The organism is Sphingobium phenoxybenzoativorans, assembly GCF_001757355.1.
GTDB classification, from domain to species: Bacteria; Pseudomonadota; Alphaproteobacteria; order Sphingomonadales; family Sphingomonadaceae; genus Sphingobium; species Sphingobium phenoxybenzoativorans.
Genome location: NZ_MINO01000020.1, coordinates 1 through 57,671, shown reverse-complemented (window position 1 = coordinate 57,671; position 57,671 = coordinate 1). Strand labels below are relative to the sequence as shown.

Genomic DNA, 57,671 nt, shown 5'->3' with positions numbered 1-57,671 from the left:
TTGGGAACGGTCGGGGTCCCTGTGTTCGAATAACGCAACAGCCCGACCGAGCCATTATTCACGCTGGTCGAAAGGTTGGATATCGCCGTTGCGTTGGTCGTCACATTCTGGTTGGTCGCGAAAAGCTGCGCGCCGTTCACTGCGTCGGTGGAGCTGGCGTTGACCGCGCCATTTGCAACATTCGAAACGACAACCGGCGTACCGGCGCTGCCCAGCGTCACCTGCGTCTGGCTGCTGTCGTCATACTGGACCGCCAATCCGTCGAGAGCGTTGATATTGCCCTGAAGCGCAAACAACTGCCCGCCATTCACTGCGTCGGTCGATCCCGCCGCCACATTGCCGCTCGCGACATTGTGCAGGCGCACCGCACCGGGCGCGCCACCGACGATGGTGACATCATTGGTCGCCGTGCCGCCATTGGGCGTCGTCGGCGTACCCGTGTTGGAATAGCGGAGAAGCCCCACCGCGCCATTGCTGACATTATTCGCCAGATTGGTGATTTGAGTGGAGTTGTTAGTCACATTCTGGTTCGTCGTGAATAATTGCCCGCCATTGACCGCATCGGTGGACCCTGCGCCGACCGTGCCATTTGCAACATTGGTGATGCTGACTGGCGTTCCGGCGTTGCCCAGGGCGATGCTGGTCTTGGACCCATCCACATATTGGACCGAAAGGCCGCCAAGCGCGGTGACGCTGGTCTGCAGCGTGTAGAGTTGCCCGCCATTGACGCCATCGGTCGATCCGGCGGCGACACTGCCATCTGCGACATTATGGATCCGCACCGCGCCCGGCGCTCCGCCGACCATGGTCACATCATTGGTGATCGTGCCGCCATTGGGCGTTGTCGGCGTTCCATTATTGGAATAGCGCACAGGGCCGACCGAGCCATTGTTGATGCCCACCGACAGGTTGGACATCGCCTGATTGGTCGCGAAAAGCTGCGCACCGTTCACGGCCTCTGTGGACCCCGCATTGAGCGCGCCATTGGCGACGTTGGATATCCTGACCAGCGTTCCGGCTGAACCCAGCGTCACCTGCGTCTGCGTGCCATCGTCATATTGCACCGCCAGACCGCTCAGCAGATCGACCTGACCCGCCACGGCGAAAAGCTGCCCCCCATTCACTGCGTCGGTGGACCCGGCCGACACTGCGCCATTGGCGACATTGTGAAGCTTCACTGCGCTAGCCGCGCCGCCCACCAGGGTCATATCCTGGCTGGGCACGCCGCCATTGGGAATCGTGGGCAGCGCACTGCTGGAAAACTGCACCGTGCCGATCGCGCCATTCAGCGTCTGGTTGCGCAGATTCGTTATGGCATTGGCGTTGGTCGTGACGTTGCTGTTAGTCGCGAATAGCTGACTGCCGTTCACTGCCTCCGTCGATGCCGAACCAAGTGCGCCCGCCTTCACATTGGCGATGGTGACGGCAGGGGCACCCACGCCTGCCCCGCCAAGCGTGACCTGCGCCTTGCTGCTGTCGTCATATTGCACGCCCAGGTCGGCGAGCAGATTTATCTGGCCGCTCAGGTTAAATATCTGACCGCCATTAACCGCATCGGTCGAACCGGCGGCGATTGCGCCATCGGCCACATTGTGCAGTTTCACCGCCCCCGCCGCGCCGCCGACCAGCGTCACGTCCTGGCTGGGCGTGCCGCCATTGGGCGTGGTGGGCGTACCGGCATTGGCATAGCGCAGCGCGCCGATCGCGGCATTGCTGACATCGTTGCGCAAGGTGTTGATGGCGGTGCCATTCGCCGTCACATTGCTATTGGTGGCGAACAACTGGCTGCCATTCACCGCTTCCGTTGAGGAAGCGCTCACCGCCCCCGCGCGCAGATTGGCGATGGTCGTGCCGCCAGCCCCGCCAAGCGTCGCTGTCGCCCGCGTTCCGTCATTATATTTGATCGCCACAGTGTCGAGGGCCGTCACGGAGCCTGCGACGCCCTGCAATTGGGCGACATTCACTGCGTCGGTCGCGCTGGAGCCTGCCGCGACATTGGTGATCTGGCGCGCGCTGCCCGCGACGCCGACGGACACTTCGCCCGCGGAGGACTGGAGCGCGGAAAGACCCGTCGCGCTGTAATTGGTCAGCGCGCCGCGGCTGGCGATTGATCCGTCGCCCAGGGCGACGCTGCCCGCAGCCGTGACCTGCGTATTGCGGCCGAGCGCCAGACCGCCGACCGCATTGGCCCCGACCTGCGCATTGGTGCCGAACGCGATTGACCCCAGCGCGCTGGCGTTGGTGATCGCGCCATTGCCGAAGGCGATGGAGTTGAGTTCACCGCTCGTGGCGGCCGTACCGCTGCCAAGTCCGGTAATCTGATTGCCGCCAACCGCAATACCGGCTGGCGTGGCCAGGGTGAACCCCGTGGCCTGCGAGTAGCAGGGATCGCTGGGTCCGATCACCGTGCCGGAATTGCTGATCGCCTGAAGCGTGATTGGCTGGCCGGCGGCGGCGTTGTTCAAAAGGCCGGTAGCGTTGATGTTGAGCGTCGGGACGCCCAGAAGGGGGCCAAGGATCAGCCCATCGACTACGCCCAACAGACTGTTGACGCTGGCCTCCGTCGGCGTTGCGACGCCGGTAATGACCGGGCTCATAATGTCGGTGACCACCGAGCGCGGCAGGCTCACGCCGGAGCAGGCGCTTACGATGTTGTTGGCGGGCGGTGCGGCATAAACGGGCTGCGTGCTGACCGCCATGGCCACAACAGGCGCAAGTCCCAGGGCCGCACGGACGGCCCTGCGGATAGAGCCAAAGCCTCTGAACATATTGATGGACACCGAATTTCCTCGCTCATGCGTGCACCCGGAAATAAAGAGATATCCATAGTTAAGAAAAACCTATGTTTCTCATCGATCACTTTAATCCTCCACTAAAGTCGTAGAGTCTGTGATGAAATGTGATAAATCATACTTCCAAATCATGACTGATGATTTTTTGGAATTCTGAGAAACAGTTTAAAATATTTCTTTTCCTATATTCCAAATGCGGGATTTTTTAATATTAATTTTATCCAAACGCCGATTCATGATAATTTATAATTATGAACATATTTGGAGAAAATAACCAGATTTTACGATCCAGATCAGCATGGTGCGTATTTGGTACGTGAAAATTTGCCGAAAATCGGTACAGTTAGCCGCTTCCGTGCGTATTTGGAGAATAGTCGCCAATCCGGATCGAAACCGGCTGCGCGGGGCTGAAAACATTGACTCCGGGCCACCATGCGCTATGGCGCAGGCGCACCGGGATTGACCCGCTTTCCGCCGGTAGATGCAGGGTGCGGCTAGGGCCAAAGGGGCGCCCGTTCCGCGACGCTCCTCCACCCCGTCCGCCTATTGCGTTCTCCCCGATCGGCGTAAGCTTTTATTTTTCGCGGCCGGACCCACATACGGCTGCCATAGCGACGGAGACGCACTGCACATGACAGCCATCGGACAGGACACTCTGGGCACGCGAGACACGCTTGCGGTCAACGGCAAGGACATCGGATATTACAGCCTGAAAAAGGCCGCGGCCAAGCTGGGCGACGTCAGCCGCCTTCCCTTCTCTATGAAGGTGCTGCTGGAAAACCTGCTCCGTTTCGAGGATGGCGTCACCGTCACCGTGGAGGACATTCAGGCGATCATCGATTGGCAGAATGACCGGGGCAAGGCCGAGCGGGAGATCCAGTATCGCCCCGCCCGCGTGCTGCTGCAGGACTTTACCGGCGTCCCCTGCGTCGTCGATCTGGCTGCAATGCGCGACGCGATGAACGCGCTGGGCGCCGACGCCGCGAAGATCAATCCGCAGGTCCCCGTCCATCTCGTCATCGATCACTCGGTTATGGTCGACGAATTTGGGACACCCAAGGCGTTCGAGCGGAATGTGGAGATTGAATATCAGCGCAACATGGAGCGCTATGACTTCCTGAAATGGGGCAGCAAGAGCCTCGCCAATTTCTACGCCGTGCCGCCGGGCACCGGCATCTGCCATCAGGTGAACCTGGAGAATATCGCGCAGACCGTCTGGTCGTCGGTCGATGTGGACGGCAACGCCGTCGCCTATCCCGACACCTGCGTCGGCACGGACAGCCACACTACGATGGTCAATGGCCTTGGCGTGCTCGGCTGGGGCGTTGGCGGCATCGAAGCTGAGGCGGCGATGCTCGGCCAGCCCGTCTCCATGCTCATCCCGGAAGTCGTCGGCTTCAAATTCACCGGCACGCTGAAGGAAGGCGTGACCGCCACCGACCTCGTCCTCACCTGCACCCAGATGCTGCGCGCGCGCGGCGTTGTCGGCCGCTTCGTCGAATATTTCGGCCCCGGCCTCGCCACTCTCTCGCTCGCCGACCGCGCGACGCTCGCCAACATGGCGCCGGAATATGGCGCGACCTGCGGCTTCTTCGGCATTGACGGCAAGACGCTCGACTATATGCGCCTCACCGGCCGCACGGATGAGAATATCGCGCTGGTCGAGGCTTATGCCAAGGAGCAGGGCTTCTGGATCGATCCCGCCGCCGCCGATCCCGTGTTCACCGACACGCTGGAACTGGACCTGGGCACCGTGGTCCCCAGCCTCGCCGGTCCCAAGCGCCCGCAGGATCGCGTCGCGCTGCCGGATGTCGATGACGTGTTCAACACGGACATGGAAAAGACCTACAAGAAGGCGCAGACCCGCGTGCCCGTGGAGGGCAAGGATTTCGACATTGGCGACGGCGACGTCACCATCGCCGCGATCACGAGTTGCACCAACACGTCGAACCCCAGCGTTCTGATCGCCGCCGGTCTCGTCGCCAAGAAGGCGAACGAACTGGGCCTGAAGCCCAAGCCTTGGGTCAAGACCTCGCTCGCCCCCGGTAGCCAGGTCGTCACCGACTATCTGAACAAGGCGGGTCTGCAGAGCCATCTCGACGCCATCGGCTTCAACCTGGTCGGTTATGGCTGCACCACCTGCATCGGCAATTCCGGCCCGCTGGCCGAGCCGATCAGCAAGGCGATCAACGAGAACGGCCTGGTCGCCGCGGCCGTCATCTCCGGCAACCGCAACTTTGAAGGCCGCGTGTCGCCGGACGTGCGCGCCAACTTCCTCGCTTCGCCGCCGCTGGTCGTCGCCTATGCGCTGAAGGGCACGGTGATCGAGGATTTCATCACCACCCCCATCGGTCAGAGCACCAGCGGCGAGGACGTCTATCTGAAGGATATCTGGCCGACCAATGACGAGATCGCCACGACCATTGCCGGCTGCATGGATCGCCAGATGTTCCAGGCCCGCTACGCCAATGTCTATAAGGGCGATGCGCACTGGCAGGCGATCGACGTCACGGGATCGGACACCTACACTTGGCGCGCCGGTTCCACCTATGTCGCCAACCCGCCCTATTTTGAGGGCATGGGCATGACCCCGGCGCCGGTCTCCGACATCATTGAGGCGAAGCCGCTGGCGATCTTCGGCGATTCCATCACCACCGACCACATCTCGCCCGCGGGCAACATCAAGGCAAGCTCGCCCGCAGGCGTTTGGTTGCAGGAGCATCAGGTGGCCCAGGCGGACTTCAACAGCTATGGCGCGCGCCGCGGCCATCATGAGGTGATGATGCGCGGCACCTTCGCCAACATCCGCATCAAGAACCAGATGCTGGACGGCGTCGAAGGCGGCATGACCAGCTATGATGGCGAAATCATGCCGATCTACGACGCGGCGATGAAGCACAAGGCCGACGGCACGCCGCTGGTCGTCATCGCGGGCAAGGAATATGGCACCGGATCGTCGCGCGACTGGGCGGCGAAGGGCACCAACCTGCTGGGCGTGCGCGTCGTCATCACCGAAAGCTTTGAGCGTATCCACCGTTCGAACCTGGTCGGCATGGGCGTGCTGCCGCTGCAGTTCAATCCGGGCGACACCCGCGAAACGCTGGGCCTGACGGGCAATGAGACCTTCACCATCACCGGCGTTTCGGCCCTCAAGCCGCGCCAGCAGGTTGAAGTTTCCGTGAAGCGGGCCGACGGCAGCGCCTTCACCTTCGAAGCGCTCTGCCGCATCGATACGCTGAACGAACTGGACTATTTCCTGAACGGCGGCATCCTGCCCTATGTGCTGCGGAAGCTGGCGGCCTGATCCGTCCAGTCATAAGATAATAGACAGGCCCTCCCGGCTCCGGCCGTGAGGGCCTTTTCATTTGCGGGAGAGAAAGATGGCGATCGCAGTGGAGGTCATCGGCTGGATCGGCGCGGTTCTGGTGCTGATCGCCTATATATCCGTGTCCACGGGCAGGTTGACCGGCGGTTCGGCCGCCTTCCACTGGCTGAACGCCGTCGGCGCGGGTTGCTTCATCCTCAACACCTGGTGGCATGGCGCGCTCCCGTCGATGGCGCTCAACATCATATGGAGCGGGATCGGCTTCACGGCGCTGTACCGGATGTGGCGCCGGCGCAGCGCGTGAAGGCCAGTCTGGCGCCTGTGAGAGAGGGCGGACGGATGCAGGACAGAGAGAATGGAGGGAGGCAGCCATTACCTGCGGCGCATCCGGCGCGCATTCTATCGGCCATTTGAGTTAAAGCTTCCACCCGCCTTGCCGTTTTCGTCTACGGAAGCGTCCCGGCATGCTTCCTCTAAAGATGAAGTCTGATGAGGTAATCCGTGACAAGCGTTGGTGAAGCAGGCTCGATCGCGTCTCTCGGCTGGATGGGAAACCGCAGCGCCTGGATTTTACAGAGCATCGAGGCTTCGCAAAAGCAGCGCAAGCGGGCGCAACGACAAGTCCCATTACTGCGGAGGAGCTTGGCGAACGACTTGATGAACTAGAACGCAACAGGCTCAGATATGCTGAAAAGATTGTCGCACTGGAAACAAAAACAGCCGATGTTCAGTGGGCAGATGTGAATAATGGAGATGGCACATTTACCCGGCTGACTGGAGAGGCAGCCAAAATTTACTTCTACGATCAATTGGAGAAGGGTAGGCAACGTAGGGCTTCAATCCCCAACAGTGAATTTTCATCGTTCACGGCGCTAAATGTAGACACGGTCATCAAGCACGCAAATGCCAGCGAAGGGACCAATCCCGGCAAATATGCCGAATATGTAAAGCTTGAAGTGGAGAATCTGAAACGCTCCAGCAGCAATTTCATATTCGCGGGCGCAATGGGAAATGATCGGGTCACCCATGATGTCGACGAATATATAGATTGGCTCACCATGGCGATCTTGAAACGGGCCGCTGCCGCGACGAAGGAATAGCCGTCAGCCGGATAGGCTCCCATAAGACGCCAATCATCTCCTCGCTATTCCCCGCCTGTCACGCCAGCAAGCGCTGGCATCCCCCATACGCCAGCCAAGCCGTTGCCGGATGATGGCCGGGCAGCGCCAAAGTCGCGAGAACCTAGGGCATGCACGATATCGCGAATATTTCCCCAATTCTCGGTCATGAACGCCGCATGTTAGGATTATTCACACTAGGTTCAGGAAAATTTGGCCGATTTTCCGCCGTTTTTTGATTTGGCACGGTCCCTGCAAAGTCTTTGGCATCACCAACCAAGACTTGAAAGGAACACACCATGCTTACCATTGCCAACCGTTCGATCGCCGCGACCGCCGCTGTTTTCGCCGCTGTCCTGTCCGTCACCGCTGTCTCCCCGGTCCGCGCCGAAACCGTCCGCGTCCCCGTTTCCTACAGCGATCTGGACCTGTCCTCGCCCGCCGATGCCGCCACGATGAACCGTCGCATCTCGCACGCCGCCGATCAGGTTTGCGGCACCAATGACCGCATCAACCGCTTCCGCGTCGCTGAATGCCGCAAGGATGCGATCATGAATGCGAAGGCCAATCTGAAGGTCGCCCAGTCCGCCCCTGCCGGCATCGTCCTGGCCGCCCAATAATGACGCCGCCGTCGCCGCCGGTCCGATAAAAACCCATCGGACCGGCGCTGCGGCAGACATTACAAGGCCCCGCTACTTCGTTCCATATCCTGTCATCGAATAGGGCCGCGCTTTCACGCCGGTCGCCCACAGCTTGTTCGGCACAGCCGCCATTATGAAGCGCAACTCCCCACCGGCCCGAATCTCGCTATCCTTGATATAAACCCGGTCCAGCGGCTTTCCGTTCAGCGTCACCGATCCGATATAGCGGTTCGCGTCCGACAGTCCCTCCGCCACCACCATAAAGCGCTTGCCGCCAGGCAGCGTCATCTCCGCCCGCTCCACGAAAGGACGGCCGATCACATATTCGCCCGTGCCCGGCGCGACCGGATAGAAACCCAGCGCCGTGAACACCAGCCAGGCGGACATCTGACCCAGATCGTCATTACCGGCCAGCCCATCGGGCGTCGGCTTATACTGGCTCTCGACAATCTGCTTCAGTCTCTCCTGCGTGCGCCAGGGCTGCCCCGCATAATCGTAGAGATAGGCGACATGATGGCTCGGCTCATTGCCGTGGATATATTGGCCGATCAGGCCGGAAATATCCTCTGCATGGCTGTAGTCGATCTTGCTATTGTCGAAATCGAACATCGCGTCCAGTTTCGCGACCGCCTTCGCGTCGCCGCCCAGCATGCGGAACAGCCCGCCCTGATCGTGCGGCATGAACCAGCTATATTGCCAGGCATTCCCCTCCGTATAGTCGCTGCCATAATTGATGGCCGTGGGGTCGAAGGGCGTGCGGAATGTCCCGTCCGCCTTGCGCGCGCGCAGGAAGCCGGTCTTTGGATCAAAACTGTTCCGCCAGTTAAGCGCGCGCTTCTCGAAACGGGCGGCGATATCCTTCTGCCCCAGCGCCTTCGCGACCTGCGCAATGGTCCAGTCATCATAGGCATATTCGACGGTTTTCGACGCCGCTTCCGGCTCCCGGTCGATCGGCACGAAGCCGAGTGCCTTATAGTCGGACAGCCCGCCATAGGGTCCGTAATCGGCGCTCGACACCATCGCATTCAGCATCGCCTTTGCGTCCATATTACCGACCCCTTTGAGATAGGCGTCGGCCAGAACGGGCACGGAATGATAGCCGATCATGGTCCAGGTTTCCTTGCCCGCAAACTGCCAGACCGGCAGGATGCCGAACGGGCTTTCCTTCTGGCTGGCGAGCAGGGAGGCGAGGAAATCGGCATTCTTCCTGTCCGGCTGGACAAGGGTCAGCAGCGGATGTTCGGCCCGGAACGTGTCCCAGAGCGAAAAGGTGGAGTGGAAGGTGAAGCCCTTCGCCTGCCGCACCTGATCGTCCGGCCCGCGATAGCGGCCATCTGCGTCTCCCCACACGCTCGGCGCCATCAGGCTGTGGTAGAGCGCGGTGTAGAATGTCTTGCGCATCGGCGCTGGGGCGGCGACATCCACGGCGGACAGGGCCTCGCTCCACGCCCCGCGGGTCTTGCCGCGGATCGCATCGAAATCGCCCGGCTCACTGTCCAGATTGGCCCGCGCGCCATTTTCATCGACGCCCGAAATGCCGACCTTCACCTCGAGCGGCGCGGAGAGCTTGCCGAAGTCGAGCTGCGCGACCAGCGCCCGCCCATCGATCGCGTCCAGCGTTTCCGGCCCGCGCCCCGGCCCCTTGAACCCCTTGTAGACGACATCCTTTTCCGTGCTGACAAAGGCATGCGATGCAAGCGGCGCGGAAAAGCGCATCGCGAAATACAGCTTCCTTGGCGCGGCCCAACCCCGCGTCTCGCGCGCACCGGTCAGCGTGCCATCGGGATGCAGGGTCAGCGACGACCAGAGAATCTTGCCCGGATAGTCGTAGATCACCGTGCGCAGGTCGAGCACCAGATGCGCAGCCTTCCCCACCGGGAAGGTGTAACGATGGACGCCGACGCGCGTGCCCGCCGTCATCTCCGCCCGCACCTGCGGATCGTTAAGCGTGACGGCATAATAGCCGGGCGTCGCCACCTCCCCGTCATGGGAATAGCGTGAGCGATAGCCGGATCCCGGCTTGTCCGCCTCGCCCGGCTCCAGCGGCACAGTGTCGCCCGCGACCGGCATGACCAGAATATCGCCCAGGTCCGAATGCCCCGCCCCGGAAAAATGCGTGTGGGAGAAACCGATGATCGTCGGGTCCTCATGCCGGTATCCGGCGGCCCAATTATAGGTCTGGTGGAAACGGCCAAGCGTGGTGTCGGGGCTGAGTTGCACCATGCCGAACGGCGCGACCGCTCCGGGAAAGACATGCCCTTCCCCGGCAGTGCCAATGAAAGGATCGACCGCGTCGACGGGGGCCGGGGGCGTGGCGGTGTCCTGCGCCCCCGCTCCGGTAGCGCCCAGAAGGCCGGCGGCGATCACGCTCCTGACGAGCGGCGGAAGGATGCGGAGGGTGCGGTTCATGACCGGGTTAGAGCATGCCCGATGCCCAGCGCCAAGCCGATAGCGGGATTTTTACAGCGGCAAGAATGGCTGTGTGGCGCGGCCGGGATTCCCGCCTTAGACAACAGCGCGTGAAGACTGCCCTGATCGTCCGCCATGTCCCCCGCGAAGGCGCCGCCGGTTTCCTGCAGCCCATCGAGGCGGCGGGTTATCATATCGAGCGGATCGACGTGGCCGACCCGGCCTTTATCGACGCAGACCTGTGCGCGCCCGAATTGCTGATCATGATGGGCGGGCCGATGGGCGTTTATGAACATGACATCCATCCGTGGATACCATTGCAGATCGAGAAGCTGGCCGCGCGGCTGGAAAGGGACCGGCCCACTCTGGGCGTGTGCCTTGGCAGCCAGATGATCGCGGCGGCGCTTGGCGCGCGCGTCTATCCCGGCGGGCAGAATGAGATCGGCTTCGCGCCGGTCACGCTGAGCAGCAACGGCCATGATTCCCCGTTGCGCCATCTGGCTGAAGCCCCGGTTCTGCATTGGCATGGCGATACGTTCGACCTGCCGGACAATGTGGAGCTGCTCGCCTCCACCACCGCCTATCCCCACCAGGCGTTCCGGCGCGGAGCCAATGTGCTGGCGTTGCAATTCCATGCCGAAATGGGGGAGGACCCGCGTTTCGAGCAATGGCTGACCCATTTTCGCGACGATTTCCACGCCAGCGGCCCAACCGAGGAAAGCCTGCGCGCCGGGCATGACGAACATGGACCGGGGGCGGTCGCCGCCGGGCGCATGATGATCGGGGAATGGCTGGCCGGGTTCCGGTAAGCCCGGAGAAAATTTTGGCCTCGCCAGCGGGGGGAACTGGCGAGGCCTTTATCTCACCAACCCGGACTAGAGCGGGGGGCAAATGGAAGCCCAGGCTGGTAAAGGTAGAACCGCCCAGGGCTCATCTGGTTCCACCGGTTCTGCCGCTTTCGGAAAATTTTTACATCGTGGCGATGATGCTGATCACCTGAAGGAATGCGCCCATGACCATGCAGGCGATGCCCGCCCGGCCAAACCGTTCGTTCCGCGCCTCCTCGCGCGGATCGACGATCGGTTTGCGGCGCTCCACGACGCCCGCCATGAACTCGCGCCCTTCAGAGCGCTGCCGTTTGGGGATGCCGAAAACGAAAACCAGCAATGTGCCCGCCGTGCTGAGGACAATGCCAAGACATGCCGCGATCTTGTATTTGTCCACTTCGCCCCCCGTTGGAAAAACCGGACCGTAGGCCATCGACGGACGAAAGCAACGCAGTTCAGTCCGCTTTTCCCGCAGAATCAACGAATGATGCGAGAATCGACGGCGCGAGCGGCCGGTCGAACGCCAGGCCGAAGCTGTTGGCCCTCGCCCAGACGACATGGCAGGGCAGCGCCTTGCCGTTCCAGAGGATCTGCACCGCCTCCTTCGGGCCGGGCGCGAAGGCCGCCACGGCGTTCACTCCCGTCGCGGACAGGTTGATCAGCCTCGCCCGGACCTGCTTGCCGCCCCGCAACAGGGTGACGTCAATGGCCACATCGATACGCTGTCCCGCCCTGTGCATCTAGTCGCCGCTGTCTTTCTCAAGAGCGGCGCCATCGATAGCCCGCGCCGCGCGCTCCTTCTCGCCCTTCTCCAGCAACTTCTGCGCTTTCGTCCGGCCGTGGATGGCGCGGTTGCGGGCGGCGGCGGACTCCGCCTCCGCACGGGCGCGCGCCTTGCGGACGCTGCGCAGGTTTATGATCTCCGCCATATCCCCTTGTCTCTCAGCGGGAGGCAAACGGCAATCCATTCCTGAACATGGCCATTCCTGAACTTGCCCGTCGCCGATGGGCCATTCCTGCGCAAGGGCTTCCCCCACTTCCCGACTGGGCTATAGTGGCGGCGATGACCAAATTCACCGTCAACGACCGGCCGGTTCAGTACCGCATGGACCCTGATACGCCCCTCCTATGGGCATTGCGGGATGCCTCCAACCTGACCGGCGCCAAATATGGCTGCGGCACCGGCGATTGCGGCGCATGCACGGTGGAGGTGGACGGGGAAGCCGTACGCTCATGCCAGATCAGCATCGCAGAGGCGGAGGGCCGGTTCGTCACGACGATCGAGGCGCTTTCGCCCGACCGCAGCAATCCTGTGCAGCAGGCATGGATAGCCAGCAACCTGCCCCAATGCGGTTTCTGCCAGCCGGGCATGATCATGGCGGCATCCATTTTGCTGCGCAAAACGAGCAACCCGTCCGACGCGGAAATCAATGCGGCGATCACCAACATATGCCGGTGCGGCACTTACCCACGCATTCGCGATGCAGTGAAGCTCGCCGGAAGGATCATGCGTGGGGAGGAGCTGGTGTCGGGCGCCCCCGCCCCCGGCATCGCGCCTGCCGACGCAGCGCGCGCCGTCCCTTCGCTGCGCGTGCCCTGAAAGGTTGCGGATTCCTTTCTATATGCTTTCAGGGCAATTCAGCATCCACTCATGGCGCGCCGTCTAGATAAGGTGCACAAGGGATCAAGTGGGTCCCGGCGTGAGGAAGGCGCAAAGCCATGATGAGGAAGATGATGCTGGCGGGGCTGATGGCGGCGACGATATTGTCGACCGCGACTCCCGCCATGGCGCAGGATGGCGGCCGCCGCGACTGGGGCGGAACGCGCAGCAATAACCTGGAAACGCGAGGCGGCGACCGCACGCCGCGCGGAGACCGTGGCGGCCAATGGCAGGGCCGCCAGCAGCAGCCTCAGGCTGCGCCACAAGCGCAAGCTCAAGCGCAGGCTCAAGCCCAGGGACAGATGCAGGAGCGCCGCCGCTATATGGAACAGCGCCCGAGTGGCGACAACGGCCAGTGGCGTCAGAATAATCAGTGGCAGCAGGCACAGGCCGCGCAGGCCGCCCAGCAGGCGCGCCAGACGCAGCAGCGGGTCGAATCATCGTCGACGCTTGGCCGGGACAGCCGCGCGTGGCGCGACGAGCGCCGCAATGCGCGGCAGGACGGCCGCACTATCCCCGGCAGCACAGAGGGCTGGCGCAACCGCACGGGCGATGATCGCCGCGACCGGGATGCAAACTGGCGCAACAATGATGATCGCCGCGACAGCAACTGGCGGAACGACAACAGGCGCGACAATGACTGGCGCAACAATGGCCAGCGCTACGGCAATAATGGCGACTGGGCCTATAATGGCGGCAGGCTGAACGACCGGCAGCGCTGGCAGGATCAGCGCCGGTGGGACAGCGGCTGGCGCAATGACCGCCGGTATGACTGGCGCTCATACCGCAACAGCTACCGCAGCATTTACAGCCCCGGCCGCTACTATGCGCCGCGCGGATGGAGCTATGGATACCGGCCATTTTCGTCCGGCATTTTCATCGACAGCATGTTCTATTCGAACAATTACTGGCTGGACGATCCCTACGAATACCGCTTGCCGCCGGCCTACGGATCGATGCGCTGGATTCGCTATTATGACGATGCGCTGCTGGTCGACATGCGCGACGGCTATGTGGTCGACGTGATCCGCAACTTCTTTTGGTAGGAAGCGGCGCGGCAAAGGACTTCCTGGACTGGCCTTCAGGAACACTGGACCCGGAGCAGCAACGCTCCGGGTTCTTTTGCTTGCGGCGATGGACGGGGATTGGCAATCTTGCGCCGATGGAAGAACAGATGATCGACGATGGCGGGGTTGCATCGGAACGCCGGGCCGCGATCGGCGCGGCCGTTCGCGCCAAGCTGAAACGCAACCCGATGGTCAGCCGGATCGAATCCCCTCACCTGGAAATCTATGGGCGGCATAATTTCCTCAGCGCTCAGGAATGCGCCGACATGCGCGCGCTGATCGATAAGGACGCCAAGCCGTCCAGCCTGTTTTCGGGATCGGCCAATGCCGAATACCGCACCAGCCACAGTTGCAATCTCAGCCCCTGGGACCCGCTGGTGGAAAAGGTGACTGACCGGATCACTGGCCTGATGGGCATTGATCCCCACAGCGGAGAGACGTTGCAGGGGCAACGCTATGCCCCCGGACAGGAATATAAGGTCCATTGCGATTATTTCCCGGTCAACGCCTCTTATTGGCCGGCCATGCTGCGGTCCGGGGGGCAGCGCTGCTGGACCGCGATGATCTATCTGTCCGAGGTCGAATCCGGCGGCGAAACCCATTTCCCGCAATGCGGCTTCATGGTCCCGCCCAAGGAAGGCATGATCCTGATGTGGAACAATCTCGACGAGGCGGGCGCTCCCAACAGGTACAGCCTGCACGCGGCGCGGCCGGTGGAAAGCGGCACCAAATATGTGGTGACCAAATGGTTCCGCGAACGTATGTGGGAACCCGCCCTCGCCTAGACCCAAGCCGTACCCCTAAACCTCTATCGTCACCTTATCGGGGTAAAAGGCCAGGTGACCGGCGATTTCGCCGACATCGTCCCGTGGCGTTTCATAACTCCACACCGCGGCGGGGGCGCCGGGAAGATCGAAATAGCTGGCGTCGCCTTTATAGGGGCAATGCGTGGTCCGATCGTTCCGCGAGAGCAGGCCCATATGCGTATCTTCCCGCGGCACGTAGAGCACTGCCGGATAGCTTGCCTCTTTCAGTGACAGCGCCTTTCGCGTGCGGACGATTTCGCCGTCCGCATGCAGAATGCGGACCTCGCCTTCATAGGGCGTGATTGTGATGGGGTGATCCAATGTGCCGGCCATAACCGCCTCCTGTTCCACACATAGATGGCGACGCGGAAAGCCGTTCCAAGAGGCAGGTTATTACACTTTGCGACAGAGCCTTTCCGCTTCCTGACCGAGATGTTCCCAAAGAGTTCAGAACGAATCCGCGATATGTGCGTTGTCAGCACGAGAGGGTTCGTGACGACAAGGATCAGCCCCCAAGGACTGGAGAGACCCATGCGTAAGATCATCATAATGGCGCTTCTGGCCGCGACCGCCGCGCCGAATGTGGCGATGGCCCAATCGGCAGCCGAAATCCGCCGCGACAATCGCGAAGTGCGTGAGGAGCGCCGTGACCTTCGCCAGGCCCAACGCTATGGCGACCGCCGTGACGTTCGCAACGCGCGTGAGGATCTGCGCGATGCCCGGCAGGAGCGCCGCGAGGATTGGCGGGATTATCGCCGCACCCACCGTGACGTTTACGCCCGCGGCAACTGGCGCGCCCCGTTCCGCTACAATGCCTGGAACACCGGCGTTCGCCTAAAGCCTGTTTATTACAATTCGCGTTACTATATCAGTGATCCGTATCGCTACAGGCTGCCCGCTGCGCGCGGCGACATGCGCTGGGTGCGTCACTATAATGACGTATTGCTGGTGAATGTTCGGACCGGCGTCGTGGCGCAGGTGCATCGCGGCTTCTTCTGGTAAGGCCCCTCCCATAGCAGCCTTGCCGGTCGGCGGCCCCGGACGACATATCGTCCGGGGCCGCTTTCGTTACCGGTGCTGGCGCGGATCAGGGATAGCCGCGCATCATATCGCGCCGGCCTTCACTCAGGCGCGATGGTGATGCTCAACCCGTCAAGCGCCTCGCTCATCTCGATCTGGCAGGAAAGACGCGAGTTAGGCTGGCGCGAGTCGGCGCTGTCCAGCAGGTCGCTTTCATCCTCCGTCATCTCCGGGAGGAGGGGGAGGAAGCTTTCCCCGACGAAAACATGGCATGTCGCGCAGGAGAGACATCCTCCGCACAAGGCCAGCATTTCGTCCACCCCGCCCTCGCGAAGATTTTCCATCACCGAAATGCCGTTTTCGGCCTCGATCTGCTTTTCGGTACCGTCACGCAGCGTAACCACCATGTGCGCCATGCTGTTCTCCATTTGATGACGGCGGCGGCCCTAGGGCATTTGCCTTCTCATCGCAAAGCAAAAAATGCACACACTTTGGAACAATCTTTTCTGCGTTCAGGCCCATATTCCTTGGCATACCGGATAATATCGGCATAGCTACGCCTGCCACAGTCTTCGCATCTAGAGTTTGCAATTGCATCCATTTATAAAAGGACGTATACATCCGTACACGATGCAAGAGACTCCGCGCGATCACCTGGCCGATATTTTTCAGAACCGCGCGGATGGTTTTCAAGGATGCCCGCGGCAGGGGACGGCAGACGATTTTGCCCGATGCCACGCACCGCATATGCAATCATCTATAAACGCAACACGCACATCACCTGTCTTAACTTCGGTAGGAACTAGATTATGGCAACCGTGACGGAATCAGTCGGAGAGAAGGTAAAGCCCGCCCTCAAGACGCGCTTTTATTCGCATGCCACGCTGGACTGCAAAGATATCGCGTTCACGCGGAAATTCTTTGAGGAGTTTCTGGGTTTTCAGACCGTGCAGATGGCCCCCGTCGCCTTCTGGGCGCGCATGGGCGGAGACCAGATCATCGTGGTTGTGCAAGGCCCTGCAAACGGCAAGGAGAATATGCCGTTCCTCAATCATAACGGCCTCGATGTCGCTACAGAGGCGGAGGTCGATGCATCCTATGAAATCGTGAAGCGCGATGCCGAGAAATGGGGCCTGCACAAGATCAGCAAACCGGTGGTTCAGCACGGCACCTACTGCTTTTACTTCTGGGACAAGGACGACAATGCATGGGAAATCCTGTGCAATCCCGAAGGTGGCTATTCCTGGGGCTTCGCACTTGGCGACCAGACCGGGGCCGGGCATCTGAGCCGCAAGTTCCAGCGGCCGGAATCGACCCTCACCAAAGATAAGTAGAGCACAGCCGGCGTCCTGCACGGATGGGCTGATATGGTTGACGGCGTTGGGGCGGCTGCGCATGACGCCGCCACGCCATGCGCGGGGTTTCTGCTCCGGCTGGATTTTGGTTCCGCCATATTGCGGAGTGGGTGCGAGGAAAAAGCATGAAATTGGCGCGGATCGGGCCGAAAGGACAGGAGCGGCCGGCGATGCTGGACGCCGCCTTGCAGCTTCGCGACCTGAGCGGCCTTGTCGACGATATTGACGGGGCAGCCTTGCACCCGGACAAGCTTGCCCGGCTGGCCGCGCTCGACCCGCAGCAACTGCCGCTGATCAGCGCGCCTGTCCGCTATGGCCCGCCCATCGCCCGCACCAGCAAATTCATCGCCATCGGCCTGAATCATCGCGACCATGCCGCCGAGTCCGGCAACCCCGTGCCCAAAGAGCCGGTCATGTTCATGAAAGCGATCAGCGCGATCGCAGGCCCGGATGACGATGTGCCGATGCCCCGCGGTTCCACCAAGATGGACTGGGAGATTGAACTGGGCATCGTCGTCGGCACCCGCGCCCGTTATGTCGAAAAGGCGGACGCCCTTCGCCACATTGCGGGCTATGTGCTCGTCAACGATATCTCCGAACGCTTCGACCAGATCGAACGGGGCGGCACATGGGACAAGGGCAAGGGGCATGACGGCTTTGGCCCCGTTGGTCCCTGGCTGGTGACGCCCGACGAGGTGGATGTCGGCGCGCTTGAAATGACGCTCGACGTTTCCGGCCATAGGCGGCAGGCGGGCAATACCGGCAACATGATCTTCGATGTCGCGACCATATTGTCCTATGTCAGCCAATTCGTGACGCTGGAGCCGGGCGATATGATCGCGACCGGAACACCCGCCGGGGTCGGGCTTGGCATGAAGCCGCCGCTCTACCTCTCGGTCGGTGACGAGATGCGGCTGTCCATCACTGGCTTGGGCGAGCAGTGCCAGCGAGTCGTCGCCTCCGTCTGAAATGATGCGCGGGCTTCAGCCTGCGGCCTGACCGGCCAATAACGCCAAGCTTCTGAGCCGAGACCAATTCTATCATTGGGTCTTGCGACCGCCGGGCAGGATGTCCCGCCGCGCTCTAACCAGCGGGCGAATGCGCTGCGCCATCGGACTCGTCCTGGGAACTGGACGGCCCAATCTCACATTTTCCCTTACCGGACCGCCATCATACGGCGCAGGCTTCCCCGCGCGCGCCGGAATCCTTCTCCAAATTTCTCTTTGACATGGTAGCATGTTAATAGTAGATTTGTAACTGGATGCACTTTTGAGCGTCCTTAAATGCCGCATTCGATGCGGCGATATAAGTATTTGGGGAGAGACTGAGATGACGCATCTCACTTTGCGCGGTTGCCTGTTGCTGAGCGCGGCGATGATATCCGTTCCCGCATGGGGCCAATCGGAATCCGTCCCTGCAGCGCAGCCAGCGGATGCCGCCGATGCGGCAGCTTCGGGCATTGACGACATTGTGGTCACCGCACGCAAGCGCGAGGAGAATTTGCGCGACGTGCCCATCTCGATCAGCGCCGTTTCCGGTCAGGCGCTCACCACCGCAAAGATCACACAGGTCGTCGACCTCGCCTCCCGCATTCCCAACTTCACGGTGTCGAGCGGCGCGAACCTGCCCTTCTCCCTGATCCGCGGCTTCGGCTCCGGCAATAATATCTCGTTCGACCAGGCGGTCGGCAAGTTCATCGACAATGTGTCCTACGGTCGCGATCAGGACATCCGCCTGCCGCTGTTCGATGTGGAACGGGTCGAAGTGCTGAAGGGGCCGCAGGTGCTGCTCTATGGCAATAGCGCGACCGCTGGCGCATTGAACATCACGACCAAGAAGCCTGGCGATGCATTGTCTGCCGACGGCTCCATCGCCTACGGATTTAATTTCAACGAAATCGTTTCGCAGGCCGGCGTGACCGTTCCTTTGGGTCAGGATATCGCCATCCGTGTTTCCGGCATCTACCAGTATCGCGACAGGGGGCCGGTCTTCAATGAACTGACCGGCGAACATGATCCGCAGGCCCGCAACTATGCGACCCGCGCAATCCTCCGCGCGAAGCCCGCAGACGGCCTGACCGTCACGCTGAAAGCGGAATATGACCGGATGCGGGAAACCGGATCGGCGGGTGAAGTCATGAGTCCCACGATTTTCAGCTTCCTGACGCTGCCGGATACAAGGCTAGATGCCGTAACAAGCGTCGATAACACTGCAGCGCCCTTCTTCCAGCCGACATTCCTCGGCCTGCGCAACACGACCTATCAGGGCGACATCAATTACGACCTGGGCAATGGCACGCTGACATCGACGACTGGATATCGCGACCTGAAATTCGCCCAGTCGCTGCCCTCGCCCACACCGGTCCCGGTCCTCAACGCCTACCTCGCCTACCGCTACAAACAGTTCAGCCAGGAACTTCGTTATTCGGGCAGCTTCGGCGCGCTCGATACGACGGTCGGCGGCTATTTCCAGCGCGATACTTTTGACGTGTGGTCGGCGATCGACTTCAACCTCACGCCTACCCTACCGCCGGGTCTTGTGCTGCCGCCATTCGCGCTGAACGGCAATCTGGATCAGATCCAGAAATCCTATTCGATCTTCGGCGATTTCACTTACCACCTTACGGACTCGCTGAGCATCGAAGCGGGCGCGCGCTATAGCTGGATCCGCAAGAATGCCGATCAGTCGCTGGTGGCGGCCAATGTCGTGCCCGGCAAGACGTTCGACAGCGGCGCGGACGCGCTCTCCCCCAACCCGGCCCTCACGCCCTTCTTCGTGCTCGGAACCGGCGTCCTGCCTCACCAGTTCACAGGGCTGAAGCTTCGGGACGAATTCTTCCAGCCGCAGGTGGTTCTGCAATATAAGATCGCACCCAAAAGCCAGGCGTTCGTGAAATATGTCCGCGGCGAAAAGGCTGGCGGATTCGACTATTTCTATACCGGCGTTCCTCCCCTTGGCCCGACGCCCGCTGGCGCGCAGTTCGCGTCGGAACGCGCCGAATCCTTCGAAGCGGGCGTGAAGGGGCTGGTTTTCGACAACACCCTCGACTTCTCGCTGATCGCGTTCCGCACGACATTCACCAACCTGCAGGCGTCGATTTTCCAGACGGCCTCCTTCGTCGTAGCGAATGTGGGCAAGGCCAGGACGCAGGGCATAGAGCTGGAATTGAACTACGCTCCGATCCAGGGTCTGCGCATCAATGCGTCCGGCGCATATCTGGACGCAAAATATCTCGACTTCCCCGGTCAGCCCTGCACCGTTGCCCAAGCCATCGCCAATGGCGGGGTCGATGGCTGCTTCCAGGATCTTTCCGGCACGCGCACCCAGTTCGCATCCAAATGGACGGGCACGCTGAGCATCGACTATCAGTGGGCGCTCAACAGCACCTTTGACATGGCGGGCGGCTTGGCCCTGTTCGCGCGATCCAAATATAATGCCTCGCCGAACCATGAGCCTCTGCAGGAGCAGAAAGCCTATGCCAAGCTGGACGGCCATCTCGATCTGAAGGCGTCCGAAGGCCAATGGACCCTGTCACTGTTCGGCAAGAACCTGACTGACCGAAAGACCCTGGATTTCGGAGCGGACGCGCCGGGCGCGGGCAAGGCGTTGACTGGCTTCCTGTCGACAGGCCGCGAAATCGGCCTTCGCTTCGGCTTCAATTTCTAATGGCGCGTGCTTCAAAGCGCTTGGACCGTCATTACTGGCATGCTAGTATGATTCGCGCGATGTCTGCATTCTGGAGAGGTTGACATATGAACGCCATCACGCCTGAACCAAAGACCGGCAGGGCCTCCGACTATAGCACGGGCCGTCAATATGGCCGGCCGAGGGCGACCCACGACCATGAACTGACGGAGACGAATCCCGGCACGTTGATGGGGGAATTGCTGCGCCGTTATTGGCAGCCTTTTGCGCTGTCGTCGGAACTGAACAACGACCTGCCCTTGCCGATCCGCATTCTGGGCGAGGACCTTGTCGCGTTTCGCGATGCGGAGGGCAAGGCGGGCCTCATGTATCCGCGCTGCATGCATCGTGGCGCCTCGCTGGTGCTGGGCAAGCTGGAGCCGCAGGGCCTGCGCTGCCCCTATCATGGATGGATGTTCGACACGCAGGGCCATCTGCTGGACACGCCCTGCGAGCTTGATCCCAAGAGCACCCACCTTCATCGCGTGATCCGGCAACCCTGGTATCCGATGATCGAGAAATACGGCATCGCCTTCACCTATATGGGACCAGCGGACAAGGAGCCGCTATTCCCCGAAAACCCCCTGCTCGATGCGCTGGACGATGATGAGATCATCCTGCCGACCGGCGGCAGCCAGCCGCCGGATGAAGCGCCCATCGCTCTTGTCGAGGGTCAGATGGACATGAACTGGCTCCAGAATTTCGAAAATTTCATGGACCCGCTGCACCTGTCGGCGCTGCACTCCACGATCAACGGAATGCAGTTCAACGAATATATCAATTTCAATCCCGATCCCTGCAAGTTCAAGGCGTTCGACAAGGGAAGCATCTCCTGGATCGGCCAATGGGAAAACAAGACCGCGGGCGTCATCACCCAGGCGATTTTCCAGACCATCTTCCCCAACATGCATTGCGAAGGCCCGGTCTTTGAAGCGGGCAAGCCGTCCTTCAAATGGGTGGTGCCGGTCGATGACCATAATTACCGGTCCTTCACTGCCTGGGTCGTGAAGAAGGACGGCGGACTGCCGATCGGCGATCTGGTCATGATGGACCCGGATAAATTCGGACCCGGACGGCCGGAGGCTTACCGGACCTGGACGCTGGAGGACAAGCAGCGCTGGCAGACCGATTTCCTGGTCCAACAAAGCCAGGGACCGATCACGCTCCATTCCGAGGAACGGCTGACCACAGCGGATATGGGCGTGGTTATGCTTCGCCGAATCCTCAAGCAGCAGGCGAAGATCGTGAAGGATGGCGGCAACCCGATTGGGGCCGTCCCCGGCGAGGCGGACGTGATCGACGTCTACGCCAGCACCGCCCGGCTCGATCCCGCAACCGGCGAAATCCTTGAGGGCTATCTGCTCAAAACCCTCGACGACTACGCCTGACAGGACAGCCGCCGCGCCGGAAACTGGTCCGGCATGGCGGCCGTCTCCGAACAAACTGGAGTTCGAACATGTATCTTTGGCCGGAAATAGCGCGAGGCAGCATTCGCCTCGACTATGTGCAGGCGGGGCCGATCCGTACCCGCTATGTGGAGGCTGGTGACGCGACGGCGCGCGAGGCGGTGGTATTCATTCCCGGCACCGGCGGCCATCTGGAGGCGTTCACCCGCAACCTGCTGCCCCACGCCGAACAGTATCGGACCATCGCCCTCGACATGGTCGGCCACGGCTATAGCGACAAGCCCGACCATGATTATGAAATCCGCCACTATGTCGCGCATCTGAAAGACTTTTGCGATGCGATGGGCCTCGACCGCATCCATGTGCATGGCGAGTCCCTGGGCGGCTGGATCGCGGCGCAATTCGCCATCGACCATCCTGAACGCACAGCATCCTTGACGCTCAATACGGCGGGCGGCCTCAACACCGATCCCAAGGTGATGGAGCGCGTCTACAACGTCACGATGAAGGCCGTGGCGGAAGCCAGCCTGGAAACCGTGCGCGCGCGCCTGGAATGGCTGATGAACGATCCTGCGCGGGTGACGAACGACCTGATCGAACTGCGTTACGCCATCTACACCCAGCCCGGCTTTCTGAAGGCGATGGAGCATATCCTCTGCCTGCAGAATATGGACATCCGCATGCGCAATGTGCTGACCGACGAAAGCCTTTCAGCCATCAAGGCGCCGACGCTCGTGATCTGGACCGATCATGATCCGACCGCGCCGGTTGCGACAGGGGAGCGTTTCGTCGCTGCCATTCCCAATGCCGAGCCGCTGGTGATCATGGATGACTGCGCGCACTGGCCGCAATGGGAGAAGGCGGACGAGTTCAACCGCCTCCACCTAGCCTTTCTCGCTCGACAGACGGCGGCCGCTGGCGCCGCCTTGGTAGAATAGGACCGCCATGCCCTTGCGAATGATCTGTGCCTCGCACACGCCTCTAATGGATCATATGCCGGCCGACCCTGTGGTGGACGCGCAGGTCCGGGCGCATTTCTCCATGCTCGCCGAAGAAGTCAGGGAATATGACCCGGAGCTTATCATCGTCTTTGGCCCCGACCATTTCAAAGGCTTCTTCTACGATGTGATGCCGCCATTCACCGTCGGGATCAGGGCCAGTTCGATTGGCGACTATGACATTGGCGGCGGCGATTTCGATGTGCCGGAGGAACTGGCGCTCGACTGCGTGCGGCATTTGCTGTCTCACGATATCGATATGGCATTGTCCTACCGGATGCAGGCGGACCACGGCTTTGCCCAGATCCCCGTGCTGCTCACCGGCGGCGTCGGCGCATATCCGACCATACCCATTCACATCAACTGCGCCGGGCCGCCCCTGCCCTCTTTCCGGCGAGTCCGGGAAATGGGTCTTGAGGTTGGCCGCTGGGCGATGACGCTGAACAAGCGCGTGCTCATTCTCGGCTCCGGCGGACTGTCGCACGATCCGCCTATCCCGAATATCCGGACCGCGCCGTCGCATGTCGCGGAGATGCTGATCGGCGGGCGCAATCCCCCCATAGAAGTGCTGCGCGCGCGCGAGGAAGCGAATTTCGAACTGGCGCGGAAACTGGCGCGGGGCGAGGCGGAATCGCTACCGCTCAATCCCGAATGGGACCGCGCGTTCATGGCGCAGATGGTTGCCGGGGATTTCTCCGCCATAGAGGAGATGGGCGAGGAGGAATTGACCGCCATCGCCGGTTGCGGATGCCATGAAGTGCGTAACTGGGTCGCCGCTTATGCTGCGCAAAGCGCGGCCGGCCCGGCCAGTCACAGGGACATCTATTATCAGGATATCGCCGAATGGAATGCGGGCATGGGGATTGCCGCAGCGGCCTGATTGAAACGCGCGTCCAACGGGACAGTCCCGATCGGAGAGGGAAGCATGATCACATCGTTACAGCATATCGCTCTGGGCATACCGTCGATGAAAGCCGGAACCGATTTCTATGAGGATTTCGGGTTGGAGAATGTGGACCGGCCTGATCATGTGGCGATGCGGTGCTTCGGCCGCGATCAGGATCAGATATTGCTGATCGAAACGGGGCAGGACCGGAAATTCCATCACGCCTCATTCGGGACCACGGCGACCGGCCTGGTCGCGATCCAGAAGAAATTGGAGGATCGCGGCATCGCCCTGCTCGACCCGCCTTTTGCGGGCGCTGCGGACGGCATCTGGTTCCGCGATCCCGAAGGCATATTGGTCAATGTGCAGGTCGCCGAAGCCGCGCCCTTTCGCACCGATACCCAGCAAGCCGCCATCAACCGCCCTGGCCTGAATATGCGGCTGGCGCAGAAGGGATGCCCGCCCTTCGACATCAAGCCAAAGCCCCGGCGAATGGGCCATTTCATTCTTTTCGTGCGTGATGTCTTTGCGCAATCGGCCTTCTATTGCGAGGTGCTGGGTTTCCAACTGAGCGACCGCATCACAGACGGCTATGCCGCGTTCATGCGCACCGCCGGTAGCAGCGACCATCATGTGGTGGCGATGCTGAAATCGGACGGCACGGGTTTCCACCATGCCAGCTTCGAAATGGGGGACATTGACGAGGCGGAAGTCGCCGCCACATCCTTTCTCAGCAAGGGGCATAAACATGCCTGGGGTCCCGGCAGGCATGGCGTGGGATCAAACTATTTCCACTATTTCCGCGACCCGTGGAACGGCATGGCCGAATATTTCTGCGACATCGATTATATTCCGGGCGACGCGGAATGGGATCCGATGGAATGGACCAAGAAGGACGGCATGTTCCTCTGGTCGGCCGACGGCCCCCCGCCCCCGGATTTCGGCCGGAACTATGAACTGGGCTGATCGCCGCATATCTCGCGCCGCCGGGCGGGCGATCGCGGTGGAGGCAATCCGCTATCCGGCGACGCCCGACAGCACCGCCTTGCGGATGGCGGCGATATGCTCCTCCGACACTTTACGGGCGCGGGCGGCATCGCGCTGCTCCAGCGCGTCGATGATGGTTTCATGCTCTTTCATCGCGTCGGCCATGAACAGCTCGAAACCCACCGCCTGGTTGATGAAGAAATCCGACATGTTGAAATTGTTGCGCTGGCGTTCGTCCAGCAGGGGCGAATGGGCCATCTCATGGATCATCTGATGGAAGTCGCGATTGATCTCGCAATATTCCTGCGGGGTGATGACATGGCCGTCACCCAATGTGAGCTGGTGCTGGATGATCTTGAGATCGCGCAGTTGCCGGTCGGTCCTGCGCTCTGCGGCGAGTTCGGCCAGCAGCCCCTCCATCCGCTCGAACATCAAGAAGAAGTCGGCGATTTCCTCCTTCGCCGGATTAATGACCTCGCACCCAACCTGCGGAATGATGCGGACGAAACCGTCAGCATTCAGCTTGCTGAGCGCGGTCATAATGGGTTGGCGGCTGATTCCGGTTTCGGCCGCCAACTCCTTCACCAATATCCGTTCGCCAAAGGCGTAATGCGCGGAAAGAAGGCGTTCGATCAGCAGATCATGGATTGCGTTCTTCTTCGTCAACACCCGCTCCATCTTCATTTCGGCGCAATTCCGGTTGCCCTAAAGTCTAGCATGCCAGCATGGCAAGCGAAAGTGGATGCGCGATCGCGGCAGGGCCAGGAACAAGGCATCAATTCCGGCAGGAGAGTGTGAATGGATTTGGGAATTGCAGGCAAATGGGCGGTCGTCTGCGCGGCCAGCCATGGATTGGGCCGCGCCTGCGCGACCGCGCTGGCGATGGAAGGCGCGAACGTCGTTATCAACGGACGTGACCCGGATGCGCTTGCCGAAGCCGCTGAAAGCATTCGCGCGGCGGCGCCCGGCGTGGAGGTCATGACGGTCGCTGGCAGCGTGACCGATCCCCAATGCCGCGCCGCCCTCGTCGCTGCCGCACCCCAGATGGACATATTGGTCAATAACGCAGGCGGCCCGCCTCCCGGCGATTTCCGCGACTGGGACAGGGACACATGGATCGCCGCGCTCGACACCAACCTGCTCGCCGCGGTGGAGCTAATCCGCATGTCCATCGACGGGATGATGGATCGCGGGTTCGGCCGGATCGTCAACATCACATCGTCCACCGTGCGGGTGCCGATCCCCGTCCTGGGCCTGTCCAACGCCGCCCGCGCGGCGCTCACCAATTTCGTGTTCGGCCTGGTTCCGCAGGTGTCGGGAAAGGGCGTGACGATCAACAATATCCTGCCCGGTCCATTCGATACCAACCGCCTGCGCAAGTCCAAGGATATCACCATGCACCTGACCACCAATCCGGTCGCTGGCCGGGTGGGAAGGCCGGAGGAGATCGGTTCACTATGCGCCTATCTGTGCAGCGGTCATGCCGGATACATTAGCGGGCAGAATATCCTGATCGATGGCGGCCTGTACCCCGGCAGTTTCTGATTGCCCGAACGAAGAAAGCCGCACCCATGAGACTCCGCAGATTGATCACGGCCACCGCCGCTTCAGCGTTGATATGGGCAGGCGCGCCCCTGTCCGCGCAGCCCGGAAGCGCGGACCCCGCAAAAGCCGCTGCTAAGGTTGCGCCGTCCACCCGCCTCATCCTGCTGGGCACGGCGGGCGGCCCGATCCCGCGTGTGAAGCGCGCGCAACCGGCCAGCCTTTTGCAGGTCGGCGACCGGCTCTACCTGATCGATGCCGGGGACGGCGTGTCGCGGCAGCTCGCCCTCGCCGGCTTTCAGCCCAAGGCAATCGACCGGCTGTTCATCACCCATCTGCATATGGACCATATGGCGGGCTTTGCACCGCTGATGGCGTTCCGGTGGGTCGCGCGTCCGGCCACCCGGATCGAAATATACGGCCCCGCCGGAACCCGATCGGTCGCCGATGGCGCGGCGCAATATCTGGCCGTTCCCGAAACCATTTTCGCCGCGCAGTTGCCGCCGGGCCAGGGCCTGAAAGAGATGATGAAGGTCAGCGAGATCGAGCGATCCGGCCCTGTTCAAATCTATCAGGATGATCTGGTGAAAGTCACCGCTGTCGAGAACAGCCATTATGACACGATGGACAAATCAAGACTGCCCGCTGGCGGCAAATGCTTCGCATACCGCTTCGACACGCCCGGCAGGTCGATCGTCTTTACTGGCGATTCCGGTCCCAGCCCGGCAATCGAAGCGCTGGCGCAGGGCGCGGACATATTGGTCACCGAGGTCATCGATGTGCCCGCCTCGATCCGCTTCCTGAAGGAACAGTTCAAAGTGCCGGAGGACCATCTGACGGCCGAAGTCGATCATATGACCCATGAGCATCTGACGCCGGAGGAGATCGGCAAGATGGCGGCCCGCGCCCGCGTGAAAATGGTGATCCTGACCCACGCCGTCATGGGCTTCGACAATGAAAGGGACATGCGGGCCTACACCGATGGCGTGCGCAAATATTTCAGCGGCACGGTGATCATGGGCCAGGACCTTGCAGAATATTGAATTGAGGAGACGGGCATGACGCACATCACGGTCAGGGGGCTGGACCATATCGGCGTGACGGGTCCCAATATTGAGGAAGCCGAAACTTTCCTGTTCGAAGCCTTTGGGGTGGAGTTTATTTATGAAACGCTGAACCGGTCCCAGCCTCCCTTCGAAGGCGCGGCGGTGGAGCAGATGATCCTGGGACCGGCCGGCCTCAGCATTTCGCGCATCCGAATGTATAAGCTGGGCACTGGCCCTACGCTGGAGCTGTTCGAATATGATGCGGTGGAGGTGCAGCGTCCGGCCCTGCGGGGCTGCGATCTCGGCTGGCAGCATATCGCGCTCTATGTCGACGATATCGATGCCGCGCTGGCGCGCGCCGTCGCCGCGGGCGCGGAGAAGCTGAACGATCCTTGGGACCTGACCCGCGCGGAAGGCGGCCCCGGCAATAAATTCTGCTTCATCAAGGCGCCGTGGGGCGGGCTGATCGAACTGATCACCTACCCATCGCCGAAACCCTATGAGCAGGACACGGCATTGCGGCGCTGGAAGCCGCCGGTCAGCCCATCCGTATCCGGCTGACATGAGCAAGGACAAGCTATCCATGAACGATATCCGCCCCTTCCAGATCGCCGTGGCGCAGGCCGATCTGGACGACCTTGCGCGCCGCCTCGATCATGTCCGCCTGCCGGATCGCGAAACCGCTGGCGATGGGTTGCAGGGGCCGCCGATGGAGGAGATGCGCGCGCTGCTGGACCATTGGCGCACGCGCTATGACTGGCGGCGCTGCGAGGCGAAGCTGAACGCCTTCCCGCAGTTCATCACCGACATCGACGGCGTGGACATCCACTTCATCCATGTGCGTTCGCCCAGGGCGGATGCCACGCCAATCCTTCTGGCGCATGGCTGGCCGGGGTCGATACTGGAATTTGAAGATTGTATCGGGCCATTGTCGGACCCCGCCGCATATGGCGCGCCGGATGCCCCTGCCTTTCACATCATCGTGCCGTCGATGCCGGGTTTTGGCTTCTCTGGGAAGCCATCCGAACCCGGCTGGCATATCGGGCGGATAGCGGGAGCCTATGCCGCGCTCATGGCGCGTCTGGGGTATGACGGATGGATTTGCCAGGGCGGCGATCTGGGCAGCGCCGTTGCAGAGGCCATGGGGCATATGCGTGCGCCGGGCTGCGCGGGCCTGCACCTCAACATGTCCTTCTTTCAGCCGACGCCGGAAGAAATCCAGAATGCCGATGAACAGGAACGCGAATATCTGGGCAGGGCGCGCGTCTTTTTCGAAGAACGGATGGGCTATTTCGCCGTTCAGGGGACACGGCCCCAGACCATCGCCTATGCACTGTCCGATAGCCCGGCAGGTCTGGCGGCATGGATGTTCGACAAGTTTTTCGAGGCCGCCGATTATCGTGGCGGACATATAACCGACGCCTTGTCGATGGACCGCATGCTCGACGGCATCAGCCTTTACTGGTTGACCAACAGCGGCGCGTCATCCGCCAAACTATACTGGGAATTGAAGCGCGCCATGCCGCCCGCGCCCCCACCCCCGATCGGTCTGCCGACCGCCTATAGCGGCTTTGCCGGTGAAACCATTCTTGCCTCCCGGCGCTGGCTGGAGAAGCGTTTCACCGCTCTTGCTTATTATAATCTCGTCGATCGCGGCGGCCATTTTGCCGCCTGGGAACAACCGGCGCTTTTTGTGGACGAACTGCGGGCGATGGCGCCGCATCTTTTGAACCGGCGGGAATGATCCACATCCGGCGAGCGGCGAAAAGATCGCCGCACCCTACCTCTCTCGCGGCATGACGTTTCACTGGTCGAACGGTATAATAATGTTCCCTAGGCACATCATGTGCCTACTTGCCGCTGAACATGATCCAAGTTTACTCCTGTTTTCGGGTGATATTGCTTAACCGCCGCAGTGAAGCCATGATCCGAATCTCCACAAGAGAGATCGCCATGGCCCCGGCCGTTGCGTAGGTAAAATATTCACCGGATGTCGGCCGCCATAAGCTGAATCCAGCTATGCGTCCGCCATGAGAGAGGAAGAAGGGATCTGGCGCATTGACGCACCAAGTCGGACCAGCATTCGCGATATCGCACGCCACTCCCGGCGGCCGCGCATGAACGACAACCGGCAAGGAGAGGGTCGCGCGGATGCTGGCGCGTGGATCATGGTCTCGATCCTCACGCTCGCCTTCACGGTAAGCTTTATTGATCGCCAAATTCTCAATCTGCTGGTCGGCCCCCTGAAAGACGCATTCGACCTGTCGGACACAAAGCTCAGCCTGCTGCAGGGCGTGGCCTTTACCTCCGCCTATATTCTGTTCAGCGGCCCGTTCGGGCGGCTGGCGGACACCGGCAACCGGCGGGGCATATTGTTGCTGGGCGTCGCGCTGTGGAGCGCCGCGACAGCGTTTTGCGGATTGGCGCGAAGCTATCTGCAATTGTTCGTCGCGCGCTTTGGCGTGGGCGGGGCGGAGGCGAGCCTGACCCCCGCCGCCTGGTCGATGATCGCTGACCGCTTCCCCGCCCGACAGGTTCCACGGGCGATGAGCATCTATTTAATGGGTCCCTATATCGGCAGCGGCTTGGCGCTCATATTCGGCGGGTTGCTGCTGGGGCTTTCCGAAGGGCAGACATTTTTCGGGCTGGCCCCGTGGCAGTTCGTCTTTGTGATGGCCGCCCTGCCGGGCGCGCTGGTCATCCTGCTGCTGATATTCTTCGTGCGCGAACCCGCACGGCAGAGCAGCAAGGGCGGCGAGAGCGAGCAGCCGATGACCCTTTCCCAGGTCATGGACCGCTTTCGCAAGGAGAGGCGGTTTTACCTCAATTTCTATTGCGGCATGTCGGGCATCGTCATCTCGCTCTACGCCTTTCCGGCCTGGATGCCGACGCTGCTGATCCGCAAATTCGCGGCATCCGCGTCGGAGGTCGGGATACAATATGGCGTCCTGGTGCTTATCGGCGGATCGACGGGCGTCTTGTCCGGCCCTATCGTATCCCGGTGGCTTGAGCGTTCCGGGCGTAAAGACGCGCTGATGATCGTGCCGTTATTCGCGGCTTGCGGGCTGGCGGCGCTGTCGCTGCTTCTGCCATTTGCGGACAGCTATGCCTTTGTTCTCGCGATCGCCGGGCTGGTCAGTTTCACTTACTCGCTTCCAACCGCCCTTGCCGCGTCCGCGCTGCAACTTGTCACCCCCAACCGGATGCGAGGAATGGCGTCGGCCGTCTATATATTCATCATCAGCGTGATCGGCCTTGGCCTGGCGCCCACGATCGTAGCGCTGATCACCGACATCGGGTTCGCCGATGAGGCAAGGGTCGGGGAATCGCTCGCCATAACCTGCTGCGTGTCGGCGCTGGCCGGTCTGGTCATGCTTTCGCGCGCCCGCGCCGCCTATGCCGACCTGCTCACCCGCAACGCCAGCGCGGCATAAAGGAAAGCGCCAAAGTGAAGGCAGCCCCCATCACGCATCCAGATTGAGCATGACGGTTTTCAGCTCCGTATATTCCTCGATCGTCGCCCAGCCACCCTCGCGCCCGAACCCGGAGCGTTTTATCCCCCCGGCGGGGGAATTGGGCATGACCGAATAGCCGTTGATCCCGATCGAACCGGTCCGCATCGCCTTGGCCACGCGGAAGGCGCGGGTCAGGTCGGCCGTGTAGATGCCCCCCGACAATCCATATTCGCTGTCGTTCGCGATGCGGACGGCTTCGGCCTCCTCGTCAAAGGGAATGACGCATAGCACCGGTCCGAAAATCTCCTCGCGCGCGACGCGCATCCTGTTATCGACGTCGACAAACAGCGCCGCATTGACCCAGTTGCCGATGGCAAGCTCTCCACCCGGCCGGTCGCCGCCGAACAACAGCCGCGCGCCCTCTTTTCTGCCAATATCGATATAGCCGAGCACCCTGTCGAGTTGCCGCTTCGAAATGATCGGGGTCGAGGTGGTTGCAGGATCGAACGGACCGCCAAACTTCACATCGCGCACCTGCTCACTGGCGTGATGCACAAACTCGTCCAGGATCGAGCGGTGAACGAGCGCGCGCGTCGGCGTGGAGCAGACCTGGCCGGACAGGAATGTCGAACATAAACCCATCAGGTTGCGCGCGGCGGTGCGAACATCCCGCGTGTCGGGAAAGACCAGAGCGGCGCTCTTGCCCCCAAGTTCCAGGGTAAGCCGCTTCATATTGCCGCCCGCGGTGGACATGATCTTCTCGCCGACCATCGGGCTGCCGGTGAAGCTGACCTTATCGACACCCGGATGCGTGGAAAGCGCCTCGCCCGCTATGGGACCGCCCGTGACAAGGTTGAACACGCCGGGCGGCAGTTCCGACTGCGCCAATATGTCGGCGAGTTTCTGAATGGCCAGCCCCGCCAGTTCGGAGGGCTTGAGCACCACGCTGTTCCCGCAGGCGAGCGCCGGGGCGACCTTCATCGCGAACGTCATGACCGGCCCGTTCCACGGCGTGATCGCCGCGACAACGCCGACCGGCTCCCGGAAAGTCATGTAGTGGAGGTTGGTCGTGTCCGTATATTGGGGGAAGGTCTCCCCCGTGATCTTGTCGATCCAGCCCGCATAATGATCGAATATGTCCCCGGCGACCCGGCCAGACACCCGGCTGCCCATGCTGAAGCTGATCGGAATGCCGTTGTCCAGCGTCTGGAGGTGGGCGATTTCCTCTTGCGCGGCATAGATCGCCTCGACGATCGGCTGCAATATGCGTTTACGCTCCCGCGCGGCCATGCGGGGCCAGGGGCCCTCGTCGAAGGCGCGCCGCGCCGCCGCGACGGCCGCATCCACCCCCGCTTTTCCGGCTTCGGCAAAGTCCGTGACGATTTCATTCGTCGATGGATGAATCTGATCATAGCGGGCATCGCCAATATCCGTCCATGCGCCGTTGATGAACAGGCGGCCCGGCCGCACCCCCAGCCGGTCGCGAACCGGAAGCACTGTTATCGCCACTGTCGATCTCCAATGTCTGTCATGACGCCGCCGCGATGCGGCTATGCAGCGGCGGGCGGCGTCTCGCCCAGCAACCGGTAGCGAAAGCCCTCACCATCCCGTTCGATGCGGCCAGCGGCGCCCTGCATGAAATGCGCCGGAAAGATCACCGTATCGGTATCGGCGACTTCCTCGATCAGCGCCTGGCGCACCTGCGCCGCCAGCGCCTCGTCCCGGTCAAAACTGGTGTGCAGGTCCGGCCTCACAATCTGGGCTGGATGCAGCAGGATATCGCCGGAGAAAAGCGCCGGTGGTCCGCCGCGGCAGGCATGTACGGTGCAGCATCCGGGGGTATGGCCGAATGCGGGGCGAAGCCAGACCCCATCCCCGGACGCGCCGTGCAAAACGGCGTCCTCCTCCACAATATCGGCGAGACCGGCTTGCAGGATCGGCAATACCGAATCCCGGAACGCCTCCTGATGGGAAAGGTCGGCCTCCGCCTCCGTCGTGCTGAAATAGTCGAGATCGCGGCGGCCGAAAACATAGCGGGCATTGGGGAAGGTCGGCACCCACCGGTCCCCTTCCAGACGCGTGTTCCAGCCGACATGATCGACGTGCAGATGCGTGAAAAGCACCATGTCGATATCTTCCGGCGCCACTCCAAGCTCGCCGAGCCGTTCCAGCCACGGCGTCGTCAGCCGGTGCAGGAACGGCATGGTGCGATCCTTGTGATTGCCGTTGCAGGTATCAATGATGATCTTCTTGCCGTCGATCTCGACCAGATAGCTGTGCATGCTGAGCGCGCATTGCGCGGTGGCGGGATCGAGCGACAGCGCATCGTCCCAATACCATTGCTTCAGGCGCGCCAGATCAGCGCCCCCGATTCCGGGCAGGATGGCGTCGAGCGGCAAGGCAAGGTCGAGTTCAGCGACCTGGCGCACGCGCAGTTCACCCAAGCTGACGTCCATCATATGCTCCCGCTATGCCGCCTTGCCTTCGACTGGTCCGGCCCCGTCAGGAACCGAGCGACTGACGGAGGAAGGCTTCTGTCCGCTGATTGGCCAATGTGGCGGCACTCGCGTCATAATGAACGCCGCCGTGCCGCGCGAAGGCGTGGTTGCATCCGGCATAGCTATGCACCTCGACATTGGACTTGCCCGCCAACGCCTCCTTGATCTTCGCCTGCGCATCCGCCGGAATATATTCATCTTCCTCGGCCAGATGGACCATCAGCGGCGCGGTCAGCGTACCGGCCTCCCCAAGATGCTGGTCCGTGCCGCCGCCATAATAGGCGACCGCCGCATCGACATCTCCCCGTGCGGCGGCGAGATAGGTCATCAGCCCGCCCAGGCAGAAGCCGATGACCGCAACCTTGCCATTGCCGCCCTCTATCGACCGCGCGGCCTCGATCGTGGCCAGCACATCCTGCACGCCGCGGTCGAAATCAAATGCCTGGTACAGCGCAAACGCCTGCGCCCACTCCGCCTCGTCCAGCTTGTTGAGTTGAAGGCCCGGCGCATCGCGCCAGAACAGGTCGGGGGAAATGGTGATGAAACCCTTGCTGGCAAGTTCATCGCAGGTGGCCCGCAGATCGGCATTCACGCCGAAAATCTCCTGGATCACAACGATGGCGGGCGCAGACTTGGCTTCGGGATGCGCGACATAGGCGTCAAAACTGCCATCGGAAACGGTAATCTTCATCTGTGTTGCCCTCTACATATTCAGTTTGTGGCCGATGCGCGCGGCCGGTGATGGATAATCTCGACTGCCGCGAGGATAGGTTGCGGCATGCCGTCCCCTAAGATCCGGCGCAGGGCCGGATATGGACTGGATTCATGTCGGTTTGACGCGGTTTGGATGCGGCATCAGGCCGTTATTGCGTCGCGCTTGGCGGTCCAGCCATCCGCATCGGCGGCCGTCGCCGCCTTGCACGCTATGTCCGCTTCGGTGAACAGCCGCGTCCAGCCGGCAAATTCGACATGAATGCCGTCCGGGTCCCGGAAATAGATCGAACTGACCCAGTTGCTTTCATGGACATCCTCAAGCGCGTCCGGCCCCAGCGCAGGCGCGACATCATTATGATGCACGATCGGCGAGACCTCGACACCGGCCGCTTCCAGCCGCGCCTTATATTCGGGCAGCCGATCGGCATCGACGTCCAGGGCGATATGGTTCATCGTTCCGATGGCGGTCACGCTGCCTATCAGGCTTGAAACGGAGGTGACGCCGGGCACGGACGCAGGCGCGTCGGGAAACCAGAAAAAGGCCAGCGACGAACTGCCCATGTCGAAGAAGAAATGCTGGCCAAATCTGCCGTTCGGACCAATCTCATAAGTCTTGATGAGCGGCATGCCGAGAATGCCTTCGTAGAAATCGACGGTGCGCTGCATGTCGGAGGAGACCAGGGCGATATGGTTGATCCCCCGGATGTCGAATTTCCCGTTGACCTTGCCCGTGGTCGTTAGCTGGCGGTCCATATCGCTCTCCATTACCCAAAAGAAGCCAAAGCATTCACATCCAAAGCTGATTATCCGTTTCGATCACACGCGCTGAAATGGACGGTAAATGCGCGTTGTCGCCGCTCTGGCTTGCCGTGCCAATTTACCAGCAGCCCGCAGGATGGACCAATTCGCCTTTCAGCAACCCAGTGTTCCATTGCGGACACCTCAACCGCTCATGCCAGGCGGTGCGCCGCGCAAAGCTTGTTGCCCGTCGGATCGCGCAGATAGGCAAGATACCATGTCCCGCCACTGCCTTCGCGGACACCCGGCGGGTCCTCGATCGCCGCTCCGCCATTTTCCACGCCTGCCCGGTGCCAGGCATCGACCTGTGCGACGCTCTCCATCGCAAAACCGATGGTGCAGCCATTGCCAACGGTGGCCGGCTCTCCGTTCCGCGGCGCGGAGACCAGGAACATCCCGTCATTATGGGTGTAGATGACGCGGCCATTGGGATTGATGGTCCCCGCCGCGCCGCCTATCGCCTGAAAGGTCGCGTCATAGAATTTCTTCGACGCCGCCACATCGTTCGACCCGACCATATTATGGTTATACATTGATCTGTTTCTCCTCACGCTTTCGCGCGTCTAGAAGCGCTTCGTGACTGACAGGCCAAAAGTCGCCGGTGCGGCGGGCATGCCCAGCACTGGCGCGCCGGTGAAAGGCGCGGGCACGATTTCGCCAAGATAATAGAGCTTGTTGGTCACGTTCCGGCCGTAGGCGCTGATCGTCCAGTCATCCTTGCGCACGACATCGAGATAGAGGTTCAGCTCCCAGCGGGCGGGCTGCGACTGGAAATCGAAATTGAACTGGGAAAATTGGATCTTGCTGATCCAGCTCAATTCCGCGCGGGGCGTGATATCGGCAAAGCCGGGGTGGAAGGTGTAGCCGACTTCGCCGACCAGCTTGTATTTCGGCGCGGACGTCAACTGGTTCCCGGCGAGATTTTCCAGTTGCCCAGTAAACTGGTTATTGTCCGAAAGCTCGCGATACTCGCTGTGCAGCCAGGCAAGGTTGAAGCCCAGCCGGAGGTCATCGACCGGAACCGCTATGATTTCCGCTTCCGCGCCATAAAGCCGCGCCTTTGCGGCGTTGAGGGTCACCGGTCCCGGCGCCGGAGGCTCAAATTCAAGAATGGTGATCTGCAGATTGCTGTAATTATAATAGAAACCGGACAGATTGACGCGGACCCGGCGATCGAACAGGTCGGCTTTGATGCCCGCCTCATAATTGGTCAGCCGCTCCGGATTATAGGCCGGCCTCAACTGGGTCAGGTCATAACCGCCGCTCTTGAAGCCGCGCGAATAGGTCGCATAGGCCATGATGCCATCGGCCACCTGATAATGGATCGTGGCCTTCGGATCGAAGGACGACCAGGATGCGCTGTCCGCGCCGCTGGTGCTGCAGCTCGTTACTCCGGGGATGAAGCCGGTGAGCGACGGAGCTGAGCAACCGACAACCAGCGGGGTGTCGATATTGAAAAGATTGACGAAATCGAGCTGATTATAGCGCGTGATGCTGCGCTTTTCGTAGCTGTACCGCGCGCCGATATCTACGCCGAGCCTGTCGGTAAGATGCACGGTCGCCTGGGCAAAGGCCGCATAGGCGTCGGTCTTTTGCAGACCGCCCTGGCCAAAGCCCTGATACAGCGGCGATGCGGCGCCTCCGAACACCAGAGGCGAAACGCCGAAATTCAGCCTGAAGCTGTTCTTCTCATGGAAATAATAGCCGCCCGCCACAAGGTCGATCGGCCTACGCTGCAGCGAGACGCGCAGTTCCTGGGTCCATTGGTTGGCCCCTGTCGCCACGTCATAGGAGGTGGTCAGCGCGGTTGAATCGTCGCCGCTCAGGCTGCTTGCCTGATCGACATGACGATATCCGGTAATGGAGGTGAGTTGCAGACCGTCGGCAAGCTCCAGAACGGCGTTCGCGGTCAGCCCGTAATTCTCCATGTAAAAGAGCTGGTCCAGGCCAGCGCGATCACGCCGGCTTTCGGGATGCACGAAGCCGTTGGCGACATTGACATCGACATAATAGGGGTTGAACCGGACGAAGGCGTAGCCGCCCGCATTGTCATTCTCCCACCGATAATCGCCGGTCAGGGTAAGGTGGAACGTGTCCGACGGCTCAAAACGCAGCTTCACGCGCGCCGCCCTGCTGCGTTCGCTATCGACGGGATTACCCGTCATGATGTTCCTGCCAAAGCCGTCGCGGTCGTTGGTCTGGAAAGCGAAGCGCGCCGAAACCGTGTCGGACAAGGGACCACTGATCGCGCCTTCGGTGCGGATCAGTTTATAGTTGCCCGCAGTGAGGGCGGCATAGCCATCCAATATATCGGTCGGGTCATTGGAAATGATGTTGATCGCGCCCGCCGTGGCATTGCGTCCGTATAGCGTGCCCTGCGGCCCGCGAAGCACCTCGATGCGGTTGATGTCGAACAGGGAACCGAGAGCCGCCTGCGAACGCGCATTGACGACATCGTCGGTATAGACCGCAACGCGGCCGTCTGCGCCTGCATCAACGCCCTCAAGGCCGATACCGCGAATGAATATCCGCGCGTCTCCGCCAAGGCGAGAGAAGTTCACATTCGGGATCGCGCGTGTCAGCGCGTCAATGTCGGCGATGCCGCGATCTTTAAGCGTGTCGCCTTCGACCGCTGTGATCGCCAGAGGCGTTTGCTGGACACTCGACGTCTGCCGCTGCGCGGTTACGACGATATCTTCGATCTTGGAGGGCTGGCCGGATGCAGCCTCATCCGGCGCCGAACTTGCCTCCTGCGCATTGACAATCGGGGCGCCAAGCGTGGGGACGAGCAGAATCGTTGATGAAAACAAGAGTTTGCGAAGCATCCAGAAACCTCTCTAGGAGCGTTATCCAAGATCACTCGCCCACTCCTCCTGTTTCCGGTAGTGATGCGTCAGAAATTAGCGGGCCGCGTCGTCACAGAGATGCGCGGATAACGCCATCGCCCTTTGGGCAAATGAGATTTCTCCAGACATGCGGGCGCATGATTTTTCGACGCTGCACGGGAAGCGCGCTCTATGCCGCCCCGCCCTATTCCGCTTCCTATCTCCACCGGACTGCGCCATTCTGAACTATCGGATGCAGGCCGCCCACCGGAACCCCAATGCGCGGGGACGGTTGAGGTGATAGGATGGAGTCGCTGGAGAGATGCGTTAATGTCTTCAAGATTCTGGATCGTTGGCGGAGCGGTAATGCTGCTCAGCATCGCGGCCGGTTATGGCCTTGGCGGCTTTGCGGGCGGCCGGTTCGGCGGCGGCGTGTGGCAGGATCTGCGCGGTTACGAAAATACGCAGGCAGAGGCCGGAAGCGACGAACAGGCGCTGTCCGATACATCCGTGAGCAACCTCAACCCCGCCGATGGCGGCGACCTGCCGCCCACCCCGGACGAGATTGTGTGCAAGGGCTGCGGTCCCACTTTGGCGGAGCGGAATATGATGGGGGACGCCTACGCCATCGGCGAGAACGACCCCGCCCTGCGCGACTATGAGGCGCAGGGGGACGGCGCGGAGCATGGAGCCGCAGCGCCGCCCACCGTCGTGGCGACCGTCAAAAAGGCAGCGCCCGGCGCGGCCGGGATGGTCGAACCAGCCCGGCCTGCACAACAACAATAAACGGCGATAGGCGGCCCTATTCCGCGGCGACCGCTTCCTCGCGATCGCTCAGCGGATATTCCAGACGGCTGATCATCTCCTTCGGGCACACCTGCCAGACATGATCCCGCCAGCGATCCCAATCGTCGAGCAGGGTATGCGACCAGCGGCTGTCGGTCGCCACGGCATGTTCGGCGATCAGCGCCTTCAGCCGGGTTTCCCAATAGACGCTGTCCAGCCGTTGCCAGACGATGCTTTCCGGGTTCGCGCGCGACGGGAATACGCCATGCTCGTCCAGGATGAACGCCATGCCGCCGGTCATGCCCGCGCCGAAATTCGCGCCGGTGTCGCCCAGAATGACTGCCGTGCCGCCGGTCATATATTCGCAGCCATTGGCGCCGCAGCCTTCGACAACAACCTCTGCGCCCGAGTTGCGGACGGCGAAGCGCTCGCCGGCCTGCCCCGCCGCGAACAGCTTGCCGCTGGTCGCACCGTAGAGGACGGTGTTGCCGATGATCGTGTTGTGGCGGCTGTCCAGCGGGGTGGAGACCATCGGCCGCACGGCGATGATGCCGCCCGACAGGCCCTTGCCCACATAGTCGTTGGAATCGCCGAACACCTCCAGCTTGATGCCCTTGCACAGAAAAGCGCCCAGCGACTGCCCGGCCGATCCGCGCAAGCGCACCGTGACATGGCCGTCGGCGAGCGATGACATGCCGAACTTCTCGGTGATCTTGGCGGACAGCCGCGTGCCGACCGCGCGGTGGGTATTCCGCACGGTGTAGGTGAGTTGCATCTTCTCGCCACGCTCGAACACCGCCTTGGCGTCGTTCAATATCTGTGCGTCCAGGCTGTCGGGCACCTCGTTGCGCCATGCGTCCAGGGTGAAGCGGCGCTCATGGTCGGGCGCGTCCACTTTGGCGAGGATGGGGTTGAGGTCCAGATCGTCGAGATGCTCCGCGCCACGGCTGACCTGCCGCAGCAGCTCGGTGCGTCCGACAATCTCGTCCAGGCTGCGGAAGCCCAGACGCGCGACGATCTCCCGCACTTCCTCGGCGATGAAGGTCATCAGGTTGATGACCTTCTCCGGCGTGCCGGTGAACTTGGCGCGCAGCTTCTCGTCCTGCACGCACACGCCCACGGGGCAGGTATTGCTGTGGCACTGCCGCACCATGATGCAACCCATGGCGACCAGCGAGAGCGTGCCGATGCCGAACTCCTCCGCGCCCAGGATCGCGGCGATGACGATATCGCGGCCGGTCTTGAGCCCGCCATCGGTGCGCAGCTTCACTCGATGACGCAGGCCGTTGAGCGTCAGCACCTGATTGGCTTCGGACAGGCCCATTTCCCACGGCGTGCCAGCGTATTTGATGCTGGTCTGCGGGGATGCGCCAGTGCCGCCGACATGGCCAGCGATCAGGATGACGTCCGCATGCGCCTTCGCCACGCCCGCTGCGACCGTGCCGATGCCGGCCTGACTCACCAGCTTTACGCAGACGCGCGCGCGCGGGTTGATCTGCTTGCAGTCGTAAATGAGCTGCGCCAGATCCTCGATCGAATAGATGTCGTGATGCGGCGGCGGGGAGATCAGCATCACGCCCGGCGTCGAATGGCGCAGGCGGGCGATGAACTCGGTCACTTTGAAACCGGGCAACTGGCCACCCTCGCCGGGCTTGGCGCCCTGCGCGACCTTGATCTCAATCTCCTCGGCGGACCCCAGATATTCCGCATGGACGCCGAAGCGGCCCGACGCGATCTGCTTGATCACCGAATTGGCGTTGTCGCCATTCTCATAGGGCTTGAAGCGGATCGCATCCTCGCCGCCTTCGCCCGACACGGCCTTGGCGCCGATGCGGTTCATGGCGATCGCCAGCGTCTCATGCGCCTCCGGCGACAGCGCGCCCAGCGACATGCCCGGCGTCACGAAGCGCTTGCGGATTTCGGTGATCGCCTCAACCTCGTCGATCGGCACAGCCTCCCGCGCGAAGTTGAACTCCATCAGGTCGCGCAGATAGACCGGCGGCAGGTCCCGCACCCCGCGCGAGAATTGCAGATAGGTGGAGTAGCTGTCGGTCGCGACCGCCGTCTGCAGCAAGTGCATGAGCTGCGCGGAATAGGCGTGGCTCTCCCCGCCATTCCGCTGGCGATAGAAACCGCCGATGGGCAGCTTCACCACCGCCTCGTCATAGGCCGCCTCATGCCGCAACGTCGCGTTGAAGTGCAGCGAGGTATAGCCCTCGCCCGAAATCTTCGACGGCATGCCGGGGAACAGGTCGTTCACCAGCGCGCGGGACAAGCCCACCGCTTCGAAATTATAGCCGCCGCGATAAGAGCTGATGACCGCAATGCCCATCTTGGACATGATCTTCAGCAGGCCCTCGTTGACGGCGATGCGGTAGCGGTTGATGCAGGCGTCGACATCCATATCGCCAAACAGGCCGCGCGCTTGCCGGTCCGCAATGCACGCTTCGGCCAGATAGGCGTTCACCGTGGTCGCGCCCACGCCGATCAGCACCGCGAAATAATGGGTATCGACGCACTCGGCCGACCGCACATTGATGGAGGCGTAGGAGCGCAGCCCCTTGCGCACCAGATGCGTGTGCACGGCGGCGGCGGCCAGCACCATGGCGATGCCGACCCGGTCCGGCCCGATATTCTCATCGGTCAGGAACAGTTCGGTGCGTCCTTCGCGCACGGCCTGCTCGGCCTCCTCGCGGATGCGCTCGATGGCGCCGCGAAGCTGCTCATGGCCGCCTTCCGCCGGGAAGGTGCAATCGATGTCCGCCACGGACTGGCCGAAATGCGCCTTCAGCCGCGTCCAGTCAGCCGATGTCAGGACAGGCGAATCCAGCACCAGCACATGGCTGTTCTGCGTCTCCTCCTGCAGGATATTGGCAAGGTTGGAGAAGCGCGTTTTCAGGCTCATCACGTGCCGCTCGCGCAGGGAATCGATCGGCGGGTTTGTGACCTGGCTGAAATTCTGGCGGAAGAAATGGCTGATCGTCCGCGGCTTGTCCGAGATGACGGCCAGCGGCGTGTCGTCGCCCATCGAGCCCACGGCTTCCTTGGCGTCCTCGACCATGGGCGAGAGGATCAGTTCAAGATCCTCCAGCGTCAGGTTCGCGGCGATCTGCCGGCGGGTCAGCTCCGCCTTGTTCCAGGACGGCAAGGCATCGGGCGAAGCGGGCGGAAGATCGTCGACATACAGGAAGTCCCGCACCAGATCGGCATAGGGCCGCTCCGACGCGATCCGGTCCTTGATCGACCGGTCGTCATAAACCTCGCCCTCCAGCAGATCGACGGCGATCATCTCGCCCGGTCCCAGGCGGCCCTTGCGCATCACCGTCGCTTCGGGAACGACGACCATGCCGGTTTCCGAACCCACGATCAGCAGATTGTCGGCCGTCAGCGTATAGCGCAACGGACGCAGCGCGTTGCGGTCGACGCCCGCAACCACCCAGCGGCCATCGGTCATCGCCAGCGCGGCGGGGCCATCCCACGGCTCCATGACCGACGCGAGATAATTATACATGTGCAGATGCGATTCCGGCGTCTCGCCCAGGCTCTGCTGCCATGCCTCCGGAACGAGCATGATCTTCGCGGTCGGCGCATCGCGGCCCGCCCGGCAGATCGCCTCGAACACCGCGTCCAACGCCGCCGTATCGGACGCGCCCGCCGGGATCACCGGCTTGATATCCTCCGACTGCTCGCCAAAGGCCAGCGAAGCCATCTTGATCTCGTGGCTTTTCATCCAGTTTTTGTTGCCGCGGATCGTGTTGATCTCGCCATTATGGGCGAGCGTGCGAAACGGCTGGGCCAGCCACCATTGCGGGAAAGTGTTGGTCGAATAGCGCTGGTGGAAGATCGCGACGCGGCTCTCGAACCGGTCGTCCTGCAGGTCCGGGTAAAAGACCGACAGCGACTGGGCGAGGAACAGCCCCTTGTAGATGATCGAGCGGCAGGACAGCGAGCAGATGTAGAAATCGTTGATCTGCGCCGCGATCACCTTCTTCTCGATGCGGCGGCGGATCAGGTAGAGTTCCTTCTCGAACTCCGCCATGTCCAGTTCTTCGGGCATCGGCCCGGCGATCATGATCTGCTCGATTTCCGGGCGCGTGCGCTGCGCCTTCTCACCGATCACCGACACATCGACCGGCACTTGGCGCCAGCCGTAGATCTTGTACCCGGAATCGATGATCTCCGCCTCGACCAGCGTACGGCAGGTTTCCTGCGCGCTAAGGTCGGTGCGCGGCAGGAACACCATGCCAACGGCCAGCCGGTTGGGCAGGGGCTTGTGCCCCGCGTCGGCGATCGCATCGTCGAAGAAGCGCACCGGCAGGTCGACATGGATGCCCGCGCCATCGCCCGTCTTGCCGTCTGCGTCTACCGCGCCGCGATGCCACACAGCCTTCAATGCGTCGATCGCGCTCGCCACGACCCGGCGGGAAGGCTTGCCGTCCGTCGCGGCAACCAGGCCAACGCCACAGGCGTCGCCCTCGAAATCGGGGCGGTACATGCCTTCTTCGGCAATACGGAGGCGTTCTGCTTCAGTGGATGTGTAAAAATTGGTCATATCATCCATCCTTCTCAACGAATGGGTGAGCTAAGTTCGTCACGCATTCGAAATAATGCTCACAACGCAAAATCATTTGGCGGCGGCCGCGCCTACGCTCTGGTTCGCGTCCTGCTGCTTGATGTAATCGGTGATGGCCGACAGCACATGTTCAGCCGCAACATTCATCGCTGTTGATCTGTTTGTGACATTCGCTTGGTCGGCTACGGCTTGAAGTATCAGCGGTTGAATAGCCCGCCACGCACGCCCGCTTGAAGAAAGCCCAAAAGAAATCAGCTTTTTCCGGTCTTCACCATTCAAGTTGGCCAAAAATTGCGGCGCAGCGCCCCCTGCCATCTGCCGAACGTCATCAGCCACCACATTTGGTTCCTGGCCGCTGAGATTCTTCTCGATCATGTGTGAGAGGTCATTGCCCTCCGTAGCGGCGGATAATGCCTTCGCCCCAGTAGGACTGCCGTAAAATTCTGTAACGGCTGCGATGTCGGCCGCCGTTAAATAGTCGGCGTAAACATTTGCTATCACCTGATGCAATTTTGGCAGATTTGCGATAGTTTCGGGTTCGATGATTTCCCGTTCCGCCTTAACCGCAATATCCGATATGCCGGGATATAACTTCTCAATTTCCTGAAATTCAGGTCTGTTCTTTATGAGAACAGGCATGGTGATGGTGTAAGCGCGCTCGATCTGACGCCGCGTAATTGCTTCGCTGTTCAGAATTTCGGCGAGTTTCAACGCTTGTGCGCGCGTGGCGGCTGTGGCCACAACTTTCTTTGGCGCGTTGGGAGAAGCTGATGACGCCGGGAATGGGGAGATATTCGCTTGCCCATAAACGGGCGCGGCAAATACTCCGCATGTCAGGATCAATGCGGCAAAGCCCCCCCTTACGGTCACGCCGCGACCCTCTCGCCCGCCTTCGCCGCAGCCTTTGCCTTCAGATAGGCGTGCATATGGTCGGTCACGTCGCGGCCGTCGCGGATCGCCCAGACGACAAGGCTTGCGCCGCGCACGATGTCGCCAGCCGCGAACACGCCGTCCAGCGACGTCATCATCGTGCGATGGTCGACGCGTAGCGTGCCCCAGCGGGTCACCGACAGGTCCTCCGCGCCGAACAGGCGGGGCAGTTCTTCAGGGTCGAAACCCAGCGCCTTGATCACCAGATCAGCCTCCAGGCTGAACTCGCTGCCCGGATCGGGCTCGGGCGCGCGGCGGCCGGAGGCGTCGGGCTGGCCCAGGCGCATCTTGGTCACCTTGACGCCGGTCACCTTGTCCGTGCCCTCAAAGGCGATCGGCGCGGTGAGCCAGACGAACTCAACGCCTTCTTCCTCCGCATTGGCGACCTCGCGCTGCGATCCCGGCATATTGTCCCGGTCGCGGCGATAAAGGCACTTCACTGACTTGGCGCCCTGGCGGATGGAGGTGCGCACGCAGTCCATGGCCGTGTCGCCGCCGCCGATCACGACAACATTCTTGCCCTTGGCGTACAGCGATCCATCCTCATGCTCCGGCACATGGTCGCCAAAGCTCGCCTTGTTGGAGGCGGTCAGGAAATCGAGCGCCTTGACAACGCCGGGCGCGCCGACGCCGGGCGCGCGGATGTCGCGCGCCTTGTAGACGCCCGTGGCGATCAGGATGGCGTCATGCTTCTCGCGCAATTGCTCCATCGTCGCGTCGCGGCCGACTTCAAACCCTTCGTGGAAGATGATGCCGCCATCCTTCAGGCGCTGGACACGCCGCATCACGATGTCCTTCTCCAGCTTGAAGCCAGGGATGCCATAGGTCAGCAGGCCGCCCGCCCGGTCATGCCGGTCATAGACATGCACTTCATATCCTGCGGCGCGCAGATATTCCGCCGTAGTCAGCCCGGCCGGGCCTGCGCCGATGATGCCGACGGACTGGCCCCGGTCAGCACCCGGCACAAGCGGCTCGACCCAGCCTTCTTTCCAGGCGGTGTCCGTGATGTATTTTTCCACGCTGCCGATGGTCACAGCGCCATGGCCGGAAAACTCGATGACGCAATTGCCTTCGCACAGGCGATCCTGCGGACAGATGCGGCCGCAAATTTCCGGCATGGTGGAGGTCTGGTTGCTCAGCTCATAGGCTTCGCGCAGGCGGCCTTCCGCTGTCAGGCGCAACCAGTCGGGAATATGATTGTGCAGCGGGCAATGGGTTGAGCAATAGGGCACGCCGCATTGCGAGCAACGCGAAGCCTGCTCCTCCGCCTTCTCCGTTACGAAGGTGCGGCTGATCTCATTGAAGTCGCCCGCCCGGTCATCGGCGGCGCGTTTTTCGGGATACGCCTGTCCGGTTCCGACAAATTTCAACATAGGACTGTCAGCCATGTGCGCTCCCTTCGTTTCGCGCGCTGGAATAGCGCGGAAAACCGCGGGAGTCACGGGAATAATGACTTTAACGACAGTATATCTTACCTAAATAACGGATCATCCCGCGATTATGTTCATCTTAGCGACATATTATTGCTGAATAAATGTCCGTATCGGACCTACTTCATCGTGAGCCAGATGAGGGCGGCGGCGCCCGCCACGATTCGGTACCAGGCAAAGGGGCCAAATCCATGCTTGGAAACAATGCCGACAAACCATTTGATGACCAGAATGGCGACGATGAACGACACCACGAAACCGATGCCGATGTCGAACCAGCTCACGCCGCCAGTGGTGATCTTGTCATGGTTCTTGATCAGTTCCAGCGTCGTCGCGCCCAACATGGTCGGGATCGCGAGGAAGAAGCTGAACTCCGCCGCGGTGCGCCGCTCCACGCCCAATGTCAGGGCGCCCATGATCGTCGCGCCGGACCGGCTGACGCCCGGTATCATCGATATGCACTGGATAAGGCCGATGCCGACCACCCGGATCAGCGGGATTTCAGCAATGCCGACAATCGTCGCGCTCTTGATCAGCCGCTCTATGATCAGGATGGCGATGCCGCCGATGATCAGGGCCACAGCGACGACCTTCGGTTCGCCCAGCAGGATCTCGATCTTGTCGTGCAGCGCCAGTCCGATCAGGGCGGCGGGGATGAACGCGATCACCAGGTTGCGCAGGAACCGCCAGGATACCGGATTGCCCTGGAGCAAGCCCATGGCCACAGCCCAGAAGGTCCGCCAGTAAAGCACGACCACCGCCAGGATCGCGCCAAGCTGAATGATGACATTGAACATCGCCCACTGCGCGGAGTCATAGCCCAGCAGTTCGCTCGCCAGAATGAGGTGCCCCGTGGAGGACACCGGCAGGAATTCCGTCAGACCCTCGACAATGCCGAGCAGGACGATGGTCAGATAATGCATGTCCATGCAGGGATGAGCTCCTTTAGGCGCGGCCTATTCATACGGTCGGCCGTTTAGGGGAATGCAACGTCAGGATTTTCAGGCTTTCACCCGGCCCGCGAACCGGCCATGCCGGCGATACAGCACCAGCCAGGCGTCCGCCACCGCGGCGATCGGCGTCGGCGCGATGCCGAAGTCCGCAAGGCCGATCGCGCCGGGCGCGACGACATTGTCCTTCTGCAGCATCTTCCATTGATCGCGGGTCAGCGGACCGCCAGGCACCGTCGCAATCACCGTCGCAATCGGCGCGGGGATTGGCAGGAAACTGCGCTCCGGCCGGCCGATGATCTTGGCGATCAGCGCGTTGATGTCGAGCATGCTCAACACCTCCGGGCCGCCCAGTTCATACAGCTTGCCCTGATACGCCGGCTCAAGCGCGGCGGAGGCGATTGCGTGAGCAACATCAACGACATAGACAGGCTGGAATTTGGTGGCCGCGCCGATAACAGGCACCATTGGCGCCATGCGGACGATCTGCGCAAACCGGTTGGTGAACTGGTCCTCCCGGCCGAAAATGATCGACGGGCGGATGATGGTCGCCGCAGGGAATGCGGACCGCACGACACCCTCGCCTTCCCCTTTGCTTTTGCCATAGGCGGAAGGGCTTTCTGGGTCCGCCCCGATGGCGGAAATATGGACCAGCGCCGTTGCCCCGGCCTGCGCCGCCGCCTTCGCCACGTTCGCCGCGCCCTCGACATGCACCTTGGCGAAGGCCCCGTTCAGGATGCCGACCAGGTTTATCACTGCATCAGCGCCCTCAACGGCGCGGGCGACGCTTGCAGGCTTGGTGATATCGGCCGAGACCAGTTGCACCTGCCCCAGCCCCCCCAGCGTTTTCACGCGCATCGCGCTCGACGGGTTGCGCTCCGCCACGCGGACCCGCACGCCGCGCGCCAGCAGCTCTTGCACCACATAACGGCCGAGAAACCCGCCGCCGCCGAAAATTGTCACCAAACCGTTCGTCATGATGGAGTCCGTGTCCTTGCCAATGAGCGTCTTCGTCTCTCCCGCCTCCCCCCTTGCAACAGGCGGCGGCGCGAGACAACCGGGCGCGGGACGGCGGCGGCAAATATTTGGCCGCGCTGCGATTGACAAGGCGACACCCTAGCGGCTAATCGCCCCCGCCTACCCCGTGCCCAGATGGCGGAATTGGTAGACGCACCAGCTTCAGGTGCTGGCGATCGCAAGGTCGTGGAGGTTCGAGTCCTCTTCTGGGCACCATTTGTTCTTCTCAGAAGAACCCAGCAAGTGTATTAAACCCGCAGAAATCCAAGGGAATTGGCCCTTGGATCGTGCCGGATCGTCCCGCCTTTTCTCGGGGGTTCCGCACATTTTTGCGGGCCTTTTGCGGGCCTTTGCGAAAACCACATTGGGAAAAGGCCCGCCCATGCCTCTGACCGAAACCCGGCTTCGCGCACTCAAGCCAAAGGACAAACCGTACAAGGTCGCCGACGACCGCGGATTGTACATCGAGGTATCCCCATCGGGCGGAAAACTCTGGCGATTCCGCTATCGAATCGGCACCGTTGAAAAGAAGCTCTCGATCGGCTCCTATCCCGAAATCAATATCAAGGACGCACGCCAAGCGGCCTATGAGGCGCGGGTCAAAGTTGCGGCGGGCGGTGACCCGGCGATGGAGAAGCGCAAGCAGAAGATCCGTTCGGAATTCCTTTCCGCCCAGACATTCGAGGCGGTGGCACGCGAGTACATTGATGAGATGATGGTCCAGAACGGTCGGGCGGATGCGACCATCATCAAGGCCAACTTCTTCCTCGACCAGTTGACGGATGCCATCGGCAGCCGCCCGATCGATGAGATTGAGCCGTTCGAGGTGCTGGCTCCCCTCAAGCGCCTCGAAGCGAAGGGCAAGCACGAGACCGCCAAAAAGACCCGATCCTTTGCGAGCCGCGTGTTTCGCTATGGGGTTGCCACGACGCGCTGCAAAGGCGACCCGACGACGATGCTCCGCGGGGCGCTGATCACGCCCAAGGCAAAGCACTATGCAGCGATTCTTGAGCCGAAGGATCTCGGCGGACTGCTGCGCGCAATCCAGGACTACACTGGCAACTTCATCACCAGGTACGCCTTGCTCATCGCACCCCATGTCTTTGTACGCCCTGGGGAGTTGCGGCATGCCGATTGGAAGGAGATCGACCTCGAAGAAGGGGTCTGGCGCATCCCAGAGGGAAAGATGAAGGCGCGCCGCCCTCATGCCGTGCCGTTGTCCAAACAGGTAGTCGGGTATCTCAAAGAACTTGCCGAGATGGTCGGCACTGAAGGGTACGTGTTTCCGTCAGCCCGCGCCTCCGTCCGCCCGATGAGCGAAAACACCTTGAACGCCGCTTTCCGACGAATGGGCTTCACGAAGGACGAAGTCACCGCGCATGGTCTTCGGGCTACGGCCTCCACCATGCTGAACGAAAGCGGCCTCTGGAATCCGGATGCGATTGAACGCGGCTTGGCGCACGGTGACAGCAATGCCGTTCGCGGCGTTTATCACCGCGGCAAACACTGGGATGAGCGCGTCCGCATGGCGCAGTGGTGGAGCGACTACCTCGATACCATCCGTGATGGCGGGAAGGTCATCAAGGGTGCGTTTGCTGGAAGAGCCTGACGAGGATGTGAACACCTTTCGGATTTAGCTGGAACTGGGACATTCCTGCGGGCCGCGGCCACTAATTGGAGCGTCCAGTGATGTATGATCCCCCAGACGGTCCGTGGTCTATTTTCCCTAGGGCGAAACAATTACTCGTAGTTCGGCCTCGGTGGTTTTTTTGAGATATAGCTCGGTCGTGCCCAGCAGCAGAAGGGCGTCGTTGTTCATGTTTGATGCCGATGCGCCGGGCTGAACGAGTATCATCTCGAACCGGAGGCGCGCGCGCCTCGCCTTCTCCTTGAAATAGGACAGTTCTTTCATTCCCCCCTTGAGAAAACGTGTGTAGCCGTCCTGCGCCCAGAGTTCATGGCGGCGTTTTAGGTCGTGATAGAGTCTCGGCAGGCCCTGATGTTTTGCTACGATGCTTTTTTGAGCCTGGCCGCAGACGGTATAGAAGTTGCGGATGTCTTGAGTAACAGCACCGCCGTGCGCGTTCTTACAATGTACAAGACACAGACGGATCGTTTCCTCGTCGACGTCTTTGAGGCATACGAGATCTGCCGCTTCGCCAGAGCCGTCGTCATTGAAAACGACGTCGAACTCGGCCTCAATTTGCTGAAAAGTGTGATATTGGATGGTGGAACGGTCGACCAGTTTGCCGGCTGACTCGCGATTGAGTGGGATGCCGCTCCAATCCCAAGATTCCAGCCGGGATTTGTCGAACTGTCCAGCGTCCAGCCGAACTGGGATATGGTAGCAATTGTAGGAGTAGGTGCCATCAGCATAGCGGATTAGAAAAGGATCTTTTTGAAGATATTCCTCGAGCGCAATAGGGGCATCGTTCCCCTTGCGGAAGCGCACTTCCGGCCCCGAAACATGCTCGTGTTCATATCCCTTGGGCAGCTTGGCATCAATTCGAAGGCGGTAGACAGAATCTAATTGGCCGGATTGAATATGGATTGGAATGGCTCCATCGGCATCAGGTTCGTCGATTGCCAGATCGACCAGGTACAGCGGCACTGTCGCCCCATCGAATGTGACGGCCTGCCTATCGTTGAGGCGTAGCTGTGCCTGTTCGCCCCACATGGCTGCGATGGGCGGTGAAGACCAAGGGGCATCGATCTTCTCAGGTCGCAGGAAATCCTCGACGATGTTGCTCTCGTCACCGTTCTGCTGTTGCACCTTCGCCCAAGTAGCGCGGGTCCAATCGATCCATTCGGCAACATTGCCAGACCGCTGCTGCCATACCTTACCCCGTCGCTGAGCGGCTCCCCAGAGCACCCGTTCGCCGTTCTCGTATCCGAGACATGCGATGTTGTTCAGTTCAGACTCCCGCTTTTCAATCATTGCAAGCCCCTCGGTAACGTTGGGACCGAAGTAAGAGGTGAAGCTGATGGCGCCGATGCGTGATGAGCCGAGGCTCTTCGCGAGCGGCAGTTCGACGTTGTTCAGGATCCGAAAAATGGGACGGCCAGAGATTGGAACTGTGCGCTCGTCGGTTATGACCGTGGCCATTCGCTCGGATCGCATCGCAGAATAGTCGCTGGCGAACAGGCAGAGGACACCAGCTTCCTTGTCCCACCTAATAATTACAAGATCGTGGAGGACGTCCACGTCGTCCTGATAGTTGCCCCAACCAATTGCCGCGAGCCGCCGAACCACGGCAACCAGAACGTTCTGTTTCTCATCAAGGGCATGCCAAGTCTCGGTATCCTTTCCTAGGACTTCAGCATACAACTGTGGATTCCACTCGTCGCAAGAAGTCCGGAAGAACTGCGTCGAAAGCGATGGTCGAAGATTCCAAAGGGCAAAGCGCATATGGAGGTCGCCCGCACCGCGCAGTTCCTCGACGACATCTTGCAGACGGACCTCTTGATTTATCCTGTCTTCGCTAAGGCGGCGGATGATAACATCCCAATCGGCCCCCTCCGCGTACAATGCTGAGAGCTTCCGCTCCATTTCTGGATCTGCGATGTTTGCAATCACAGTCGCATCGCCAATCTGACCAGTATTTCCCTTTCGCGTAAAGCGTCCGACAAACTGCAGCGTGATTGCGAGCGACTTGTGGGTGTCGTGCAGCGCTGCAACTTTCAGGTTGGGCAGGTCATATCCCTCGCCCAGCATGTTTACTGCGACTACGATGCGGGCCCCGTCGTCGCTGCGGTCCACAAGGCGGGCCAGCGCCTCACGATTTGCCCGTGCCGTGCCGGCACCGGAATACACCACCACCGCTTGGTACTCCGGCGCGAGTTCCGCATAGATCTTGATGAGGTCCTCCGCGCGGTCCTTTGTTTTCGCGCGAGCCATCAACAGATGGTCGAGCCCGAGTTTCTCACGATCCCGGCGAAGTGCAGCAAGCGCCTCGCCCGCGATCCGACGGTCGCGCGTCTCCTGATCCCCATATTCCTCGATGGTTACGAGGTTGATGGGCTTGTAATAGCCGGCGGCCTGGGCATCGCCGAGCTTGAAGTTGAAGATGATCTTCCCGTCGATTCGAGCCTTGTCTCGCCGGAAAGGTGTGGCGGTAAATTGCACGACCCGTTTCTTCTCGAAGCCCATCTTGATCGCAGACCAGGTTGAGGCTGTCACGTGGTGGGCCTCATCGACCATGAGGTCCGAGCATCCCCCAATGAGAGCGGCTTTCGCCGCAGGATCGGACGCTTCCAGCGTTTGCGGCAAAGTGACGATCACGTTTGCATTCAGAAGTATCTGTTCAGCTTCCTCTACCGTCCCAACTCCCGTCGTTAATATGGCCACGCGCGGCCGTGCTATATCGACGGGAACGATCCCGAGCCTGGGCAACTCGCCAAGAGATTCGAATTTGCGGGCGATTTGGGAGCGCAGCGCATCACTCGGGACAAGGACCATCGTGCGGGTAAGCCGCCGAAAGACTTGTGTCGCCAGCATGGTTTCCGTCTTGCCTGTTCCAGTCGGAAGAACGATGGTTGCCGGATCGAAGATACTTCCGACAGAGAAGTGCGCGGAGATTGCGTGCAGCGCACCCGTTTGAGGCGGTCTTAACCCTTCGACACCAAACTGAGGATCTTCGGTTTTGAAGTCGAACTTCCCGACCCAATTCTTCAGAACGTCCTCGGGCGAGGCAGCATGGGCCTTAAAAGGCTCGCTTTCGTCCCAGGCCAGCGACATGATGCCCGTGGACTCGTCGATCGAACAAGTGACGGTGGGTAGGTCGGTTTCTCGGCGGCGCGCACCACTTCGCCGGATCAGTAACTCATTGAACGGGTAGTTTAGATCCGTCCGCAGCAGGTCGTGGCCGGGTACGTCGGAAGCGTAGCGAAGACCGCGCGCAGAACTGCCGGGGAATACTGCCTGGACCACTGCATTCCCGCCGATTGTCCGCCGTCGGCGCGGGATTGGGGGCAGTTTGACTTGGCCGGACCAGTCGGGGAGGAGACTCATGCAACTGCGCTCCCTGTTATTCCGTGTGGTGCCACTGATATGGACGTGGAATAGGTGCTATTCCCTCGGGCGTCTTGGCCCGCAGCTACCCAAGGCATCTAATTCCCGCCCCCAAGATCAAGCCAGACGCAAGTGTCATAGTAATGGGGCAAGGATGTCAATTAGGGTACAAAATGGCAACGCCACTCCCGGTGCCTAGCTCATTATTTGTTTGAGGGCGGATTCTGCAAGCTTATCACGAGAAACCCGCCAGTCTATCATCGGCCCATCTCCGATGGGTTCAGATAAAGATGTCGTCGCTCAAAGGTTACCTTTCAGCGCTTCGCCACGTCGACTCATAGGGCGGCCCTGCCGGGATGTTCAGATATCTGCCGACGGCGTGTTTCAGCGTGAGCGGAATTTCAAATGTCTGCCGCGGAATGGCGAGATTTGGTCGGATCCTACTGATCAATCCCGCAATGAGGACCGGTCAGCAATATGGTCACTGTCAGCACCACGGTTCCCGACGCCCGGTCCATGTGCGAGCTAGCCCCTCACGCACAAGCTGATCCCCAAGCGATTGGCCGCCCCGAACAATGACGCGGAGTTTGCGCCCAAATCGGTCTTCGTCGCGGTTTCCGATCGGCCGGACCTTGAAAGCGCCTTCGTTCAACAGGTCGCGAAGCCGGTAAGTCGCCTTCATACCAAGCTGATACTCAGAATCACACTTGGGTTCGCTAATCTCGGGGGTGTCGATGTCTGCGATCCTGATCTTCTCGCCCTCGAGCCAGAAGGTATCTCCATCAACGACGCAGGTGCGGCGTGTAATTCCGCAGACCTCGAAGCGCGGTGAGGTGCTTCCGGCCATCAGCGAAAGCTTATTTGCGAGTTCTGAGGGGCCGATCGAGGTCAGACCGGACACTGGCCAGTTCAATGCCAACATACCTCCAGCGAATACGATCGAGAACGCGCCTAGACCCAACATCCACTCCTTGCGCCGACGCTTGCCTTGCTGCTTCATGAGCTTGTCGCGGAAATCGAAGCGAACGACATTGTCATCCTTTTGGCCTCGACCTTCTTTTCGAGCCATCAAACTTGGCCTTCCCTACTCAAGCGATCGCTTCTTCATTTATCCATAGACGAACGCCTTTCAAATGCGCGAGCCAATTGCTTGCCATCGTTCGAGCACGCTGCGGACATAGCCAGGCGTCTCGCTGTTTTTGGGAATGCCGCCAGCTCTCGAAACCGCTCCAGGTCCAGCATTATAGGCAGCGAGGGCGAGATGTATCTGCCCAAACTTGTCCAGCATCTCGCGCAAGTAGCGTGCCCCGCCATCAATGCTCGCAACAGGATCATGCCGGTTCGTGATGCCGAGGTAGCGAGCCGTGCCTGGCATCAGCTGCGCCAGTCCCGCCGCACCAGCGGGGCTGATCGCCATTGGATTGAAGCGCGATTCAGTCCAGATCAACGCCTGCAGCAAGCCAGTGGGTATGCCATATCGAAGCTCTGCCTCCCGCACATTCGCCAAATAGATCACCTCGCGGAACGAGGGCGCGAACGCCGCCTTGCGCAGACTCAAGTTCATCTCACCGTGTACCGGAATGGCCGGCTCGACAGCCTCAGGCTCTACAGGGGTCGGTCGATGTTCGAATATCGCGAAGGATGGCGTGTCTGCTTGGGCTGAAACCTGCACCGCGGAAACGCTCATCAGGAGCACCCCGATCCTTCCAAATCTGATCATCATCCATCTCGTCGTATTGCCTCGAATCGAAACGGAACATAAAGTGAACAAAAGGGTGTAGGAAAGTGCTATTACGCGCGCGATCGGGAGGAGAGGTCGCTCGCAAGGGGGCGGTATTTAGAGCTTGAGGAGCGCCGCATGTCCCACGCGTTATCCAGTCCTACCAGCTTGTCCCTTGCTTCAGCAGCAAAGCAGCTTTGCGAGGTGCTGGGAGGGTATTGGTCCGGCTCCAAGGGCATGGCGCGATGTCCCGCCCACGATGATCGAACGCCCTCGCTCGGTGTAACTCTGGGACGACGCGCCATCCTCTTTCATTGTTTCGCGGGCTGCAGCCAGGATCAGGTCCTGACTGCACTCGCCGCTCGAGGTGTTTCGCCGGGGAGCTTCTTTTCTGGGGAAATCGAAATCGAGCCAGGAGTTAATGTCGGCAAGCCAGCATACCATGCGTTTGCAGAGCGAATTTGGCGTGAAGCAACGCCACTCGACGGTACTCCCGCCAAGACCTATCTCCAAGCCCGCGGCATCCGCGCCGTCTCGCGCGCGCTCAGATTTCACCCTCGTACCCCGCTCGGACCGAAGGGGGACACGAAATACTTGCCTGCTCTGATCGCGGCAGTGACGATGGATCATGGGCTGGTCGGAATTCACCGCACGTTTCTCAACCCGCTGAGGCCCGCGGTGCCCCCTTTCGCCAACCCCAAGCGCGCACTCGGGAGCTTGGCATCAGGCGCAGTTCGCCTCTTCGAACCTGTCCACGGGCGGCTCGGCCTTGCCGAAGGTATCGAGAGCGCGCTCGCTGCCAAGGCCTTGACCCAGATCCCTTGCTGGGCCTCGCTCGGCAATGAGCGTTTTGGCCACGTGTCGATCCCGGAAAGCGTCAGCGAATTGCATCTGTTCGTCGACCATGATGCAGGCGGCGACATTGCCGAGGAACGCGCGCGCAGCGCCTACGCCTGTGAGAACCGAACGATCATCACGCGTCGCCCGCGCGGTCACGGGAAAGACTGGAACGACGCCTTGCAAGCGTGGCTGCGGTCCAAGACCTGACGTGAAGAGAGGGGAGAAGGCTTTTGTCCTGATGAAGCCCGGCCAGTGGACTGGGCTTCGTCAGGAGGTTCCAAATGCTCAGCTCTGTTCCCGCTCTCTTGCTTCCCCCACCATCTGAACCGCTCGTCCTGCTTGCTGCTCACACCATCGCCGCAAACCTAGCATCCGGCGAACCGATCACGCGTCGGCAGTTGCATACGCTTCTGACCGATCATTTCGGGGGCACAGACGCAGTAGGGCGCTGGTCGGTGCGCGATGCGCATATCGCGTTGGAATTGGCTCAGACCGAATTCCTGCAGGCCACCCCACAGATTGACCTTGCCGATTCGGCAGCCGACGCCGATCGGATGTTTACGGCGTTGGAATCCGTTCTGCCGACACAGACAAATCGCAGCGACGAGCAGATCGAATGGCAGCAGTTCGCAACACCGCCGCGCGTTGGCTGGCTTGCCGCCCGGGCCTGTGCCCTGGCCACAGGCGAGCTCGTCCTGGAACCCTCGGCCGGAACCGGGATGCTCGCGGTCTGGGCGGCCAAGGCAGGCTCGCGCCTTGATCTCAACGAAATCTCGCCGCTTCGCCGCGACTGCCTGAGCGCCTTGTTCCCCGCGGCCAGAGTGACCGGCCATGACGCTGAGCTGATCGACGAACTGCTCGATCCAGCCATCGTCCCGAGCGTCGTCTTGATGAACCCTCCCTATTCCCACGGCATTGAGCGAGGGCACGATAGTCGCACTGGCTCGCGCCATCTGCGGTCGGCCTGGAACCGTCTGGCGTCCGGGGGGCGGCTTGTCGCGATCATGCCTGAATGGTTCGACTGCGCGAAGTTCCTGGCGGGGCTTAAGGGACCGATCTCGCTGCGGCTCAATGCCGCGGTCGAACGCGCGTTTGCCAGGCAGGGCACCGGCATCACCACGCGGCTGTTGGTCTTCGACAAGGTGGAAGGCTCCAATGAGCCTGTCGCCATCCGAACAAGCGACTTTCGCCAGCTGGTCGAGCTTGTCGATGCCTTGCCGGCTCGCGGCAGCCTGGACGCTGTTCCAGAGCATTTTAGCCTTCCGGCCCGTGCGCCGTTTCGCTTGGTGACCGCGCCGCGCAGGCCGCTGCCGATACCAGCAAGGATCACTCCTGCAGCCTCCGCCATCAAGCCGCTCACCTACCGGTCGCTCGAAACCCCTGCACCGCTTGCCCCTCAGGTCGGCCACTATTTGCCCTATCGCCCGAGCAGAATCGTGATCGATGGTGCGGCCAAGCATCCGACGCCGCTCGTCGAGTCCGTCGCCATGGGCTCGATCGCCGCGCCGATGCCCGGAGCTGTGCCGCAGCTGCCCGACGGGCTGGTTGCTAAGGGGCTGCTGTCTGCTGCCCAGGCAGAGACTCTGATTTACGCAGCAAGCGCTCATGCCCGAGATCTTCCCGGTCGGTTCGAACCCGAGGACAAGGGCTGTTCGCTCAAGGCCTCGGCGGAAGGTCAGGTTTTCCGGCAGGGCTATTTCCTCGGGGACGGCACCGGCGCTGGTAAAGGACGCCAGGTCGCGAGCGTCATTCTCGATCGCTGGGTGCGCGGCGAGCGCCGCCATATCTGGATTTCGAAGAACGAGGCGCTGCTCGAAGACGCGCGCCGCGACTGGGCCGCCCTTGGCGGTTTGCCGATCGACATCCAGCCGCTGGCGTCCTGGAAGCTGTGCACCCCCATCGCAATGCGCGACGGCATTCTCTTCGTCACCTACCCGACCCTCCGTTCGGGCCGAAATGACGCAACGCGCCTTGACCAGATCCTCGCCTGGGCCGGTGAGGATTTCGACGGCGTGATCGTGTTCGATGAAGCGCACGCCATGGCCAATGCCGCTGGCGGCGAAGGATCTCGGGGTAAAGTCAAAGGATCGGAGCAGGGCATTGCCGGGGTGCGCCTGCAAAACCTCCTCCCCCGGGTAAGGGTGCTCTACGCTTCGGCAACTGGTGCGTCCGACGTCAACAACCTCGCATATGCGACGCGCCTCGGGCTCTGGGGTCCGGAAACCGCTTTCGCCAATCGCGAGGCCTTCGTCGCCGATATTCGTGACGGCGGCATCGCCGCGATGGAACTCGTCGCGCGGGACCTCAAGTCGGTCGGCCTCTATACCGCCCGGGCCCTTTCGTTCGCCGGTGTCGAGTATGAGATCCTCGAGCATTGCCTGACCGAGGATCAGATCGCGATCTACGATGCCTATGCCGAAGCCTGGGCGATCATTCACGCTAATTTGCGCGAAGCGCTGGAAGCCACGCGGATCGTCGACAGCGAAACTGGCGGCACGCTCAACTCCGGGGCGAAGTCCGCAGCGCTATCGATCTTCGAGGGAACCAAGCAGCGC

General features: G+C 61.3%; 48 protein-coding genes and 1 tRNA gene (1 of these 49 running past the window's edge). 26 read left to right on the top strand and 23 right to left on the bottom strand.

The window, feature by feature from the left end; genetic code table 11:
- A protein-coding gene (locus tag BHQ40_RS11940) for a YadA-like family protein (protein WP_070156130.1) crosses the window boundary here: on the bottom strand, window positions 1-2,780 show its 5' end (the start). 2,887 nt of this gene lie to the left of the window's left edge; the window shows 2,780 of its 5,667 coding nt (coding positions 1-2,780); the start codon lies at window positions 2,778-2,780; its stop codon lies off the left edge, out of view.
- Between the two features lie 643 nt (window positions 2,781-3,423).
- On the opposite strand from BHQ40_RS11940, the gene acnA reads away from it, so the two are divergent.
- From acnA to BHQ40_RS11920, 4 genes are all read left to right on the top strand, one after another.
- On the top strand, window positions 3,424-6,096 hold the full coding sequence (gene acnA / locus BHQ40_RS11935; protein ID WP_070156129.1) for an aconitate hydratase AcnA: 2,673 nt from the start codon (window positions 3,424-3,426) through the stop codon (window positions 6,094-6,096).
- Between the two features lie 76 nt (window positions 6,097-6,172).
- Window positions 6,173-6,421, top strand: a complete 249-nt coding sequence (locus tag BHQ40_RS11930; protein ID WP_070156128.1) for a CBU_0592 family membrane protein — start codon at window positions 6,173-6,175, stop codon at window positions 6,419-6,421.
- Window positions 6,422-6,857: 436 nt separating this feature from the next.
- A complete protein-coding gene (locus tag BHQ40_RS11925; protein WP_139139290.1) occupies window positions 6,858-7,217 on the top strand; it encodes a hypothetical protein in 360 nt (119 codons plus the stop codon).
- 317 nt (window positions 7,218-7,534) lie between these two features.
- Window positions 7,535-7,855 (top strand): UrcA family protein, encoded by a 321-nt coding sequence (locus tag BHQ40_RS11920; protein WP_070156126.1) that lies wholly within the window; start codon window positions 7,535-7,537, stop codon window positions 7,853-7,855.
- A 72-nt stretch (window positions 7,856-7,927) separates the two neighbouring features.
- On the opposite strand, the gene BHQ40_RS11915 is transcribed toward BHQ40_RS11920, so the two are convergent.
- Window positions 7,928-10,285, bottom strand: a complete 2,358-nt coding sequence (locus tag BHQ40_RS11915) for a GH92 family glycosyl hydrolase (protein ID WP_070156125.1) — start codon at window positions 10,283-10,285, stop codon at window positions 7,928-7,930.
- 110 nt (window positions 10,286-10,395) lie between these two features.
- On the opposite strand from BHQ40_RS11915, the gene BHQ40_RS11910 reads away from it, so the two are divergent.
- The gene (locus tag BHQ40_RS11910; protein ID WP_070156139.1) at window positions 10,396-11,094 is read left to right on the top strand and encodes a glutamine amidotransferase; all 699 of its coding nucleotides are present in this window, start codon (window positions 10,396-10,398) and stop codon (window positions 11,092-11,094) included.
- 160 nt (window positions 11,095-11,254) lie between these two features.
- On the opposite strand, the gene BHQ40_RS11905 is transcribed toward BHQ40_RS11910, so the two are convergent.
- The 3 genes from BHQ40_RS11905 to BHQ40_RS11895 are packed head-to-tail and all read right to left on the bottom strand — an operon-like array spanning window position 11,255 to window position 12,041.
- Window positions 11,255-11,509 (bottom strand): hypothetical protein, encoded by a 255-nt coding sequence (locus BHQ40_RS11905; RefSeq protein ID WP_139139289.1) that lies wholly within the window; start codon window positions 11,507-11,509, stop codon window positions 11,255-11,257.
- A gap of 58 nt (window positions 11,510-11,567) precedes the next feature.
- Window positions 11,568-11,852 (bottom strand): PilZ domain-containing protein, encoded by a 285-nt coding sequence (locus tag BHQ40_RS11900; protein WP_070156123.1) that lies wholly within the window; start codon window positions 11,850-11,852, stop codon window positions 11,568-11,570.
- The gene (locus tag BHQ40_RS11895; protein ID WP_070156122.1) at window positions 11,853-12,041 is read right to left on the bottom strand and encodes a DUF4169 family protein; all 189 of its coding nucleotides are present in this window, start codon (window positions 12,039-12,041) and stop codon (window positions 11,853-11,855) included.
- Window positions 12,042-12,175: 134 nt separating this feature from the next.
- On the opposite strand from BHQ40_RS11895, the gene BHQ40_RS11890 reads away from it, so the two are divergent.
- From BHQ40_RS11890 to BHQ40_RS11880, 3 genes are all read left to right on the top strand, one after another.
- Window positions 12,176-12,712, top strand: a complete 537-nt coding sequence (locus BHQ40_RS11890) for a (2Fe-2S)-binding protein (protein ID WP_070156121.1) — start codon at window positions 12,176-12,178, stop codon at window positions 12,710-12,712.
- Between the two features lie 119 nt (window positions 12,713-12,831).
- Window positions 12,832-13,818, top strand: a complete 987-nt coding sequence (locus BHQ40_RS11885; protein WP_070156120.1) for an RcnB family protein — start codon at window positions 12,832-12,834, stop codon at window positions 13,816-13,818.
- Window positions 13,819-13,946: 128 nt separating this feature from the next.
- Window positions 13,947-14,624: a prolyl hydroxylase family protein gene (locus BHQ40_RS11880; RefSeq protein WP_253183343.1), complete on the top strand. Its 678-nt coding sequence runs from the start codon at window positions 13,947-13,949 to the stop codon at window positions 14,622-14,624.
- A gap of 15 nt (window positions 14,625-14,639) precedes the next feature.
- Here the strand turns inward: BHQ40_RS11880 and BHQ40_RS11875 are convergent, their stop codons facing one another.
- The gene (locus tag BHQ40_RS11875) at window positions 14,640-14,978 is read right to left on the bottom strand and encodes a DUF427 domain-containing protein (RefSeq protein ID WP_070156118.1); all 339 of its coding nucleotides are present in this window, start codon (window positions 14,976-14,978) and stop codon (window positions 14,640-14,642) included.
- A gap of 198 nt (window positions 14,979-15,176) precedes the next feature.
- Here BHQ40_RS11875 and BHQ40_RS11870 point away from each other — a divergent pair, with 198 nt between their 5' ends.
- Window positions 15,177-15,647, top strand: coding sequence for an RcnB family protein (locus tag BHQ40_RS11870; RefSeq protein WP_070156117.1), 471 nt, complete (start codon window positions 15,177-15,179; stop codon window positions 15,645-15,647).
- A 119-nt stretch (window positions 15,648-15,766) separates the two neighbouring features.
- Here BHQ40_RS11870 and BHQ40_RS11865 read toward each other — a convergent pair whose 3' ends face one another.
- Both BHQ40_RS11865 and BHQ40_RS25715 read right to left on the bottom strand, forming a co-directional pair.
- Window positions 15,767-16,081, bottom strand: a complete 315-nt coding sequence (locus BHQ40_RS11865; RefSeq protein ID WP_070156116.1) for a 2Fe-2S iron-sulfur cluster-binding protein — start codon at window positions 16,079-16,081, stop codon at window positions 15,767-15,769.
- Window positions 16,053-16,358, bottom strand: coding sequence for a hypothetical protein (locus tag BHQ40_RS25715; protein ID WP_139139288.1), 306 nt, complete (start codon window positions 16,356-16,358; stop codon window positions 16,053-16,055). The genes BHQ40_RS11865 and BHQ40_RS25715 overlap by 29 nt, the downstream gene beginning before the upstream one ends.
- Window positions 16,359-16,474: 116 nt before the next feature.
- Here BHQ40_RS25715 and BHQ40_RS11860 point away from each other — a divergent pair, with 116 nt between their 5' ends.
- The 7 genes from BHQ40_RS11860 (at window position 16,475) to BHQ40_RS11830 (ending at window position 24,960) form a co-directional block, all read left to right on the top strand.
- Window positions 16,475-16,999 (top strand): VOC family protein, encoded by a 525-nt coding sequence (locus BHQ40_RS11860; protein ID WP_070156115.1) that lies wholly within the window; start codon window positions 16,475-16,477, stop codon window positions 16,997-16,999.
- Window positions 17,000-17,145: 146 nt separating this feature from the next.
- Entirely contained in the window at window positions 17,146-17,988 is an 843-nt protein-coding gene (locus BHQ40_RS11855) for a fumarylacetoacetate hydrolase family protein (RefSeq protein ID WP_070156114.1), read from the top strand.
- A 361-nt stretch (window positions 17,989-18,349) separates the two neighbouring features.
- The gene (locus tag BHQ40_RS11850) at window positions 18,350-20,686 is read left to right on the top strand and encodes a TonB-dependent receptor (RefSeq protein WP_070156113.1); all 2,337 of its coding nucleotides are present in this window, start codon (window positions 18,350-18,352) and stop codon (window positions 20,684-20,686) included.
- An 86-nt stretch (window positions 20,687-20,772) separates the two neighbouring features.
- Window positions 20,773-22,092, top strand: a complete 1,320-nt coding sequence (locus BHQ40_RS11845) for a Rieske 2Fe-2S domain-containing protein (protein WP_070156112.1) — start codon at window positions 20,773-20,775, stop codon at window positions 22,090-22,092.
- A 68-nt stretch (window positions 22,093-22,160) separates the two neighbouring features.
- Window positions 22,161-23,048, top strand: coding sequence for an alpha/beta fold hydrolase (locus tag BHQ40_RS11840; protein ID WP_070156111.1), 888 nt, complete (start codon window positions 22,161-22,163; stop codon window positions 23,046-23,048).
- A gap of 7 nt (window positions 23,049-23,055) precedes the next feature.
- The gene (locus tag BHQ40_RS11835; protein ID WP_070156110.1) at window positions 23,056-23,988 is read left to right on the top strand and encodes a 3-carboxyethylcatechol 2,3-dioxygenase; all 933 of its coding nucleotides are present in this window, start codon (window positions 23,056-23,058) and stop codon (window positions 23,986-23,988) included.
- A 45-nt stretch (window positions 23,989-24,033) separates the two neighbouring features.
- On the top strand, window positions 24,034-24,960 hold the full coding sequence (locus tag BHQ40_RS11830; protein WP_070156109.1) for a VOC family protein: 927 nt from the start codon (window positions 24,034-24,036) through the stop codon (window positions 24,958-24,960).
- A gap of 51 nt (window positions 24,961-25,011) precedes the next feature.
- Here BHQ40_RS11830 and BHQ40_RS11825 read toward each other — a convergent pair whose 3' ends face one another.
- Window positions 25,012-25,647, bottom strand: coding sequence for a GntR family transcriptional regulator (locus BHQ40_RS11825; protein ID WP_171905841.1), 636 nt, complete (start codon window positions 25,645-25,647; stop codon window positions 25,012-25,014).
- A gap of 132 nt (window positions 25,648-25,779) precedes the next feature.
- On the opposite strand from BHQ40_RS11825, the gene BHQ40_RS11820 reads away from it, so the two are divergent.
- The 5 genes from BHQ40_RS11820 to BHQ40_RS11800 all read left to right on the top strand — a co-directional run bounded on the left by BHQ40_RS11820 (window position 25,780) and on the right by BHQ40_RS11800 (window position 31,003).
- Entirely contained in the window at window positions 25,780-26,526 is a 747-nt protein-coding gene (locus BHQ40_RS11820; protein ID WP_070156108.1) for an SDR family oxidoreductase, read from the top strand.
- A gap of 41 nt (window positions 26,527-26,567) precedes the next feature.
- Entirely contained in the window at window positions 26,568-27,566 is a 999-nt protein-coding gene (locus tag BHQ40_RS11815) for an MBL fold metallo-hydrolase (RefSeq protein WP_171905840.1), read from the top strand.
- A 15-nt stretch (window positions 27,567-27,581) separates the two neighbouring features.
- Window positions 27,582-28,130, top strand: a complete 549-nt coding sequence (locus BHQ40_RS11810; protein ID WP_216094878.1) for a VOC family protein — start codon at window positions 27,582-27,584, stop codon at window positions 28,128-28,130.
- Window positions 28,131-28,152: 22 nt separating this feature from the next.
- Window positions 28,153-29,313: an epoxide hydrolase family protein gene (locus BHQ40_RS11805; RefSeq protein ID WP_070156136.1), complete on the top strand. Its 1,161-nt coding sequence runs from the start codon at window positions 28,153-28,155 to the stop codon at window positions 29,311-29,313.
- A gap of 373 nt (window positions 29,314-29,686) precedes the next feature.
- Entirely contained in the window at window positions 29,687-31,003 is a 1,317-nt protein-coding gene (locus BHQ40_RS11800) for an MFS transporter (protein ID WP_070156106.1), read from the top strand.
- A 30-nt stretch (window positions 31,004-31,033) separates the two neighbouring features.
- On the opposite strand, the gene BHQ40_RS11795 is transcribed toward BHQ40_RS11800, so the two are convergent.
- The 6 genes from BHQ40_RS11795 to BHQ40_RS11770 form a co-directional block, all read right to left on the bottom strand.
- A complete protein-coding gene (locus tag BHQ40_RS11795) occupies window positions 31,034-32,533 on the bottom strand; it encodes an aldehyde dehydrogenase family protein (RefSeq protein ID WP_070156105.1) in 1,500 nt (499 codons plus the stop codon).
- A gap of 41 nt (window positions 32,534-32,574) precedes the next feature.
- A complete protein-coding gene (locus BHQ40_RS11790) occupies window positions 32,575-33,483 on the bottom strand; it encodes an MBL fold metallo-hydrolase (protein WP_070156104.1) in 909 nt (302 codons plus the stop codon).
- 43 nt (window positions 33,484-33,526) lie between these two features.
- On the bottom strand, window positions 33,527-34,213 hold the full coding sequence (locus BHQ40_RS11785; RefSeq protein WP_070156103.1) for a dienelactone hydrolase family protein: 687 nt from the start codon (window positions 34,211-34,213) through the stop codon (window positions 33,527-33,529).
- A gap of 164 nt (window positions 34,214-34,377) precedes the next feature.
- Window positions 34,378-34,989 carry a VOC family protein gene (locus BHQ40_RS11780; protein ID WP_070156102.1) on the bottom strand — a complete coding sequence of 204 codons (612 nt, stop codon included), beginning with the start codon at window positions 34,987-34,989 and terminating at the stop codon, window positions 34,378-34,380.
- A 197-nt stretch (window positions 34,990-35,186) separates the two neighbouring features.
- Window positions 35,187-35,567 carry a VOC family protein gene (locus BHQ40_RS11775; protein WP_070156101.1) on the bottom strand — a complete coding sequence of 127 codons (381 nt, stop codon included), beginning with the start codon at window positions 35,565-35,567 and terminating at the stop codon, window positions 35,187-35,189.
- Window positions 35,568-35,597: 30 nt separating this feature from the next.
- Window positions 35,598-37,859, bottom strand: coding sequence for a TonB-dependent receptor (locus tag BHQ40_RS11770; protein ID WP_070156100.1), 2,262 nt, complete (start codon window positions 37,857-37,859; stop codon window positions 35,598-35,600).
- 330 nt (window positions 37,860-38,189) lie between these two features.
- Here BHQ40_RS11770 and BHQ40_RS11765 point away from each other — a divergent pair, with 330 nt between their 5' ends.
- Entirely contained in the window at window positions 38,190-38,645 is a 456-nt protein-coding gene (locus BHQ40_RS11765) for a hypothetical protein (protein WP_139139287.1), read from the top strand.
- A 16-nt stretch (window positions 38,646-38,661) separates the two neighbouring features.
- Here BHQ40_RS11765 and gltB read toward each other — a convergent pair whose 3' ends face one another.
- The 5 genes from gltB to BHQ40_RS11740 form a co-directional block, all read right to left on the bottom strand.
- Complete coding sequence (gene gltB, locus BHQ40_RS11760) at window positions 38,662-43,197, bottom strand: glutamate synthase large subunit (protein WP_435593915.1); 4,536 nt, start codon at window positions 43,195-43,197, stop codon at window positions 38,662-38,664.
- A gap of 72 nt (window positions 43,198-43,269) precedes the next feature.
- Window positions 43,270-44,061, bottom strand: a complete 792-nt coding sequence (locus tag BHQ40_RS11755) for a DUF2059 domain-containing protein (RefSeq protein WP_139139286.1) — start codon at window positions 44,059-44,061, stop codon at window positions 43,270-43,272.
- Between the two features lie 23 nt (window positions 44,062-44,084).
- Entirely contained in the window at window positions 44,085-45,536 is a 1,452-nt protein-coding gene (locus tag BHQ40_RS11750; RefSeq protein WP_070156096.1) for an NAD(P)-dependent oxidoreductase, read from the bottom strand.
- A 161-nt stretch (window positions 45,537-45,697) separates the two neighbouring features.
- The gene (locus BHQ40_RS11745; RefSeq protein WP_070156095.1) at window positions 45,698-46,507 is read right to left on the bottom strand and encodes an undecaprenyl-diphosphate phosphatase; all 810 of its coding nucleotides are present in this window, start codon (window positions 46,505-46,507) and stop codon (window positions 45,698-45,700) included.
- Between the two features lie 72 nt (window positions 46,508-46,579).
- Window positions 46,580-47,506 (bottom strand): complex I NDUFA9 subunit family protein, encoded by a 927-nt coding sequence (locus BHQ40_RS11740; RefSeq protein ID WP_070156094.1) that lies wholly within the window; start codon window positions 47,504-47,506, stop codon window positions 46,580-46,582.
- Between the two features lie 168 nt (window positions 47,507-47,674).
- Between BHQ40_RS11740 and BHQ40_RS11735 the strand changes: the two genes are divergently transcribed.
- Together BHQ40_RS11735 and BHQ40_RS11730 are read left to right on the top strand one after the other, a co-directional pair.
- A tRNA-Leu gene (locus tag BHQ40_RS11735) sits at window positions 47,675-47,761 on the top strand.
- A 166-nt stretch (window positions 47,762-47,927) separates the two neighbouring features.
- On the top strand, window positions 47,928-49,154 hold the full coding sequence (locus BHQ40_RS11730) for a tyrosine-type recombinase/integrase (RefSeq protein ID WP_070156093.1): 1,227 nt from the start codon (window positions 47,928-47,930) through the stop codon (window positions 49,152-49,154).
- A 117-nt stretch (window positions 49,155-49,271) separates the two neighbouring features.
- Here BHQ40_RS11730 and BHQ40_RS11725 read toward each other — a convergent pair whose 3' ends face one another.
- The 3 genes from BHQ40_RS11725 to BHQ40_RS11715 all read right to left on the bottom strand — a co-directional run bounded on the left by BHQ40_RS11725 (window position 49,272) and on the right by BHQ40_RS11715 (window position 54,243).
- A complete protein-coding gene (locus tag BHQ40_RS11725) occupies window positions 49,272-52,556 on the bottom strand; it encodes a DEAD/DEAH box helicase (protein WP_070156092.1) in 3,285 nt (1,094 codons plus the stop codon).
- Between the two features lie 487 nt (window positions 52,557-53,043).
- Entirely contained in the window at window positions 53,044-53,625 is a 582-nt protein-coding gene (locus BHQ40_RS26695) for a thermonuclease family protein (protein ID WP_253183341.1), read from the bottom strand.
- 60 nt (window positions 53,626-53,685) lie between these two features.
- The gene (locus BHQ40_RS11715) at window positions 53,686-54,243 is read right to left on the bottom strand and encodes a lytic transglycosylase domain-containing protein (RefSeq protein WP_253183340.1); all 558 of its coding nucleotides are present in this window, start codon (window positions 54,241-54,243) and stop codon (window positions 53,686-53,688) included.
- 171 nt (window positions 54,244-54,414) lie between these two features.
- On the opposite strand from BHQ40_RS11715, the gene BHQ40_RS25090 reads away from it, so the two are divergent.
- Window positions 54,415-55,323: a DUF7146 domain-containing protein gene (locus BHQ40_RS25090; protein WP_083276872.1), complete on the top strand. Its 909-nt coding sequence runs from the start codon at window positions 54,415-54,417 to the stop codon at window positions 55,321-55,323.
- Window positions 55,324-55,397: 74 nt separating this feature from the next.
- On the top strand, window positions 55,398-57,671 hold a 2,274-nt coding region (locus BHQ40_RS11705; protein WP_171905839.1), incomplete at its 3' end, for a strawberry notch-like NTP hydrolase domain-containing protein.

What these genes read in the sequence shown, in the direction of transcription:
- acnA (WP_070156129.1), top strand. Translation starts at nt 3,424, where the DNA reads ATGACAGCCATCGGACAGGACACTCTGGGCACGCGAGACACGCTTGCG.
- BHQ40_RS11930 (WP_070156128.1), top strand. Translation starts at nt 6,173, where the DNA reads ATGGCGATCGCAGTGGAGGTCATCGGCTGGATCGGCGCGGTTCTGGTG.
- BHQ40_RS11920 (WP_070156126.1), top strand. Translation starts at nt 7,535, where the DNA reads ATGCTTACCATTGCCAACCGTTCGATCGCCGCGACCGCCGCTGTTTTC.
- BHQ40_RS11915 (WP_070156125.1), bottom strand. Translation starts at nt 10,285, where the DNA reads ATGAACCGCACCCTCCGCATCCTTCCGCCGCTCGTCAGGAGCGTGATC.
- BHQ40_RS11900 (WP_070156123.1), bottom strand. Translation starts at nt 11,852, where the DNA reads ATGCACAGGGCGGGACAGCGTATCGATGTGGCCATTGACGTCACCCTG.
- BHQ40_RS11895 (WP_070156122.1), bottom strand. Translation starts at nt 12,041, where the DNA reads ATGGCGGAGATCATAAACCTGCGCAGCGTCCGCAAGGCGCGCGCCCGT.
- BHQ40_RS11890 (WP_070156121.1), top strand. Translation starts at nt 12,176, where the DNA reads ATGACCAAATTCACCGTCAACGACCGGCCGGTTCAGTACCGCATGGAC.
- BHQ40_RS11885 (WP_070156120.1), top strand. Translation starts at nt 12,832, where the DNA reads ATGATGAGGAAGATGATGCTGGCGGGGCTGATGGCGGCGACGATATTG.
- BHQ40_RS11880 (WP_253183343.1), top strand. Translation starts at nt 13,947, where the DNA reads ATGATCGACGATGGCGGGGTTGCATCGGAACGCCGGGCCGCGATCGGC.
- BHQ40_RS11875 (WP_070156118.1), bottom strand. Translation starts at nt 14,978, where the DNA reads ATGGCCGGCACATTGGATCACCCCATCACAATCACGCCCTATGAAGGC.
- BHQ40_RS11870 (WP_070156117.1), top strand. Translation starts at nt 15,177, where the DNA reads ATGCGTAAGATCATCATAATGGCGCTTCTGGCCGCGACCGCCGCGCCG.
- BHQ40_RS11865 (WP_070156116.1), bottom strand. Translation starts at nt 16,081, where the DNA reads ATGGCGCACATGGTGGTTACGCTGCGTGACGGTACCGAAAAGCAGATC.
- BHQ40_RS11860 (WP_070156115.1), top strand. Translation starts at nt 16,475, where the DNA reads ATGGCAACCGTGACGGAATCAGTCGGAGAGAAGGTAAAGCCCGCCCTC.
- BHQ40_RS11855 (WP_070156114.1), top strand. Translation starts at nt 17,146, where the DNA reads ATGAAATTGGCGCGGATCGGGCCGAAAGGACAGGAGCGGCCGGCGATG.
- BHQ40_RS11850 (WP_070156113.1), top strand. Translation starts at nt 18,350, where the DNA reads ATGACGCATCTCACTTTGCGCGGTTGCCTGTTGCTGAGCGCGGCGATG.
- BHQ40_RS11845 (WP_070156112.1), top strand. Translation starts at nt 20,773, where the DNA reads ATGAACGCCATCACGCCTGAACCAAAGACCGGCAGGGCCTCCGACTAT.
- BHQ40_RS11840 (WP_070156111.1), top strand. Translation starts at nt 22,161, where the DNA reads ATGTATCTTTGGCCGGAAATAGCGCGAGGCAGCATTCGCCTCGACTAT.
- BHQ40_RS11835 (WP_070156110.1), top strand. Translation starts at nt 23,056, where the DNA reads ATGCCCTTGCGAATGATCTGTGCCTCGCACACGCCTCTAATGGATCAT.
- BHQ40_RS11830 (WP_070156109.1), top strand. Translation starts at nt 24,034, where the DNA reads ATGATCACATCGTTACAGCATATCGCTCTGGGCATACCGTCGATGAAA.
- BHQ40_RS11820 (WP_070156108.1), top strand. Translation starts at nt 25,780, where the DNA reads ATGGATTTGGGAATTGCAGGCAAATGGGCGGTCGTCTGCGCGGCCAGC.
- BHQ40_RS11810 (WP_216094878.1), top strand. Translation starts at nt 27,582, where the DNA reads ATGACGCACATCACGGTCAGGGGGCTGGACCATATCGGCGTGACGGGT.
- BHQ40_RS11805 (WP_070156136.1), top strand. Translation starts at nt 28,153, where the DNA reads ATGAACGATATCCGCCCCTTCCAGATCGCCGTGGCGCAGGCCGATCTG.
- BHQ40_RS11800 (WP_070156106.1), top strand. Translation starts at nt 29,687, where the DNA reads ATGAACGACAACCGGCAAGGAGAGGGTCGCGCGGATGCTGGCGCGTGG.
- BHQ40_RS11790 (WP_070156104.1), bottom strand. Translation starts at nt 33,483, where the DNA reads ATGATGGACGTCAGCTTGGGTGAACTGCGCGTGCGCCAGGTCGCTGAA.
- BHQ40_RS11785 (WP_070156103.1), bottom strand. Translation starts at nt 34,213, where the DNA reads ATGAAGATTACCGTTTCCGATGGCAGTTTTGACGCCTATGTCGCGCAT.
- BHQ40_RS11780 (WP_070156102.1), bottom strand. Translation starts at nt 34,989, where the DNA reads ATGGACCGCCAGCTAACGACCACGGGCAAGGTCAACGGGAAATTCGAC.
- BHQ40_RS11775 (WP_070156101.1), bottom strand. Translation starts at nt 35,567, where the DNA reads ATGTATAACCATAATATGGTCGGGTCGAACGATGTGGCGGCGTCGAAG.
- BHQ40_RS11770 (WP_070156100.1), bottom strand. Translation starts at nt 37,859, where the DNA reads ATGCTTCGCAAACTCTTGTTTTCATCAACGATTCTGCTCGTCCCCACG.
- BHQ40_RS11765 (WP_139139287.1), top strand. Translation starts at nt 38,190, where the DNA reads ATGTCTTCAAGATTCTGGATCGTTGGCGGAGCGGTAATGCTGCTCAGC.
- gltB (WP_435593915.1), bottom strand. Translation starts at nt 43,197, where the DNA reads ATGACCAATTTTTACACATCCACTGAAGCAGAACGCCTCCGTATTGCC.
- BHQ40_RS11750 (WP_070156096.1), bottom strand. Translation starts at nt 45,536, where the DNA reads ATGGCTGACAGTCCTATGTTGAAATTTGTCGGAACCGGACAGGCGTAT.
- BHQ40_RS11745 (WP_070156095.1), bottom strand. Translation starts at nt 46,507, where the DNA reads ATGGACATGCATTATCTGACCATCGTCCTGCTCGGCATTGTCGAGGGT.
- BHQ40_RS11740 (WP_070156094.1), bottom strand. Translation starts at nt 47,506, where the DNA reads ATGACGAACGGTTTGGTGACAATTTTCGGCGGCGGCGGGTTTCTCGGC.
- BHQ40_RS11730 (WP_070156093.1), top strand. Translation starts at nt 47,928, where the DNA reads ATGCCTCTGACCGAAACCCGGCTTCGCGCACTCAAGCCAAAGGACAAA.
- BHQ40_RS11725 (WP_070156092.1), bottom strand. Translation starts at nt 52,556, where the DNA reads ATGAGTCTCCTCCCCGACTGGTCCGGCCAAGTCAAACTGCCCCCAATC.
- BHQ40_RS26695 (WP_253183341.1), bottom strand. Translation starts at nt 53,625, where the DNA reads ATGGCTCGAAAAGAAGGTCGAGGCCAAAAGGATGACAATGTCGTTCGC.
- BHQ40_RS11715 (WP_253183340.1), bottom strand. Translation starts at nt 54,243, where the DNA reads ATGAGCGTTTCCGCGGTGCAGGTTTCAGCCCAAGCAGACACGCCATCC.
- BHQ40_RS25090 (WP_083276872.1), top strand. Translation starts at nt 54,415, where the DNA reads ATGTCCCACGCGTTATCCAGTCCTACCAGCTTGTCCCTTGCTTCAGCA.